54 protein-coding genes and 2 pseudogenes (2 of these 56 cut by a window edge) are annotated in these 56,176 nt (G+C 70.3%); 38 read left to right on the top strand and 18 right to left on the bottom strand.

Annotated elements, in window-relative coordinates; all coding sequences use genetic code 11:
* Positions 1-235, top strand: the final stretch of a protein-coding gene (locus ACVW19_RS00795; RefSeq protein WP_457455570.1) for a YbaK/EbsC family protein. 323 nt of this gene lie to the left of the window's left edge; only the last 235 of its 558 coding nucleotides appear in the window; its start codon lies off the left edge, out of view; the stop codon is at positions 233-235.
* 258 nt (positions 236-493) lie between these two features.
* A pseudogene (locus tag ACVW19_RS00790) lies at positions 494-1,689 on the top strand (IS110 family RNA-guided transposase).
* Between the two features lie 30 nt (positions 1,690-1,719).
* On the opposite strand, the gene ACVW19_RS00785 reads toward ACVW19_RS00790, so the two are convergent.
* Positions 1,720-2,751, bottom strand: coding sequence for a cation diffusion facilitator family transporter (locus ACVW19_RS00785; RefSeq protein WP_457455568.1), 1,032 nt, complete (start codon positions 2,749-2,751; stop codon positions 1,720-1,722).
* A gap of 61 nt (positions 2,752-2,812) precedes the next feature.
* Here ACVW19_RS00785 and ACVW19_RS00780 point away from each other — a divergent pair, with 61 nt between their 5' ends.
* The 3 genes from ACVW19_RS00780 (at position 2,813) to pspAB (ending at position 4,858) form a co-directional block, all read left to right on the top strand.
* Complete coding sequence (locus tag ACVW19_RS00780; RefSeq protein WP_457455566.1) at positions 2,813-3,172, top strand: ArsR/SmtB family transcription factor; 360 nt, start codon at positions 2,813-2,815, stop codon at positions 3,170-3,172.
* 146 nt (positions 3,173-3,318) lie between these two features.
* A complete protein-coding gene (htpX, locus tag ACVW19_RS00775) occupies positions 3,319-4,233 on the top strand; it encodes a zinc metalloprotease HtpX (protein WP_457455564.1) in 915 nt (304 codons plus the stop codon).
* A 22-nt stretch (positions 4,234-4,255) separates the two neighbouring features.
* On the top strand, positions 4,256-4,858 hold the full coding sequence (pspAB, locus tag ACVW19_RS00770; RefSeq protein WP_457455562.1) for a PspA-associated protein PspAB: 603 nt from the start codon (positions 4,256-4,258) through the stop codon (positions 4,856-4,858).
* A 24-nt stretch (positions 4,859-4,882) separates the two neighbouring features.
* Here pspAB and ACVW19_RS00765 read toward each other — a convergent pair whose 3' ends face one another.
* Positions 4,883-5,290 carry a CoA-binding protein gene (locus ACVW19_RS00765; protein WP_457455561.1) on the bottom strand — a complete coding sequence of 136 codons (408 nt, stop codon included), beginning with the start codon at positions 5,288-5,290 and terminating at the stop codon, positions 4,883-4,885.
* Positions 5,291-5,447: 157 nt separating this feature from the next.
* Between ACVW19_RS00765 and ACVW19_RS00760 the strand changes: the two genes are divergently transcribed.
* From ACVW19_RS00760 to ACVW19_RS00750, 3 genes are read left to right on the top strand one after another with little or no spacing between them, the layout of a single operon-like run.
* Positions 5,448-6,173, top strand: coding sequence for a hypothetical protein (locus ACVW19_RS00760; protein WP_457455559.1), 726 nt, complete (start codon positions 5,448-5,450; stop codon positions 6,171-6,173).
* Positions 6,170-6,727, top strand: coding sequence for a SixA phosphatase family protein (locus ACVW19_RS00755; RefSeq protein WP_457455557.1), 558 nt, complete (start codon positions 6,170-6,172; stop codon positions 6,725-6,727). The genes ACVW19_RS00760 and ACVW19_RS00755 overlap by 4 nt, the downstream gene beginning before the upstream one ends.
* Positions 6,728-6,736: 9 nt before the next feature.
* On the top strand, positions 6,737-7,363 hold the full coding sequence (locus ACVW19_RS00750; RefSeq protein ID WP_457455555.1) for a YigZ family protein: 627 nt from the start codon (positions 6,737-6,739) through the stop codon (positions 7,361-7,363).
* Between the two features lie 157 nt (positions 7,364-7,520).
* Here ACVW19_RS00750 and ACVW19_RS00745 read toward each other — a convergent pair whose 3' ends face one another.
* The 7 genes and pseudogenes from ACVW19_RS00745 to ACVW19_RS00715 form a co-directional block, all read right to left on the bottom strand.
* Positions 7,521-7,733 (bottom strand): hypothetical protein, encoded by a 213-nt coding sequence (locus tag ACVW19_RS00745; RefSeq protein WP_457455553.1) that lies wholly within the window; start codon positions 7,731-7,733, stop codon positions 7,521-7,523.
* Positions 7,734-7,956: 223 nt separating this feature from the next.
* Positions 7,957-8,272, bottom strand: a pseudogene (locus tag ACVW19_RS00740) (transposase); the annotation flags it as partial.
* A gap of 204 nt (positions 8,273-8,476) precedes the next feature.
* Positions 8,477-8,752, bottom strand: coding sequence for a protealysin inhibitor emfourin (locus ACVW19_RS00735; protein WP_457455552.1), 276 nt, complete (start codon positions 8,750-8,752; stop codon positions 8,477-8,479).
* 11 nt (positions 8,753-8,763) lie between these two features.
* Positions 8,764-9,795: a M4 family metallopeptidase gene (locus ACVW19_RS00730; RefSeq protein ID WP_457455550.1), complete on the bottom strand. Its 1,032-nt coding sequence runs from the start codon at positions 9,793-9,795 to the stop codon at positions 8,764-8,766.
* 519 nt (positions 9,796-10,314) lie between these two features.
* The gene (locus ACVW19_RS00725) at positions 10,315-10,449 is read right to left on the bottom strand and encodes a hypothetical protein (RefSeq protein WP_457455548.1); all 135 of its coding nucleotides are present in this window, start codon (positions 10,447-10,449) and stop codon (positions 10,315-10,317) included.
* Between the two features lie 80 nt (positions 10,450-10,529).
* Entirely contained in the window at positions 10,530-10,661 is a 132-nt protein-coding gene (locus ACVW19_RS00720) for a hypothetical protein (RefSeq protein WP_457455546.1), read from the bottom strand.
* A 225-nt stretch (positions 10,662-10,886) separates the two neighbouring features.
* Positions 10,887-11,417, bottom strand: a complete 531-nt coding sequence (locus ACVW19_RS00715) for a winged helix-turn-helix transcriptional regulator (RefSeq protein ID WP_457455543.1) — start codon at positions 11,415-11,417, stop codon at positions 10,887-10,889.
* A gap of 119 nt (positions 11,418-11,536) precedes the next feature.
* On the opposite strand from ACVW19_RS00715, the gene ACVW19_RS00710 reads away from it, so the two are divergent.
* From ACVW19_RS00710 to ACVW19_RS00700, 3 genes are all read left to right on the top strand, one after another.
* The gene (locus ACVW19_RS00710; RefSeq protein ID WP_457455541.1) at positions 11,537-12,049 is read left to right on the top strand and encodes an SRPBCC family protein; all 513 of its coding nucleotides are present in this window, start codon (positions 11,537-11,539) and stop codon (positions 12,047-12,049) included.
* Positions 12,049-13,095 (top strand): LLM class flavin-dependent oxidoreductase, encoded by a 1,047-nt coding sequence (locus ACVW19_RS00705; protein WP_457455539.1) that lies wholly within the window; start codon positions 12,049-12,051, stop codon positions 13,093-13,095. The genes ACVW19_RS00710 and ACVW19_RS00705 overlap by 1 nt, the downstream gene beginning before the upstream one ends.
* A gap of 910 nt (positions 13,096-14,005) precedes the next feature.
* Positions 14,006-15,355 carry an IS30 family transposase gene (locus ACVW19_RS00700; RefSeq protein WP_457455537.1) on the top strand — a complete coding sequence of 450 codons (1,350 nt, stop codon included), beginning with the start codon at positions 14,006-14,008 and terminating at the stop codon, positions 15,353-15,355.
* 174 nt (positions 15,356-15,529) lie between these two features.
* Here ACVW19_RS00700 and ACVW19_RS00695 read toward each other — a convergent pair whose 3' ends face one another.
* Genes ACVW19_RS00695 through ACVW19_RS00685 form a run of 3 tightly spaced genes read right to left on the bottom strand, consistent with a single transcriptional unit; the run spans position 15,530 to position 19,261 of the window.
* A complete protein-coding gene (locus tag ACVW19_RS00695; RefSeq protein WP_457455535.1) occupies positions 15,530-16,939 on the bottom strand; it encodes an amidohydrolase family protein in 1,410 nt (469 codons plus the stop codon).
* Entirely contained in the window at positions 16,936-18,195 is a 1,260-nt protein-coding gene (locus ACVW19_RS00690) for a CoA transferase (protein ID WP_457455533.1), read from the bottom strand. The genes ACVW19_RS00695 and ACVW19_RS00690 overlap by 4 nt, the downstream gene beginning before the upstream one ends.
* Positions 18,182-19,261, bottom strand: coding sequence for an enoyl-CoA hydratase/isomerase family protein (locus tag ACVW19_RS00685; protein WP_457455531.1), 1,080 nt, complete (start codon positions 19,259-19,261; stop codon positions 18,182-18,184). The genes ACVW19_RS00690 and ACVW19_RS00685 overlap by 14 nt, the downstream gene beginning before the upstream one ends.
* A 202-nt stretch (positions 19,262-19,463) precedes the next feature.
* Here ACVW19_RS00685 and ACVW19_RS00680 point away from each other — a divergent pair, with 202 nt between their 5' ends.
* Genes ACVW19_RS00680 through ACVW19_RS00645 form a run of 8 tightly spaced genes read left to right on the top strand, consistent with a single transcriptional unit; the run spans position 19,464 to position 28,574 of the window.
* Positions 19,464-21,413 carry an ABC transporter permease subunit gene (locus ACVW19_RS00680; RefSeq protein WP_457455530.1) on the top strand — a complete coding sequence of 650 codons (1,950 nt, stop codon included), beginning with the start codon at positions 19,464-19,466 and terminating at the stop codon, positions 21,411-21,413.
* On the top strand, positions 21,410-22,660 hold the full coding sequence (locus tag ACVW19_RS00675) for an ABC transporter substrate-binding protein (RefSeq protein ID WP_457455528.1): 1,251 nt from the start codon (positions 21,410-21,412) through the stop codon (positions 22,658-22,660). Before ACVW19_RS00680 ends, ACVW19_RS00675 begins: the two co-directional genes overlap by 4 nt.
* Before the next feature lie 42 nt (positions 22,661-22,702).
* Complete coding sequence (locus ACVW19_RS00670; RefSeq protein ID WP_457455526.1) at positions 22,703-23,476, top strand: ABC transporter ATP-binding protein; 774 nt, start codon at positions 22,703-22,705, stop codon at positions 23,474-23,476.
* A complete protein-coding gene (locus ACVW19_RS00665) occupies positions 23,473-24,177 on the top strand; it encodes an ABC transporter ATP-binding protein (protein ID WP_457455524.1) in 705 nt (234 codons plus the stop codon). Before ACVW19_RS00670 ends, ACVW19_RS00665 begins: the two co-directional genes overlap by 4 nt.
* 13 nt (positions 24,178-24,190) lie before the next feature.
* Entirely contained in the window at positions 24,191-24,583 is a 393-nt protein-coding gene (locus ACVW19_RS00660) for a nuclear transport factor 2 family protein (RefSeq protein ID WP_457455522.1), read from the top strand.
* A gap of 17 nt (positions 24,584-24,600) precedes the next feature.
* Positions 24,601-26,109 carry an aldehyde dehydrogenase family protein gene (locus ACVW19_RS00655; RefSeq protein ID WP_457455521.1) on the top strand — a complete coding sequence of 503 codons (1,509 nt, stop codon included), beginning with the start codon at positions 24,601-24,603 and terminating at the stop codon, positions 26,107-26,109.
* Positions 26,110-26,153: 44 nt separating this feature from the next.
* Positions 26,154-26,924, top strand: a complete 771-nt coding sequence (locus ACVW19_RS00650) for an SDR family NAD(P)-dependent oxidoreductase (RefSeq protein ID WP_457455519.1) — start codon at positions 26,154-26,156, stop codon at positions 26,922-26,924.
* Between the two features lie 39 nt (positions 26,925-26,963).
* Positions 26,964-28,574, top strand: a complete 1,611-nt coding sequence (locus ACVW19_RS00645; RefSeq protein WP_457455517.1) for a thiamine pyrophosphate-binding protein — start codon at positions 26,964-26,966, stop codon at positions 28,572-28,574.
* Between the two features lie 903 nt (positions 28,575-29,477).
* Here the strand turns inward: ACVW19_RS00645 and ACVW19_RS00640 are convergent.
* The 5 genes from ACVW19_RS00640 to ACVW19_RS00620 all read right to left on the bottom strand — a co-directional run bounded on the left by ACVW19_RS00640 (position 29,478) and on the right by ACVW19_RS00620 (position 35,288).
* Complete coding sequence (locus tag ACVW19_RS00640) at positions 29,478-30,695, bottom strand: acetyl-CoA C-acetyltransferase (RefSeq protein WP_457455516.1); 1,218 nt, start codon at positions 30,693-30,695, stop codon at positions 29,478-29,480.
* 31 nt (positions 30,696-30,726) lie between these two features.
* Positions 30,727-31,203: a MaoC family dehydratase gene (locus ACVW19_RS00635; RefSeq protein WP_457455514.1), complete on the bottom strand. Its 477-nt coding sequence runs from the start codon at positions 31,201-31,203 to the stop codon at positions 30,727-30,729.
* A complete protein-coding gene (locus ACVW19_RS00630; RefSeq protein WP_457455512.1) occupies positions 31,200-32,093 on the bottom strand; it encodes an SDR family oxidoreductase in 894 nt (297 codons plus the stop codon). The genes ACVW19_RS00635 and ACVW19_RS00630 overlap by 4 nt, the downstream gene beginning before the upstream one ends.
* A gap of 464 nt (positions 32,094-32,557) precedes the next feature.
* Positions 32,558-33,319: an SDR family NAD(P)-dependent oxidoreductase gene (locus ACVW19_RS00625; RefSeq protein WP_457455510.1), complete on the bottom strand. Its 762-nt coding sequence runs from the start codon at positions 33,317-33,319 to the stop codon at positions 32,558-32,560.
* 148 nt (positions 33,320-33,467) lie between these two features.
* A complete protein-coding gene (locus tag ACVW19_RS00620; protein ID WP_457455508.1) occupies positions 33,468-35,288 on the bottom strand; it encodes an FAD-dependent oxidoreductase in 1,821 nt (606 codons plus the stop codon).
* Positions 35,289-35,652: 364 nt separating this feature from the next.
* Between ACVW19_RS00620 and ACVW19_RS00615 the strand changes: the two genes are divergently transcribed.
* The 19 genes from ACVW19_RS00615 (at position 35,653) to ACVW19_RS00525 (ending at position 55,375) form a co-directional block, all read left to right on the top strand.
* Complete coding sequence (locus ACVW19_RS00615) at positions 35,653-36,153, top strand: nuclear transport factor 2 family protein (RefSeq protein ID WP_457455506.1); 501 nt, start codon at positions 35,653-35,655, stop codon at positions 36,151-36,153.
* Positions 36,154-36,179: 26 nt separating this feature from the next.
* Entirely contained in the window at positions 36,180-37,436 is a 1,257-nt protein-coding gene (locus tag ACVW19_RS00610) for a cytochrome P450 (protein WP_457455504.1), read from the top strand.
* A 1-nt stretch (position 37,437) separates the two neighbouring features.
* Entirely contained in the window at positions 37,438-37,644 is a 207-nt protein-coding gene (locus ACVW19_RS00605; RefSeq protein ID WP_457455502.1) for a ferredoxin, read from the top strand.
* 2 nt (positions 37,645-37,646) lie between these two features.
* Complete coding sequence (locus ACVW19_RS00600) at positions 37,647-38,888, top strand: acyl-CoA dehydrogenase family protein (RefSeq protein WP_457455500.1); 1,242 nt, start codon at positions 37,647-37,649, stop codon at positions 38,886-38,888.
* Positions 38,885-39,640: an SDR family NAD(P)-dependent oxidoreductase gene (locus ACVW19_RS00595; protein WP_457455498.1), complete on the top strand. Its 756-nt coding sequence runs from the start codon at positions 38,885-38,887 to the stop codon at positions 39,638-39,640. Before ACVW19_RS00600 ends, ACVW19_RS00595 begins: the two co-directional genes overlap by 4 nt.
* 46 nt (positions 39,641-39,686) lie before the next feature.
* Positions 39,687-40,988 carry a CaiB/BaiF CoA transferase family protein gene (locus ACVW19_RS00590; protein ID WP_457455496.1) on the top strand — a complete coding sequence of 434 codons (1,302 nt, stop codon included), beginning with the start codon at positions 39,687-39,689 and terminating at the stop codon, positions 40,986-40,988.
* Between the two features lies 1 nt (position 40,989).
* A complete protein-coding gene (locus ACVW19_RS00585) occupies positions 40,990-42,207 on the top strand; it encodes a CaiB/BaiF CoA transferase family protein (protein WP_457455494.1) in 1,218 nt (405 codons plus the stop codon).
* On the top strand, positions 42,204-43,385 hold the full coding sequence (locus ACVW19_RS00580) for a thiolase C-terminal domain-containing protein (protein ID WP_457455492.1): 1,182 nt from the start codon (positions 42,204-42,206) through the stop codon (positions 43,383-43,385). The genes ACVW19_RS00585 and ACVW19_RS00580 overlap by 4 nt, the downstream gene beginning before the upstream one ends.
* Complete coding sequence (locus ACVW19_RS00575) at positions 43,382-43,825, top strand: Zn-ribbon domain-containing OB-fold protein (RefSeq protein WP_457455490.1); 444 nt, start codon at positions 43,382-43,384, stop codon at positions 43,823-43,825. The genes ACVW19_RS00580 and ACVW19_RS00575 overlap by 4 nt, the downstream gene beginning before the upstream one ends.
* A gap of 11 nt (positions 43,826-43,836) precedes the next feature.
* On the top strand, positions 43,837-45,153 hold the full coding sequence (locus ACVW19_RS00570) for an acyl-CoA dehydrogenase family protein (RefSeq protein WP_457455488.1): 1,317 nt from the start codon (positions 43,837-43,839) through the stop codon (positions 45,151-45,153).
* 3 nt (positions 45,154-45,156) lie between these two features.
* Entirely contained in the window at positions 45,157-46,251 is a 1,095-nt protein-coding gene (locus ACVW19_RS00565; RefSeq protein ID WP_457455487.1) for an acyl-CoA dehydrogenase family protein, read from the top strand.
* Complete coding sequence (locus ACVW19_RS00560; RefSeq protein ID WP_457455485.1) at positions 46,248-47,426, top strand: NAD(P)/FAD-dependent oxidoreductase; 1,179 nt, start codon at positions 46,248-46,250, stop codon at positions 47,424-47,426. The genes ACVW19_RS00565 and ACVW19_RS00560 overlap by 4 nt, the downstream gene beginning before the upstream one ends.
* A gap of 46 nt (positions 47,427-47,472) precedes the next feature.
* A complete protein-coding gene (locus tag ACVW19_RS00555) occupies positions 47,473-48,501 on the top strand; it encodes an LLM class flavin-dependent oxidoreductase (protein WP_457455483.1) in 1,029 nt (342 codons plus the stop codon).
* Positions 48,498-49,292: a FadR/GntR family transcriptional regulator gene (locus ACVW19_RS00550; RefSeq protein WP_457455481.1), complete on the top strand. Its 795-nt coding sequence runs from the start codon at positions 48,498-48,500 to the stop codon at positions 49,290-49,292. The genes ACVW19_RS00555 and ACVW19_RS00550 overlap by 4 nt, the downstream gene beginning before the upstream one ends.
* A gap of 124 nt (positions 49,293-49,416) precedes the next feature.
* A complete protein-coding gene (locus ACVW19_RS00545) occupies positions 49,417-50,526 on the top strand; it encodes a phosphotransferase family protein (RefSeq protein ID WP_457455479.1) in 1,110 nt (369 codons plus the stop codon).
* 64 nt (positions 50,527-50,590) lie between these two features.
* On the top strand, positions 50,591-50,881 hold the full coding sequence (locus ACVW19_RS00540) for a hypothetical protein (protein WP_355890572.1): 291 nt from the start codon (positions 50,591-50,593) through the stop codon (positions 50,879-50,881).
* Positions 50,882-50,889: 8 nt separating this feature from the next.
* Entirely contained in the window at positions 50,890-52,377 is a 1,488-nt protein-coding gene (locus ACVW19_RS00535) for a class I adenylate-forming enzyme family protein (RefSeq protein ID WP_457455477.1), read from the top strand.
* 139 nt (positions 52,378-52,516) lie between these two features.
* Positions 52,517-54,175, top strand: a complete 1,659-nt coding sequence (locus tag ACVW19_RS00530) for an FAD-dependent oxidoreductase (protein ID WP_457455475.1) — start codon at positions 52,517-52,519, stop codon at positions 54,173-54,175.
* Positions 54,176-54,193: 18 nt separating this feature from the next.
* Positions 54,194-55,375, top strand: coding sequence for a thiolase family protein (locus tag ACVW19_RS00525; RefSeq protein WP_457455473.1), 1,182 nt, complete (start codon positions 54,194-54,196; stop codon positions 55,373-55,375).
* Positions 55,376-55,840: 465 nt separating this feature from the next.
* Here ACVW19_RS00525 and ACVW19_RS00520 read toward each other — a convergent pair whose 3' ends face one another.
* A protein-coding gene (locus tag ACVW19_RS00520; protein ID WP_457455471.1) for a 3-hydroxybutyryl-CoA dehydrogenase crosses the window boundary here: on the bottom strand, positions 55,841-56,176 show its final stretch. It continues 525 nt past the right edge of the window; the window shows 336 of its 861 coding nt (coding positions 526-861); its start codon lies off the right edge, out of view; its stop codon occupies positions 55,841-55,843.

The following is a 56,176-nucleotide window of genomic DNA, read 5'->3' as shown; positions in this document are numbered from 1 at the left end:
CAAGGCGTCGTTCGCCCCGATGGACACGGCCACGGGGGAGAGCGGTATGGAGTACGGGGGCATCACCCCGATCGGGCTCCCGGCCGACTGGCCGGTGCTGGTGGACGCGGCCGTCGTCGACCTGCCGTACGTGCTGGTCGGCAGCGGGCGCCGCCAGGGCAAACTCCTCGTGCCGGGCAAGGCCTTCGCCGAACTGCCGGGTGCGGTCGTGCTGGAAGGCCTGGGAGTGGCCTGAGCGGGGCGTCGCGCCCGGCTCAGGCGGCGCTCTACCTTCTTGATCGGGTTGATCGAGCCATTCGTAGGGTTGGGTCGCCCAGGGGTGCTGGGTGTGGCTATCAGGCGGCTGCCGTCTCGTGGCTTCCCTTGCTTCGCCGCCCGGCGCCCCACGACGACTCGGCCGCCGATTAGGAAGTGCGAACAAGTCGCTGTGTAGAGCAATGCCAGCGAAGTCGTCCGTGGCACGAGCAGTACGAACACGCACGTCAGGAGCACGATGAGCCGGATATGGGCGGGGATCGACAGCGGCAAGGGCCATCACCACGGCCTTGTTCTGGACGCGGACGGCAAGACCCTGTTGTCGCGGCGGGTGGCCAACGACGAGCCCGAGCTGCTGAAGCTGATCGGTGACGTCCTGGACCTGGCCGACGGCCGTGAGGTCACCTGGGCCATCGACATGACCGGCGGAGAGCCGGCACTGCTGCTGGCCTTGCTGGTCAACCACGGCCAGGAGGTCCTCTACATGCCCGGCCGGCTGGTCAACCGGGCATCCGACGGCTACCGCGGCGAGGGCAAGACCGACGCCCGCGACGCCTACGTGATCGCCGACCAGGCCAGAATGCGCCGCGACCTGCGGCCCATCCGCCCCGGTGACGAGACGGCCGTCGAGCTCAAGCTGCTGACCGGGCGCCGGGCCGACCTGGTCGAGGACCGCACCCGCGTGGTGAACCGCCTGCGCGGCACCCTGCTGAGCATGTTCCCGGCCCTGGAGCGGGCCCTGGATGTGACCAACACCGGCCCGCTCAGGCTGCTGACGGGTTACCAGACGCCGGCCGCGATCCGCCGGGCCGGCATCGCGCGGCTTGCGAAGTGGCTGGCCAACCGCAAGGTCCGCAACGCCAGAGCCCTGGCCGAGGCGGCGGTCGAGGCCGCCGAGCGCCAGCACACCGCCGTCCCCGGGGAGAAGACCATCGCCAGGCTGGTCCACACCCTGGCCGAGGAGGTGATGGCCCTCAACGAGCAGATCCGTGAGCTGGACAAGCTCATCGAGGGCCGGTTTCGCGAGCACGAGCTCGCCGACATCCTTCTGAGCGTCCCGGGCATCGGCACGGTTCTGGGAGCGGAGTTCCTCGCCGCCGTCCGCGGCGGCCTGGACGAGTTCGACTCCCCGGACGCCCTGGCGGCCTTCGCCGGCGTCGCCCCAGACCGCGCGACTCGGGCAAGGTCAGCGGCAACCTTCACCGGCCGCTCGTCTATCACCGAAAACTTCAGCGCGTTTTTTACACCTCCGCGCTGGTCAGCGTCCGCTATGACCCGAACTCGCGGAAGTTCTACGACCGTAAACGCGCCGAGGGGAAGAAGCACGTCCAGGCCGTGCTCGCCCTTGCCCGCCGGCGCGTCAACGTCATCTGGGCCCTGATCCGCGACCGACGGTGCTACGAAGTGGCGCCACCGGTGACTACGGCAGCTTGACAACAGCATTAGGAAGCAGGGGCGTGCCGGTCACGCCGTCGCGTGGTGGGCCAGGGGCAGGTGCGGGTCCCGCTCGCCGGGGACGGGTTCCGGGTCGGCGTGGACCAGGGCCGCGGTCAGCCGGGGCACGGCGTGCAGCAGGGCGTGCTCGGCGTCGACCGTGATGCGATGGGCCTCCCGCACCGTCGCCCCGCCGTCCACCACGACCGCCACCTCGGCGCGCAGCCGGTGCCCGATCCAGCGCAGCCTCAGCTCGCCCACGCCGCGTACCCCGGGGACCCGGGTCAGTGCCTGCTCCGCCCGGTCCACGAGCGCAGGGTCGACGGCGTCCATCACCCGCCGGACCACCTCCCGCGCGGCGTCCCGCAGCACCAGGGTGATCGCCGCGGTGATCACCAGTCCCACGACCGGGTCCGCGAGCTGCCACCCCAGAGCCGATCCGCCGGCCCCCAGCAGCACGGCGAGTGAGGTGAACCCGTCCGTCCGGGCGTGCAGTCCGTCGGCGACCAACGCGGCCGAGCCGATGGCACGGCCGACCCGGATGCGGTAGCGGGCCACCCACTCGTTGCCCGCGAACCCGACGAGTGCGGCCACGGCGACCGCCGGGACATGGTCCACGGGACGCGGATCGAGCAGCCGGTCCACCGCCGTCCAGCCGGCGAACGCCGCGGAGGCGGCGATCGTCAGCACGATCGCGATGCCGGCCAGGTCCTCGGCCCGGCCGTAGCCGTAGGTGAAACGGCGGGTTGCGGCGCGCCGGCCCAGCACGAAGGCGAGGGCGAGCGGTACGGCGGTCAGCGCGTCCGCGGCGTTGTGCACCGTGTCGCCGAGCAGCGCGACCGAGCCCGAGGCGACCACCACGACCGCCTGCGCCAGCGCCGTCACGCCGAGCACCGCCAGCGAGATCCACAGCGCCCGCAGGCCGCGGGCCGAGGACTCGAGGGCGGAGTCGAGCTTGTCCGCGGTCTCGTGGGAGTGCGGGGCGAGCAGGTGGCGGAGGCGATGGCGCGGGGACACTCCGGGGTGCGGGTGCGGGTGCGGGTGCTCGTGCCGGACGCTCACGTGGATCCCCTTCCGGTGGGCGGGGTGGACGGGGTGCCGCCCAGGGGACCATTATGTGCGTATGAGCGCACGCATGCACCTGTCACCTGCGCACGATGCGCACCCGCGCACTCCCGGCGACCAGCAGTTCGCGCTCGCGGCGGAACTCCTCGCCCTGCTCGGTGACCGCACCCGGCTGACCCTGCTGCACGCCCTGACCGGCGGCGAGGCCGACGTCAGCACCCTCACCGAGGCGTGCGGGGCGGCGCGACCCGCGGTCAGCCAGCACCTGGCACGGTTGCGCCTCGCGGGGCTGGTGGACACGCGGAAGGAGGGCCGCAGGGTGATCTACTCACTGCGCGACGGACATCTGCGCCGACTGGTGGACGAGGCGCTGAACGTGGCCGACCACCGGATCGGCGGCCGTCCCCCGCACCACTGACGGCAGCAACGGGTGAGACGTCTCGTGCCGTGCGCATCGGCCCGGTCCGGCGGTTTTTGCGCCGGGCCCCGCCGTGCGCGGAAGGAGCACACTGGCAGGAGAGGAATGTGCAGTGTGGCAGTGCACGTTCACTGGAGGTGATCCGGATGCCCAAGACCCGGTCGCGTTCGCGGTACGCCCCGGACCGGGGCCTCACCACCCGCATGGTGACGACGATGTTCCTGATCGGACTGCTCTATGTCGTCTTCGTCGGCGTTCTGCTGGCCCTCCTGAAGAACGCGTGGCCCGTCATCCTGCTGATCGCGGGCATCCTGTTCGTCGCGCAGTTCTGGTTCAGTGACCGGATCGCGGCCTTCAGCATGGGGGCGCGCGAGGTGCCCCCCGAGCAGGCTCCCGGGCTGCACGGCTCCGTGGACCGCATCTGCGCCCTCGCCGACATACCCAAGCCGCGGGTGGCGATCGCCGACAGCGACATACCGAACGCCTTCGCCACCGGCCGCAACGAGAGAACGGCCCTGGTATGCGTCACCACGGGTCTGCTCCGCCGCCTGGAACCGGAGGAGCTGGAGGGCGTCCTCGCCCATGAGCTCTCCCATGTCGCCCATCGGGACGTCGCCGTGATGACCATCGCCTCGTTCCTGGGCGTCCTGGCCGGCTTCATGACCCGCGCCGCGCTCTACACCGGACTCGGCCGCACCAGCCGCGACAGCACCACCGCCGTCGTGGCACTCCTGATCCCCCTGGTCAGTGCCGTCGTGTACGTGATCAGCTTCCTGCTGACCCGGCTGCTGTCCCGCTACCGCGAACTGTCCGCCGACCGCTCCGCCGCGTTGCTCACCGGCCGTCCGTCCGCACTCGCGTCCGCGCTCACCAAGGTGACCGGCGAGATGGCGAGGATTCCGACCAAGGACCTTCGCCGGGCAGAGCCGTTCAACGCCTTCTGGTTCGCACCGGCCTTCTCCTCCCGGGAGAGCCTGAGCCGGCTGCTCTCCTCCCACCCCACCCTCGAACAGCGCCTCGACCAGCTCGGCCGGATCTCGGCCCAGCTCGGCCGGGCATGACGATTCACGGAGGTGCCGTGCCGTGGGACTCCTCGACACCATCCTCGGCCGCAGCAAGCCGGTGCGCCCGGACCTCGACCAGCTCTTCAGCCTGCCCTCGGCCGCGATCACCGTGCAGGCGGGGGCGGGGTTCACCCCGACCGGGACCGGATCGGTCTGCTTCGCGAGCGTGGAGGGCGGCGCGTTCGACCGGCTCCAGCAGGAGGTACGGGACCTGCTCGACGCCGACACCGGCCGGGGCGGCACACCCGTCGAGTACACCAAGGACGCGTACGGGTACACATGGCTCCTTGTCCGTCTCCCCGCCGACGACACCGCCTCACTGGTCAACGATCTGCACGCCGTCAACACGCTCCTCCAGGACGCGGGCTTCGGCCCGCAACTCCTCTGCTCCCTGATCGGGTTCCGGTCCACGTCGGACCACCGGGCCCTGGCGCTGGTCTACCTCTACAAGCGCGGTACCTTCTACCCCTTCGCGCCGCTCCCCGACGGCACGGAGCGGCGTGACAACGCGTTGGAACTCCAGATCAGGGCGCTCCTCGCGGACGACCTGCGCATCGAGGACGATCTGGCCCGCTGGTTCCCGGTGTGGGGCGCCCCGGGTCTCACGGGGCCCCGCCCCTGAGGCCTGCCGCCGACCCGGCCCCGGTTAGCCCAGCCGCGGTATCTCGATCGCCGGGCAGCGGTCCATCACCATGTCCAGACCCGCCGCGCGGGTCCGCTCGTAGGCCGCCTCGTCGATGACGTCCAGCTGGAACCACACCGCCTTGGCGCCCTTGGCGACCGCCTCGTCCGCGACCGCTCCGGCCAGTTCGCCGTTCACGAACACGTCGACGACGTCCACCTCGAAGGGGATGTCCGCGAGCGAGGCGTACCCCTGCTCGCCGTGCACCGTCTCGGCCTTCGGATGCACCGGCACCACTCGCTTGCCGAAGCGCTGCAACACCTGGGCGACGCCGTACGCCGCGCGCTGCCGGTTCGACGACAGGCCCACCACGGCCCAGGTGTCGCCCAGCCCGGTGAGGATCCTGCGAACCGTTGCCTCGTCGCCGTACACCGTCGGCCTCCTGAAGGGTCGTGGAAGAACTGCTGCTCCGACAACGGCCGGGTGTGTGCGGAGATTCCCGGGGGCGAGGGTACGTTCCGGAGCCGCGGCGGGCCCGAAAAGCGTGCGAGAGCCTGCGCGGGCCCGCTTGTGCGCCTACGCTCGCCTCGTGCTGCGCATCACCGACGCCCGGACCGGCGAACCCGTGGACGCCACCCCCGCCCGGCGGGGCCTCACCCGCGTCGAGGCCCACACGCGCGGATTCGATCCGACGAACCTGCGGGTGCTGCTCGTCGCCGACCTGCTCGTGCGTGCCCTGGAACTCGGCGGTACCCCGGTGTGGGCGCTGCTCGTGGGCGAACGGGACCTGCCCGAACTGCGCGCGGCGGGCGCGGCCCTGGGCGTACGGCCCTTCGAGGACAGCCGGGACGCCGGCACGGGGCTGGGCGAGGCCCAGGTCCTGCACGTCGTGAGCGAGGGCGGCGAGACACCCGACGGAGTCCGGGTCGCCGTCGCGCCCGTCCGTCCGGAAGGCCCCGGCGCAACGGACGGCACCGACCCGACCGTTCTGCGTCTCGCCCTGCTCGCGCACCCCAGGAGCAGCCCGCTGCGGCTCGACCCGGCCGCCCTGGACGACGCCGCCGGCACCCTCGCGCGCTGGCGCGGCGCGGTCGCCGCCTGGGCGCACCGGCCCTCGCGACCCATCCCCGACGCGGTGCGCGCGGACCTGCGCACCGCCTGGGAGGACGACCTGGACGCGGTCGGCGTCCTCCGCGTGCTGCGGGACGTGGAGACCGCACCGGACCTGCCGGACGGTGCCCGCTTCGAGACGTACGTCTACGCGGACCGGCTGCTCGGCCTCGACCTCGCCCGAGACCTGGGATCCCCGGCGTGAGCGGGGCGGCGGGGACGACCGGGCGCACCGGTGTGGGGCGGACGCGACGGCTGGTCGTCCTGCGGCACGCCAAGTCCGCCTGGCCCGACGGCGTCGCCGATCGGGACCGCCCGCTGGCCGGGCGCGGCCGCCGGGACGCGCCCGCCGCCGGACGCGCGATCGCCGAGACCATCGGCCTGCCAGGTCTCGTGCTGTGCTCCACCGCCGCCCGCACCCGCGAGACCTGGGAGCTGGCGGCGGCGCAGTGGGACACGTCCGTGCCGGTCCGGCACGAACCGCGGCTGTACGCCGCCGACGTCCCCGCACTCCTGGCCGTGCTGCACGAGGTGCCCACCGATGTCGGCACCCTGCTGCTGATCGGCCACAACCCGGGCCTGGCCGACCTCGTCGTGACACTGGCCGGCGACGGCGTGGACGACACGCTCGACCGGGTCCGCACCAAGTTCCCGACCTCCGCGATCGCCGTACTGTCCTGGCGCGGCGCCGGCTGGCCGGACCTCGTCCCCGGCACCGCCCTGCTGACCGCCATGACCGTGCCCCGGGGCGCCGCATAAGCTGGCCGGATGCAGGACGAGTACCGCACCGTCGCCCGCGCGGGTGTGCACGAGACCGAGATCAACCGCTCCCGCTTCCTGTGCGCCCTCGCCCCGGCGGCCACCGAGCAGGAGGCGCAGGAGTTCATCGCCGGCGTCCGCAAGGAGCACGCCGACGCCACCCACAACTGCTGGGCGTACGTCATCGGCGCGGACGCCTCCGTCCAGAAGGCCAGCGACGACGGGGAACCCGGCGGCACCGCGGGCGTCCCCATGCTCCAGATGCTGCTGCGCCGTGACATGCGGTACGTCGTCGCGGTCGTCACCCGCTACTACGGCGGCGTCAAGCTCGGCGCGGGCGGGCTGATCCGCGCGTACGGCGGCGCCGTCGGCGAGGCACTGGACACCGTCGGCACGCTCACCCGCCGCCGGTTCCGGCTGGCCACGGTGACGGTCGACCACCAGCGGGCCGGCAAGATCCAGAACGACCTGCGCTCCACGGGGCGCGTGGTGCGGGACGTGCGCTACGCCGAGGCGGTCACGATCGAGATCGGCCTCCCCGACTCCGACGTGGACGCCTTCCGGTCCTGGCTCGCGGACGCGACCGCCGGGACCGCTCGCTTCGAACTGGGCGGCGAGGCATACGGGGACGCGTGACCACGCCACGCCGCGTTGCGGTTATCGGGGGCATGACGGATGTTTCGAGGCACTACTTTCCGTAAGTGCACTGATTCGGCAAAGGCGCAGGCCATGAAAGTGGCTTTGTCGAGCAGCAGTGGTTCCGGCACACATTCCGTGAAGCGGTGACTGGTCGTCACCCAGCAGACGTCTTCGAGGCGGCCCAGGCGCCTGCTGCTCCTCCCAGGGCCGGCCCGGCCCATGCATTGGTGCAGCCCTGGTTCCAGCGGTCGTCGAGACAGGGCTTGTACTCGTCCAGGGTGGAGGTCCGGTTGTACTGCCGCTGCCCGTGGAAGAGGTCTTCCGGCCTGGCAGCGTCGGCAAGGCTCTTGACCGTGCGGTGGGTCATACGGAGCTGACGGCCGATCGAGCGGCGGCTGTGGTCGGCTTCCAGCAGGGCGTGGACGGTGGCGTGTCTGGCCCGGATGCGATTGGCGAACCGGTCGCTCTTCCACGTGACGTCGGCGGGTCCTCGGGCGGCGTGGACTCGGCGTCCTCATTCCCGGCCGGTTCGGGGACCAGGACGCGCAGGCACTGGCGGTGCCGGGCGGCGGCCCGCTCGGCGGCCCCGCCGAGGTTGTTCCACAGATGCCGGCGGTCGGCGACCCGCACCGCGTCGGGCAGGGCGCGGCGGACGGCCTCGGCACAGGTGGCTGAGCCGTCGCGGCACACGGCCTCGGCGCCCGGGTGGGCACGCAGTCAGGCTTCCAGGGTGTCGGCCGTGCGGTCGGGCGGCACGTCGATCCGCTCATGGGTCTGGGCGTCGGTCACCACGGTGGCACAGCGGTGCCGCCGGCGCAGGACGAGGTCGTCGACGCCGATCACGCGGGGCACCCGCCCGGTGGGCAACGGGATGCGCAACAGGGCACGCAGGGCAGTGTGACGGGACAGGCCCGCGGCGAGTATCACCAGCCCTGTCTCACAACGGTGGTGACGGCAAGTAGTTGCCGTGGCCGGCAGTAACACACCCGGACCAGCACGGGTGACGCGACCGTCGATACTGTGTCTGTCCCGCTCGATGGCGCGTCTGCGACTGCTCTCCTTGGAGCTCGGACCAGACACGTCATTGATGACGCTCTGTCACCACCGGACTCAGAAGCCCTCCCCGAGGACCCTCTCGACCAGCTGGAGCTGACCCTCGGTCAGCCCGGGGTCGGTGAACTCGACCGGGGGCTGGTCGTCCACGGTCAGCGTGTAGTGGTACGCGTCGGGCACGCCCGGCCTGGCCGGGGGCCGGTTGTCCGGCTCGGCCAGGAGTTGGTGCGCGAGCCGTTCCAGCTCCGCCCCGTCGGACCGGCCGGAAGTGTCCACATCGGCCCGGCGGGGCGTGCCGAGCAGGCCACCGCTTCTGATCAGCCGGATGCGCATGGCGTGAGGGCTCACAGGACGCCGACGGTCCGCCACGCGTCTTCCACCGCGGTCAGCTCACTCCCCGAGTTGTAGAGCCGCTTCGCGGTGTTCGTCGTGGCATCCGCGAACTCCCGGAAGGTGCAGTTCTGGGAGAGCTGCCCGGAAGTCATCGTCTCGTACCAGATGCGTCCCGCCTTCGCCCAGGCGAAGCCGCCGATGGCGGTCGCGGTCAGGTAGAAGGCGCGGTTGGGGATGCCGGAGTTGTCGTGTACGCCGCCGTTGTCGAGCGGGGTGTGGATATAGCCGCTCATGTGGTTCGGCTGTGAGTCCTTGCCGCCCAGCAGCGGGTCGTCGAACGCCGAACCCGGGTCCTTCATGGACCGCAGGGCCTGGCCGCGCACCGCCGGGGTGAACAGGCCCGCCCCGATCAGCCAGTCGGCCTGATCGGCGGTCTGCTGCCGCGCGTACTGCTTCACGAGCGAGCCGAAGACGTCCGAGACCGACTCGTTGAGGGCGCCGGACTCGTCCTGGTATACGAGGCCGGCGGTGTACTGCGTGACCCCGTGGCCGAGTTCGTGGCTGATGATGTCGTGGGAGATGGTGAAGTCGTTGAAAATGCGACCGTCACCGTCCCCGAAAATCATCTGGCTGCCGTCCCAGAGGGCGTTGTTGAACCGGCGACGATAGTGGACCGTCGCGTCCAGCGGCAGGTTGGCGTCGTCGATGGAGTGGCGCCCGTAGACGTTCTGGAAGAACGTGAAGGTGAGACCAAGGCTTTCGTAGGCACGGTTGACAGTGCCGTCCAGCGTGGGGGCGTCACCTTCTCCCCTGACCTTGTTGCCGGGCAACGCCATGCTGTTGTTGGTGTCGTAGACCGTCCGCGTCAGGACGAACTGTGTGGGTGGGGCGGGTGCCACCAGGCTCGGTGTGTTGATCCGGTTCTGCCGGAAGTCGGCGGCGACGGAGAGTGTTTCCCGGGCGGCCTCGCGGACGTCGGGGTGGTCCGCCTCGGCCAGCTTTTCGAGGATGCGCGGCGGGAGGATGCCGCAGACGGGACGCATGGGGGTCCCTCCCTGGAAGAGGGCTGTTTGAGGAGAGTCACGAGTCCCCTGCGATGGGGACTCGGAGCGGGGGGCCGCGTGTTCACGCAGGCCGAACGAGTCCCATACCTCTTATTCTGCGCCGGTGGGCAGAGTTGCGCATGCGGAGCGTGGCTTCGCGGGGTCAGTACCGCACCGCCCGCGCCACCTTCGTCCTCACCTCACCCGAGAGGTCGCGGTTGCTGCGGGCCGTCGCCGTGCTCTTCTCGCCGCCCGCTACATCGGAGACGGTGACGGCGACCGTGTCGAGGCGGTTGCCGGCGAAGTCGGTGAAGTCGACCTGGACGGCGAAGGCCTCGTGGAGTCGGTGGTGTTGTCGACGGTGACCTCGACCGTGGTGCGGCCGTTGCCGACGCCCGGGGTGCCGAGATCGACGTCGGACGTCATGCCGACGCCGTTGTTGATCTCGTCCAGTTGACGGCCGGCTTCGGCGGTCGCCGAGGCGAGCGAGGACGCGGCGGCGGAGTCCTCGCAGCCTGGTTACTCCGCCGCGGAGGCGACCTTGACGGCGGCGGACGACACGGACGAGGGGGTGTCGTTGTCGTCCGAGCAGCCGATGAGAGCGGCGGCGCAGCAGACCTCCGCCGTCAGTAGCGCGCCCTCGGTACGCGGCACCGTGCCTCCTGGTGTTTCCCGCGAGCCCCCGATGAAGGCCCGCGAGCCCCCCCTTCCGTAGGCCGGGTCACCCAGAAGGGTCAGCTCCGGGCCTGGGCGGCGAGTGCGGCCAGTGGCTCGCCGGCGAGGTGGCGGATCCTCCTGTCGTCGATGATCCGGACGCCGGGCGACTTGTAGAAGGTGATCGTCGGCTCGTTCCAGGCCGCCAGCACGCCCTGGCCGACCGGCCGCCCCGACCGACGCCGCGCGGCCGGCCGTGCAGGCGACCGGAGACGCCGCCGACGCGGCGAGCGCCGACAACCCGCAGACGCACGGCGGCATGGCTTCACCTGGGAGGCGGGCGCGCATGTCCTGCTCAAGCGGGCACGGGCCTGGCGCGCGCTGCTCCGCACCTCCGCCCGGCCGCCCGCCCACCCGGGCGGCCGGCCGGGCCGGGGTCAGTGCGCGGCCGTTGTCGGCCGCCCCGGCTCGTCCAGCTTGAACCGCCGTCGGATGTCCGGACGCCCGAGCAGCTTCTGCGGGTAGCCGGGGCCAGGGCGCGGGGTGACGTCCTCCCAGGCCAGCGGCTCCTTGCAGTGCGAGCAGACCACCTCGCCGTGGGCGTCGTGGCCACAGGTCTCGTGGCGGGTGACCACCGGTGGCCCGGCCTCGTCCGCCAGCCACCGGTCGCCCCAACTGGTCATGGCGAGGATGACGCCGTAGAAGTCGCGGCCGGACTCGGTCAGCAGGTACTCGTGGCGGAGAGGCTGCGTCTCGTAGACGCGCTTCTCGACCAGCCCCGCCTCCACCAGCCTGCGCAGCCGTTCGGACAGCGTGTTGCGGGCGATACCCAGCTCCTGCTGGAACTCGTCGAACCGGCGGATCCCGTAGAACGCCTCCCGCAGCACCAGCGGGGTCCACCAGTCCCCGAGCAGGTCCATGGTCCGGGCCACCGAGCAGGGCCAGTTCGCGAACGACGTACGCCTCATGTGCCCCGATGATACGAGTCTTTCTACGAAACTCAGCAGAAAGCGCAGGCGTTTGGCCTTGCGTAAGTGAGTCTTAATACGCAACTATGCAGGTCATTGAGGGAGAGGAGCCAGGTGCCATGGAGTGGACGGGACAGGTCTACGCCGACACCCCGACGGTGTCCGTCAGGACCTACATCGACGCACCCCCCGAGCGGCTGTGGAGGTACGTGAGCGACATCCACCTGATGCCCGAGCTCAGCGCCGAGCTCCAGCACGTCGAATGGCTCGACGGCGCGACCGGTCCCCGCACGGGCAACCGGTTCCGCGGGCGCAATGCCCACCACGCTCTGGGCGACTGGGAGACGGTCAGCACCGTCGTCGACTGCGAGGAGCCGCGCCGGTTCGCCTGGGCGGTGGGCGACCCCGCCCACCCGATGAGCGTGTGGCGGTTCACGCTGCACCCGCAGGACGCCGGCACCGTGCTGGAGCAGTGGGCTCAGCTCGGACCGGCCCCGTCCGGGCTGAGCGTCGCGATCGAGGCCATGCCCGACAAGGAGCAGAAGATCGTGTTCGTCCGGCTGCGCGAGTTCGAGACCGGCATCAAGTCCAACCTCGCGGCCATGAAGAACTTCGCCGAACGGGGGAAATGATGCGCACCGCGACCACCATCGAGGGCTCCGGAGGAAACTGGCGCGAGACCGCCGAGTTCGTCCTGGAGGCCGAGAAGCTCGGCCTGGACATCTGCTGGGTGGCCGAGGCCTGGGGCAGCGACGCCCCTTCGCCGCTGGGCTACCTGGCGGCCCGTACCGAGACACTCCTGCTCGGCTCCGGGGTCATCCAGCTCGGCACCCGCTCCCCGGTCACCATCGCGCAGACCGCGATGACCCTCGCGCACCTGTCCGACGGCCGGTTCCGCCTCGGCCTCGGCGTCTCCGGGCCGCAGGTCATCGAAGGCCTGCACGGTATCCCGTTCGCGCGCCCGCTGACCCGGATGCGGGAGACCGTCGAGATCATCCGCGCGGCCTTCACCGGCGAGAAGATCACCTTCCGGGGCCGCCAGTACACCATCCCCCTCCCCGACGGCGAGGGCCGCCCGATGCGGCTCAGCCTGGAGCCGGTGCAGGTGCCGATCCACCTGGCCGCACTGTCGCCCAGGATGCTCGAACTCACCGGCGAGATCGCCGACGGCTGGCTGGGCACCAGCTTCGTCCCCGAAGGTGCCGACGCCTACTTCACCCACCTCGACACCGGGCTGGCCCGAAACGGCCGTACCCGCACCGACCTCGACATCTGCCAGGGCGCCGAGATCAACATCGTCCCGGACGAGGGCAAGCTGACCGGCGTCGTCGGCAGCCGCAAGAAAGAACTGGCGTTCTCACTGGGCGGGATGGGCTCCGGCTCGACCAACTTCTACAACAACGCCTACAGCCGCCAGGGCTGGGCCGATGTCGCCGCCCAGGTCCGCGAGCGCTGGCAGGCCGGGGACCGCGACGGCGCCACCGGCCTCATCACCGACGAGATGGTCCTGGCCACCACTCTGATCGGGACCGAGGAAATGGTCCGCGCCCGGCTCGAGGACTGGCGCGCCGTGGGCGTGGACACCGTCCGCCTCTACCCGGCGGGCGACACCCTCGCAGCGCGTCTGGGCAACCTCGGACACGGCATCGACCTCATCCGCGCCCTCGACCCCCGGTAGGGGGCCCGGTTCCCGGGCGGCGGACCGGGCCGCGCCGGCTCGGGCGCCCGCGGCCTCGACGGCTCGACGCTCGGTGGCTTGCCGGCTCGATCGTCCGTCGGCCCGTTCGGTTACGGCGTGCGCTTGCCGCAGGCGCACAGAGGGCAGGCCGCAGCACATTTGTCCGGGGTGATCCGAGGTGAGTGGTGGATCAGGGGGCGACATGCGTTAGCGTGGCGAGCGTTGACGGCGAGCCCCGTGCTGGTTCTAGAGGCGCAGTAGGGGTAAACGTGCAGGTCAGAGTGGTTTCATGAAATTGCTGCACAAATTTTCGAGGCGCCACTTATCGTAAATGGGCTGATGTGGCAAAGGTGCAGGTCGGAAGGGTGTTGCTCCGTCCGTGAGGGGCTCGTCGGTGGTGCCGGTGCTGGCTCGGTGCTGACCTGTGGGCACCCCTCGTCATCCCTGGTGACCTGTCCCGTGCTGGTTCCGTGCTGGGCGGGGAGGGCCTCGAGTTTCGGGCGGTGAGCGAGGTCCGGCAGCCGCCCGGTTCGCAGTCGTCGAGCTGGTGGGTTCGGCGAGGCGGCTTCTGATGGACCGGTTTTCCTGTGCCTGCGTCGGCAACGCCCACACCACGGCAGTTGTCCCCGGCAAGCGGAGCTGTGGGCGGCGTTCCGATCCGCGTCGATCGTGCCGGACACGATGCGTCAGTGTCAGACTCCCGGGCTCCGCGGTGGCGGCGATCCGGGATGCGACTGACATGACGGGCCGTCAATAAGCCGACCGTCACCGATCGGTAAATCCTGGACGCGACCTGCAGCTTTCCACGTGGATCCCCTACACCACTCGGCGGGACACGACCAGGGCGGATTCAATCGGTCGTTGCAACACCTCGTCCTCGGAGGTGTTGATGGGCAGGCCAGCAGGGTGGATGGCGGCGTTGACTGGACGGTCGCCGATGAAGTCCCCGGGTGCGCCGGTGCTTCGGCGGGAAGTGGCACGTCAGTTCTGGCGGGAGATCGCGAAGGGGTTGCTCGCCGAGGAGGCGGCAGCTGCGGTTGGCGTATCCCAGGCGGCGGGTTGCAGGTGGTTCCGTCACGGTGGCGGCATGCCACCAATGGATCTTGCTCCGCAGTCCGGCCGGTACCTGTCCTTTCACGAGCGTGAAGAGATCGCGATCCTCAAAGCGCAGGGCATCGGAGTCCGGGAGGCCGCGCGACGTCTCGGCCGCGATCCATCGACGGTATCCCGGGAGCTGCGGCGCAACGCCGCGACCCGTGGCGGCCGGCTGGACTACCGGGCTTCGGTCGCGCAGTGGAAGGCCGACCTCGTGGCCCGGCGCCCGAAGACAGCGAAGCTGGCCGCGAACGACCGGCTGCGGGACTACGTGCAGGAAAGGCTGTCCGGCCAGGTCAGCCGGCCGGACGGGACAGAACTGGGGCCGAAGGGCCCGCGGTGGAAGGGGAAGAACAAGCCGCACCGCGGCGACCGCAAATGGGTCATGGCGTGGAGTCCGGAGCAGATCGCGAACCGGCTGAAGGTCGACTTCCCCGATGATGAGTCCATGCGGATCAGCCATGAGGCGATCTACCAGGCCCTGTTCATCGAAGGCCGTGGAGCGCTCAAGCGTGAGCTCGTTGCCTGCCTGCGCACCGGCAGAGCCCTGCGGGTGCCTCGTGCCCGGTCCAAGCGGAAGGCGTGGGCCCACGTCACGCCCGAGGTGTTGATCAGCGAACGGCCGGCCGAAGCCGACGACCGCGCCGTACCGGGACACTGGGAGGGCGACCTCCTGATCGGACTTGAACGATCGGCAATCGGCACGCTGGTCGAGCGCACGACCCGGTACACGGTGCTTGTCCACCTGCCCCGCCAGGACGGCTACGGCATCGTTCCCCGTACCAAGAACGGGCCGCCGTTGGCCGGTTACGGCGCGGTGACGATGAAAGATGCGCTTGCGGCGACGATCGGCACCCTGCCCGAGCAACTATGGCGGTCGCTTACCTGGGACCGGGGCAAGGAGCTCTCGGCGCACGCCCAGTTCACGATCGAGACCGGCGTCCCGGTCTACTTCGCCGATCCGCACAGCCCCTGGCAGCGCGGCACGAATGAGAACACGAACGGCCTGCTGCGCCAGTACTTCCCGAAGGGAACCGACCTTTCTCGATGGGCGGCGGAGGATATCGAGGCGGTCGCAGCCACGCTCAACAGTCGCCCCCGCAAGAGCCTCGGTTGGAAGACACCCGCCGAAGCCCTCAACGACCGTCTACTATCGATGAAATAAGCCGGTGTTGCATCCACTGGTTGAACCTGGTCAGTTCCCCTATCACTGGGCGGCTCGGCAGGCGCTGAAGCTGCTGCTGCCTGTTTGGATCTCACTGCGATCGCCATCGAGGGCGACGTCTCCGACCAGGCCAGATAACGAAACGCTGCCGGAGGACCAGTCGGCGCAGTGCGCTCAGCGGGACCAGGCGGGACGACCGTCGATCACGGTCATCCGCACTGCCTCTGAGCAAGGCGCGGCGAGCTGCTCGCGGTAGGACACCGAGAGCAGGCAGAGGCTGGCCGGTGCGCCCGGCGCCACGCGGCGCGGTGCACCGCCCGGGTTTTCGAGGGGGGTGAGCAGCGTATCCAGGGCCAGCGCCGAGTCGATTCGCTCACCGGCGCCGATCGCCGCTCCGGAGCGGGTGGTGCGATCCCGTGCCGACCTGATGACCTGCCATGGGTCCGGGTCGCCGAAGGGTGCGTCGGAGGAGCCGGCCACGCGGATGCCGACCCGGCACAGGCTCGCCCAGCGGTAGAGATGCGGTAGATCGTCGACGTCGACCTCGGCGAGGTAGGTGTCGCCGCGGCTGCGCAGGAAGTCGGGCTGCGTCACGACGGTGAGCCCGAGCCGCCGTAGGTCGTCGTCGAGCTCCGGCGGGATGATCGCACCGTGCTCGATGCGATCGCCGGGGCAGGCGCCCAGGTCGGCGAGTACCGCAACGGTCAGGATGAGCGACTCCCGCGAGACGCAGTGAACGGCGACGGCGCGCCGCCGACCGTCGGCGCCTACCTGGTCGATGAGGGCGCGCAGCGTGTCGTAGTCGGGCAGATCGTGGTCTCGCAGCAACAACTTACGTGGTCCGCGGCTCACGTTCGCCGGAAGGTCGAGCGTGTCACCGACACCGAGCGTCTGTACGTGGAGTGGTGCCACCAGGGCCAGTTCGCGGACGCCCGCCTCGTCCAGGTCCGGCGTCGCGTCGGTGACGCCGGTGATGCCGGACCCGAGCAGCTGGTCGCGGACCTCGCGCAGCGCCACGCGGTGGGAGTCGTCGACGCCGGCGAGGTGCTCTCGCAGGCGGCGGTCGTAGCGCCACAGCCGGCCGTTGGGACGCTCCTGTGCATCTCGCTCGATGTCGGGGGAGCCGGGGTCGAGCGTCCCGGCGACCAGGTCGAGCGCCTTCGAGTTCAGCATCCACAGCGCCCCGCTGCGGTGCTGAACCCGCAAGGGCCGGTCCGGAAGCAGCCGGTCGAGCACGTGGCGGTCCAGCTCGCCGGCGACGGACTCGTGGTAGCCGACGGCGCGAAGCCAGCCGTCGCCCTGCGGAGCGGTCTGCAGCGCGCGGGCCAGATCCGGCAGGCCGCTCACCCGATCGGGTCCGACGTCGAGCGAGTGCCGCGCGGCGGCGAGTGCGTGCAGATGGAGATGGTGGTCGTGGAGCCCGGGGAGCAGTGCACCCCCTCGGCCGGCGATCACCAGCTCGCCGGCGGGCCGCAGCCCGGGAGCGACCTCGGTGATCCGCGGACCACGGGTGCGTACGTCGACGAGCGTCCCGCCCAGGTCCACCTCGGTGAGGAGCAGGCCGAGGGCTTCCGGGCCCGTCACCAGAGCACCTCTTGGGTGTGCGCACCGGCTGCGGCGGCTGGCCCGGCAGGCCGGCGGGCTTGAGGAGGGGCGACCTCCACGATGTCTTCGCCGGTGTCGAGCTGCCATCGGCCCGACCTGTCCATCGTGACGCGCAGCCGGTGCCGGTCGTCGACACCCGCGGCGGCGACGTGGCGGCAGACATCGTGCATGGAGACGTCGACGAGCACCGCCCGCTCCTGCTCCAGGGCCTCTGCGGCGGCCCTGGACGCGACCACGCCGGTGAGCGGATCCGCGAGGGCGTCGCCGCAGGGGAGGACGTCGTCCCGGTCGAGGAGGTACAGCCCTGCGCCGACGGACACGTCGTCACCGAAGCCGACGCGCTGGCTGCCCCTGCCCCGAGCCGAGACGGAGAGCCAGCTGACGCCGTCCGCGACGAGCTCGTCGGCGTGCAGGCCCCAGGACGCGAGTGCGCGTGGGCGTGAGGACTCCAGCACGAGGTCCGCGGATCGGACCAGTCGGAGCAGGGCGTCCCGCGAGGCCGGGTCGTTCTGGTCGATCACGACGGAGCGGTGCCCGCCGTGCAGCAGGTCGAAGAAGGCGCGAGGACCGTGACGGGCACCGTCGAGGCGGGTGCTGCTCTCGACCTTGACGACCTCCGCGCCCGTCAACCCGAGCAGGTGTGCGCACAGCGGGCCCGCCCACAGCGCGGTGAAGTCGATGATCAGCGGGCGCTCACGGACGCGTGGCCGGATTCCGCCCGGCGTCAGCTCGACAGGGTCCCGGACACCTGGTGGAGGCCCGTGGCGGTGCACGGCCGTCCCGGGCAGACCCAGCAGCTCCATCCGGTCGGCGGCATCCGAGGTCGAGGTGCCCCGCGCCCAAGTCGACACCGCCTGCCACGGGTCGGTGATCTCGTCGGTCATCACCAGAGCGGGCACCATGTCGAGGTCGCTGTCGCGCGCGAGGGACAGTCCGATACGGCCGTCGAGGGTGGGCAGCGTCCGGAACGTGCCGGAGCACGAGAGCGGGCCGCGACGCCCCAGGCGGGCGATGGCGGCGCGTTCCGAGAGCAGGCGAACGCCCGGGAGCGCCGGAGCGTGTCCGGTGCGCCTGCTCGCGGACAGTGACAGCCGGGTCAGCTCCTCGGCGACGGTGGTCGCGGGGAGTCCTGGCGCCAGCCGAGGTGGCCCGCCCGCCCGCCCGGTCAGCGACATCGCTCCCGACGCGGCCCAGAGTCGTGCCTCCGCGGAGGCCGCGTCCTCAGTGCCGTTCATCGACCAGGCCCCAGTCCAAGGCCGTGGCCACGTCGATCCGCTGCCCGGTGAGGGCCAGGAACGCCGTGCGCCAGCGGCCGATGCGTCGCGGGATGCCGACGGTTCCGCCGGCACCCGGGATGAGTCCCATCGACAGCTCGGGGAGCTGGAACCAGCTCCCCTCGACCGCGCGCACGCGGCTTGCGAACGCCGGGATCTCGATGCCCGCCCCGATGCAGGCACCGTGGAGCGTCGGCACGACCCGCTCCCGGAGGAGATGGACGACGTGTCCCACGCTCTGCTCCAGCCTGACCAGATGGGCAGCCGCGGGGGAGTCGCACGAGCCGAACTCGTCGAGGTCGCCGCCGCTGCAGTACGAGGGTCCGCGACCGCGCAGAAGGATCTCGGCGATGGAGTCGTCGGCCAGCGCGATCGAGAGCGCCTCCAGCACTCCGTCGCGCATCGCGTGGTTGAAGGCGTTGTGACGAGCAGGTCGGTTCAGCTCGACCACGAGCGACGGCCCGTCGCGCTCGACGACGACGGCCGCGGGCTCGGAACCCGATGTACCGCGCGGGGTTCGCCGCCGCCAGTCGGCGAACTCGGGGGAGGCCAGCAGCATCGAGTAGGCGGCGGACTCCAGCTCGAGCGCGGTGACGACCGGGAGGTTCTCGCTCGCGCGCAGGGTCCGGTCCAGCACACTCGACGCGACCGGTGCGCGCGAGAAGGTGGACGCGACCGCCTCGACTGTCTCGTCGACCGGGGCGTCGACCCAGGAGCGCCCGACCCCTCCCGGCGCGATGGTGAAGGTCAGCGACCTCGACAGCGCAGCGATGGCCGGCCCCGGGACCGCGGTGGAGACGCCCACCAGGATCGGGTCGAGGCCAGGGCGGACCTGCGGTGGCTCGGGGGCCCCTTCGCGCACGGCGTCGTCGAGGTCGACGAGCACGGGGTGACGCGGCATCGGGCCTTCGGCGTACCGGAGCGACGTCAGGAACTCGGCGAGTTGACCGGCGCCGACCCGCTGCATGGTGCACACCCGCGACGGGCGTGCTGCGGCCGTGGCCGCGCGACGGGGTTCGGCGGTCATGACTCTCCTGCCTTCTGTGACGCACCGCACATTATTCGTCATGAGGAATAGATCCGTCAAGGGTTCAATCAGGAGTCGCAATGCTCATGAGGAATATTCATCATGAGTATTGACGGATGGCTCCAGTGCTGGTGAGACTCCTCGCGGCGCCAGTCATACCGCGAATCGCCTTCGCGGCGGGCGGACAGACGGGAGTGAGAACGTGGAATTGCTTCGCATGGCGGTGCTGGGTCTGGGCTTGGGAGGCGCGTACGCCCTCCTGGCTCTGGGGGTAGTCGCGATCTACCGCGGGACCGGCGTGCCGAACTTCGCCCAGGGGGCCGTCGGCATGTTCAGCGCCTATGTCTTCTTCGGGCTCCGCGATGACGGGGGTGTCCCGGCCGCGCTGGCGGTCGCCATCACCATCGCGACTGCCTCCCTGGCGGGCGTGGCGTTCTACCTCCTCGTGATGCGCCAGCTCCGGAACGCGCCGATCCTGGCCAGGATCACCGCGACGCTGGGACTGCTGCTGGTCCTGCGCGGACTGGCGATGGCGCTGTTCGACGTCGCCTCCCGCACCCCCAGGGGCGAGCTGCCCTCCCACGTGCTCCAGTTGGGCAGTGTCGCCCTGCCGGTCGACCGCCTGCTGATCGCGTGCCTGGCGGTCCTGCTCGGGATCGTGCTCAGCGTGGTGTCCGTGCGGACCCGGCTCGGTCTCGCCGTCCGCGCCGTGGCCGACAACGAGAAGGGCGTCCAACTCGTCGGGCTGTCCCCCCAGTTGCTGGGGGCCCTGACCTGGGCGATCGGATTCGCGCTCGCCGCCGTGGCGGGCATCGTCCTCAGCCCGATCTCCGGCCTCGACGCGGACGCGCTGACCATGCTCATCGTCCCGGTGTTCGGCGCGGCGCTCCTGGCGAGGTTCAACTCGTTCATGCTCGCCGTCGCGGGCGGCCTCGGCATCGGCATCGCCCAGTCGATGCTCGCCCTCGTCCAGGACCACCAGGGCTGGTACTCCATCCTGTGGGCCGGGATCGGCCGCTCCCAGGCATTCCCGGCCCTCGTGGTCATCCTCCTCATCGTCGCGTCGGGCCGGCTGCTCCCCGCACGGGGCGACGCCGCCACGGGCCGGCTGCCGGTCGCCCCCCTTCCGCGCTACCGGAAGTCGGGCCCTGTCATCGCACTCGCGGTGGGGCTGCTCCTCATCTACACGTCGTCGACCCCGTGGCTGTCGGCCGGCATCGTGACCCTCTGCGGCATCCTCATCGGCCTCTCGGTGGTCGTGGTCACGGGATATCTGGGCCAGATCTCGCTCGCGCAGTGCGCGACCGCGGGCATCGGTGGGCTGGTCACGGCGCGCCTCGCCGCCGGCCTGCCGCTGCCCCTGGTCATGCTGATCGCCGCCGCCGTGGCGGGTGTCATCGGGATCATCCTGGGGCTGCCGTCGGTGCGGGTGCGCGGACAGAGCCTCGCTCTCGTCACCCTCAGCGCCGCGTACATCTGCGAGCAGGTGGTCTTCCAGGACCCGCGGTTCACCGATGCGGAGTACGGCTACCCGCTGATCCCCGCTGCGGCACTGTTCGGCAGACAGCTGGACATGACCTCGTTCGCCGTGCTGGTCCTCGTCGTCGTGATCGCCGTGGCCTCCGTCGTCGGAGCCCTGCGGGCGTCGAGCCTGGGCCGACGTGCCCTGGCGATCCGCGAGAACGAGGCGGCGGCGATCGCGGCGGGCACCAACGTCCCTCGCTACAAGCTGGCGGGCTTCGCACTGGCCTCGGCGATCGCCGGCCTCGCGGGATGCCTCCTCGGCTACCACGCCCTGGTCTTCGCTCCGAACGGCTTCACCACGTTCGCCTCGCTGAACATCGTGGTCATGGCCTACATCGGCGGCATCGCGATGATCGGAGGCGCGATCTTCGCCGGTATCGGCGCCGCCGGCGGCCTCTTCGCCCAACTCCTCGCCGTCAACGGCTGGGCCAGCTATCACGACCTGATCGGTGGACTCGGCTTGCTGATCGCGATCCAGCTCCACCCCAACGGGATCGCATCTCTTGGACACGATCTGCGCCACCGTCTGCGATCGCGTTCAGGCAACTCGAAGGTGCCTCCGCCACCCCCGGCGGAACGCAGCACCAGTGTCGCTACCGATTCAGAAATCGAAGGGCTCGTCCGATGAAGCACAAGACTTTCAGAACCCGTGTCGCCCTCGCCGCGGCGGGACTGCTGACCATGAGCGCGCTCACCGCCTGCGGAGGCGGCGCGGCCTCCGCGAGCGGCTCCGGACCGATCGTCCTCGGATCGCTGCTGACGATCGACAACCCGTTCTGGAGCAACGCGGACGTCAAGGCGACGAACGAGGCGTGGGAGAAGTACATCAACAAGGAGCTCGGCGGGATCGACGGCCGCGAGGTCAAGGTCGTCACCTGTGACGACAAGGGTGACAGCGCCGCCGGAACCACCTGCGCCAACAACCTCCTGGCGGAGGAGCCCGTCGCCTTCGTGAACAACGCCTCCCTCGTGGTCGGCCAGGTGGTCCTTCCCCAGTTCACGCAGGCGGAGGTCGCCACGCTCGGCGCTTGGCCGATCTCGCAGCAGGAGAACGAGAACCCACTGCTCTTCCCGACCACCTCCGGAGCCTCCGGGACCTACCCCGGGCTCGCGGTCTACCTCCGCTCGATCGGCGTCGAGAACGTGGCGCTGGTGTTCGAGGACAACGGTGCCGCGAACGCGGTCGCCAAGTCGCTGGCCGGCCTGTGGGAGACGCTCGGCGGCAAGAAGTCGAGCATTTTCTCCTACGGCCTGCGCACGCCGGACTTCACGCCGCTCGCCTCGCAGGTGGCCGCGTCGAAGCCGGATGCCGTGATCGCGGGGATTGGGGCGGGGGACGCGGTTCGTGTGCTCAAGGCGTTCAAGGCCGCGGGCGTCGACGTTCCGATCACGACCACCCAGACTCCCGCGGTGAAGACAGTGCTGGAGAGTTCCGAAGGGGCCGCCGAAGGGGTCTACTTCTCGTTCGTCTGCTCGCCCACCAGCGGCAACAGCAAGGACGCCGAGCTGTACGAGCACGTGATGAAGACGTACGCGCCGGACAGGGAGCTGACCGGTCAGACCTGTGCCGCGTCCTCGGGGATGCAGTACACCCTGTCGGTGCTCCAGGGCATCAAGGGCGACATCACCAAGGAGTCCGTCCTCGCCCAGGCCCAGAAGTCGACCGACTGGCCCGGCTTCATGACTCACCCGATGGAATCGGACGCGGCGGCGAAGGAGGCCCCGGCGATCCGTAACCCCTACGTCACGGTCGCGCAGTACAAGAAGGGCGAGTTCGTGCCGGTCACCGTCGACGGCGTCCCCGCGAATCTGAAGCCCTACGTGAACGTCCGCGACGGCATCCCGTGGTTCCGCGGCACGCTGCCGGCGTCCTGAGCACCGTGCGGCAGTCTGTCGGAACGAGAATCGGAGTTGACGATGGCGATCATCGAGCTTGACCAGGTCGGTGTCCGGTACGGCGGTGTGCAGGCGCTCACGGACGTCTCCTTCACGGTCGAGGAGGGCAGCATCACCGGCCTGATCGGCCCGAACGGAGCCGGCAAGACGACACTGATCGACACACTCACGGGCATGACCTCGTACACCGGCTCGATCAGGTACGAGGGGGAGGCCATCGACAAGTGGGCGGCGCACAAGCGCAGCCGGCACGGCTTGGTCCGCAGCTTCCAGTCGGTGGAACTCTTCCACGATCTCACCGTCCGCGAGAACATGCAGGTCTACGCCGACCGGCATGGGATCCGCAATCGGATCCGGGACCTCCGCAAGGGCGCGGGGACGGACGAGTCGATCGAGGAGGCACTCGATCTGTTCGGCGTGGGCTGGACCGTCGATCGCTTTCCCGGCGACCTGCCGCACGGAATCCAGCGCGTGGTCTCGATCGCCCGCGCGCTGGTCTCCCGGCCGAAGGTGCTGCTGCTCGACGAGCCCGCCGCAGGCCTCGAAGCCGGCGAGACGCGTGAGTTGGCGGAGCACCTTCGGGCCGCCGTCGAGAAACTGGGCGTCACCGTGTTCCTGATCGACCACGACATGGACCTCGTCCTCGGGCACTGCGAAACGGTCCATGTCATCAACTTCGGCCGCTGGATCGCGTCCGGCACCCCCCAGATGATTCGGGAGGACCCGGCCGTTCTGCAGGCTTACCTGGGCGCGCCGGCGACTGTTCCGGCGGGCAGCGAGGAGGGTGCGCGATGACCGGAAAGAGCCTGACCGTGAGCGGACTCAGCGCTGGGTACGGCGGCGTTCCGGTCGTGCACGGCGTCGACCTCTCCGTCGCCCCCGGCGAAGTCGTGGCGCTGATCGGTCCCAACGGCGGCGGCAAGTCGACGATCATGCTGACCTGCTCCGGACTGGTGAAGCCCCTCGGCGGGCAGATCCGGCTGGGCGACGAGGTCCTCAACGGGAAGTCGCCGAACGAACTCGTGGGCAAGGGCATCGTGCAGGTGCCCGAGGACCGGTCGCTGTTCCACAGCCTCACCGTCGAGGAGAACCTCCGCGTGGCGTCGTCGGCACCCCCTCGGGTCGACGCCTACGACCTGTTCCCCGAGCTGAAACGTTTGCGCAAGCGTCGCAGCGCACTGCTCTCCGGCGGAGAGCAGCAGATGCTGGCGATGGCCCGGGCGCTCTACTGCAATCCCTCGATCCTGCTGGTGGACGAGATGTCGCTGGGGCTGGCGCCGCTGATCGTCGAGCGGCTGTTCGATGCCCTGCGGTCGCTGTCCGCCGAGTTCGGCATCGGTGTGCTGGTGGTCGAGCAGCACGTCCACCTGGCGTTGCAGCACGTGGAACGCGGCTACGTCATGTCCGGCGGCCGGATCACGGCTGAGGGCAGTGCCGCGGATCTCGAACGCCGCTGGCCGGAGATCGAGGCGTCCTACCTGGGCGTCAGTGCCTGAGAAAGGAATCCACATGACCGCGGCGGACACGACGAGTGTCGCAGAGGAAGCACTGGCGCTCGAGGAGCGGCGATGGCAGGCGCTGATCGCGCAGGACATCGACACGCTTCGATCGCTCTTCGACGACGAGCTGTCGTACACCCACTCCAACGGGCTGGTCGACACGGCTGCGTCGTACCTCGGATCGCTGGAGGCCGGCACGGTCCGCTACGTCGCCGTGGACCGCAGCGACACCCGGGTCACGGTCTACGGGCCGACCTCCATCGTGACCGGCGAGGCGAGGATCTCCGCCCAGCTCAACGGCAATGTGATCGAGGTCCGTTCGAGGTACTCCGCGGTCTGGACGACGGTGAACGGCACCCGGCGATTCGTCTGCTGGCACGCGTCGCCGGTGCTCGCCTCGTAAGAAGAAAGGGACGGAAAGTGACCACCACCCCGTATTCCGGCGAGGTCGAGTTCGACGGTGCCAGGATCTCCGCCGAGGCACACCGGCTCCTCTCCGCGGGAACCGTGCCTCATCTCATCGGGGGACGCGAGGTTCTCTCCGAGTCCGGGGCGACGCGTGACATCGTCAACCCGTCGACGGGGAGCGTGCTGGGACATGTGGCCGCGGGCGGTGCGGCCGAGCTGGATCGCGCGGTCCTCGCCGCACGCGAAGCCTTCGACGACGGCCGGTGGCGCAACCTCGTCCCGCGCGAGCGGGAGCGCCGGCTCGTGCGGCTGGCCGAGCTCATCGAGCAGAACGCGAGCGTCGTCGGAGACCTCGACACGCTGGACGCGGGCATTCTCCGGCGCTACGCGGACTACATCGCGACCTACTCGGCCAACGCGCTGCGCTACTTCGCCGGCTGGCCGACCAAGATGGCGGGCTCGCTTCCGCCGGTCGGCCCGGACTACGTCGTCCAGGAGCGGATCGAGCCGGTCGGCGTCATGGGCGTCATCAAGCCGTGGAACGGGCCGGCCGCCGTCTTCGCGCAGTGCGCCCCCGCGCTGGCGGCGGGCAACTCCGTGGTGCTCAAGCCGGCCGAGCACACCCCGCTCAGCGCTGCGTATCTCGGGACGCTCGCGCTCGAGGCGGGCATCCCCGACGGGGTCTTCAACATCGTGCACGGCGATGCGGCCGTCGGCCGCGCGATGGTCGAGCACCCGGGCGTGAACCGGATCTCGTTCACGGGATCGGTCGGGACCGGACGGGCGATCGCCGCGAGCGCGGCGCACACCTTCAAGAAGGTCAACCTCGAACTGGGCGGCAAGAGTCCCGTGCTGGTGTTCGCCGACGCCGACCTCGCCACCGCGGCGCAGATGGCGACGCACTCGGTGTGGAACAACTCGGGCCAGGTCTGCACGGCCGGAACCCGCACCTTCGTGCAACGGTCGATCTACGAGGATTTCCTCGACGAGGCCGTCCGCTACTCGAGCGACAAGAAGGTGGGCAACGCCTTCGACCCGCAGACCGACCTGGGGCCACTGATCACGCCCGAGCAGCAGGCCAAGGTGCAGCGCTACATCCAGGTCGGACAGGAGGAGGGCGCCAGCCTGAGGTACCTGGGCGCGGCCGGCTCAGCGACCGGAGGCAACTACGTGCCTCCGGTGATCTTCGCGGACGTCCGCAACGACATGACGATCGCCCGCGAGGAGATCTTCGGGCCGGTGATGTCGGTGATCCCCTTCGAGGACGAGGACGAGGCCTACCGGCTGGCCAACGACAGTCAGTTCGGTCTCGCCGCCGGTGTCTTCACCCGGGACATCGCCAGGGCACACCGGGCCGCCGATGCCCTCGACGTCGGCACTGTGTGGATCAACTGCTACCAGGTCACGGACGCCGCCGTGTCGTACGGCGGCGCCAAGAGCTCCGGCTACGGGCGGAGTCTGGGCCGACCGGCGCTCGACGAGTACACGCGGTGCAAGAGCGTCTGGTCGCGGAACTACTGAGCCCGGCTCCTCGCGTGAGGAGTGGCGGAATGGAGAGCAGGTCATTGGAACGCTTTGCGGACCGTGTGGTCCTCGTCATCGGGGCAGGGTCGGGCATGGGGCGCTCGGCCGCCCTCCGGATCGCGTCCGAAGGCGGCCATGTGTGGGTCGCGGACATCGACGAGGACAGTGCGAAGAAGGTGGCAGCAGAGATCGGTGAGGCGGGCGGCCGTGCGGTGGGCGTCAGGCTCGACGCGGCAGACGTCCCCGCGCTCACCGACCTCTACGCCAGGATCGACAGGGAGCACGGAGTCCTCCATGCCGTGCACTACCAGGTGGGAATCCCCGGTCCGGCCGGCCTCGCGGTGTCCGAGGACGAGTGGCAGCGGACCATGGACGTCAACATGAAGTCGGCGTACTACGCGACCACCCTCTGCTTCGACCTGCTCGAGAGGGCGGCAGGCAAGGGCAGCATCACGATGACCAGCACCGCTGCCGCGATCATCGGCTCACCGCGCAGCCCCCTCTACTCCATGACCAAGGGGGCGATCCTGCCGTTCGCCCGCTCCTTGGCCCTGATCGGGGCCAAGCGCGGGATCCGCGTCAACGTCGTCGCGCCGGGAATGGTCGAGACCCCCATGCTGTCCTCGTTCTTCCCGGGCGCGGGGAACAAGGACACCGCCGAGCTGATGGCGTCGTTCCGGTCCTCGGTGCCGCTCGGTCGCGGGGCGCAGCCGGAGGAGATCGGCAACGTCATCGCGTTCCTCAACAGCGACGACGCCAGCTACCTCACCGGCGTGACGATCCCGGTCGATGGTGGCGCAACCATCGCCTGAGCGCGCGTCGAACCGAACTAGAGAAGGATCCCAGTCGCAATGCTCTTCCACGAAGCAATCGCCCGGTCGCTCGCCGACCAGGGTGTCACCGAGATCTTCGGTCTGCTCGGTGACGCCAACCTGTACATGATGGACAGTTTCGTCAAGGTGACCGGTGGCACGTTCTACTCGGTCTCGAACGAGGCCGGCGGCGTTCTCGCGGCCAACGGCTACGCCCGCGCTACGGGGAGACTCGGCGTCGCCACGGTCACGCACGGACCCGCGCTGACCAACACCGTGACGGCACTGGTCGAGTCCGTGCGCGAGCGGACGCCGCTCCTGCTGGTGGCAGGCGACACGGCAGTCGTGGACAAGGAGAACTTCCAGAGCATCTCCCAGCGCGACGTCGTCCTCCCGACGGGCGCCGGATTCGAGCAGGTCCGTTCCGTCGACACGGCGTGCGAGGACGTCGCCGTCGCGGTGCGCCGTGCGTTCACCGAGCAACGGCCCATCGTCCTCAACGTCCCGGTGGAATTCCAGTGGCAGGAGGCGACGTACACCCCGGCGTCCGGCCGGCGTTGGCACGCACCGCAGCCGTTCGTGCCTTCTCTGGGGTCGCTCGACGCGGCCCTCGGGATCGTGGCTTCGGCGAAGCGGCCGGTGGTGCTGGCCGGTCGCGGTGTCTGGGACGAGGAGGCCCGCGCTGCCGTGCTGCGCTTCGCGCGTCGCATCGGCGCCCCGGTGGCGACGACGCTTCGCGCTCGTGACCTCTTCCGCGGCGATCCCCACAACCTCGGCGTGCACGGAACCCTGTCCCACCAGATCGCTCTCGACACGATCGACAAGGCCGACTGCCTGATCGCCTTCGGTGCGTCGTTGAACAAGTGGACGACGTCCGAGGGTGCGCTGCTCGGCGGCAAGGCGGTCGTGCAGGTCGACTCCGACCTGGCGGCGCTCGGGCGCCACCAGCCGGTCGATGCAGCCGTCCACGGAGACAGCGGGGCGGTTGCCGACCTCCTGATCGAGCAACTGGACGAAGCGGAGATCAAGCCGACGGGCTTCGCCACTCCAGAGCTCGCCCAGCGGCTCAGCGAGCGGAGCGATGCGGATTTCAAGGACCTCGGCACCGACACCACGGTCGACATCCGGTCTGCGATCCTCCGGATCGATGCCGCCTTCCCCCAGGACCGTTCGCTCGTGTTCGACGCGGGCCGCTTCATCTTCAACTGCTTCACGATGTTCCACGTGGAGCATCCGCGCGACTACCACCACACCATCAACTTCGGTTCGATCGGCCTCGGCATGGGCAACGCGATCGGAGCCGCGGCCGGAGGCGGCAAGCCGACGCTGCTGGTCACCGGCGACGGCGGGTTCATGCTGGGTGGCCTCGCGGAGTTCAACACCGCCGTACGCCACCGCCTGGATCTCGTCGTGGTGATGTTCAACGACAGTGCCTACGGCGCCGAGCACATCCAGTTCCGGAACAAGGAGATGGACCCCACCCCGTCGATGTTCGACTGGCCGGAGTTCGCCCCGGTGGCCGACGCGCTCGGCGGCAAGGGCTACACCGTCCGCAACCTGGCGGAGCTCGACGCAGTCCTGGCGGAGCTTCCCCACCGTGACCGTCCGGTGCTGATCGACATCAAGGTCGACCCCGACCGGGTCGCCTGAGGCGGGGCCGGCAGGCCCGGGAAACATCCCGGGCTCCCCGCCGCCGTGGGCGGTTACCAGCGGTCGTCGCAGCACGGTTGTGCTGATCAGGCTGCGAGCAGTGTGTGCAGGCGCTCGGCCGGGTTTTCCCGGCCGAGCGTTCTGCGTGGGCGGTCGTTGAGTCCGGCGGCGAAGGCTGGATGCCCGGGGCTGTGGACGGACGGGTCGGTTCCCTGGGGGAAGCAACGCCGCAGCAAGCTGCTGGAGCATGGCGTGGCGAGTGGCGCGCTCGACCGGTGCGCCGATCGCAGGCTTCCCGTCCTCGCCGATGACGAGGTCGTCCTACCGGTGGCAGGAAGGCACGGTTCGGAGGCTGCCGCGGGTCGTTCACTGATCACGACCATGGGCGCCTGGTGAACCGTGGCCGGCGGGAGGCGGCCTGACCGGGGTGTGCGGTGTGCGCGGCCTGAGCTCAGAGCCCGGGCGTGCCGGTCGGCGATGTGGATACGGTCCGCCTCGCACGGATACCGGGACGGCGCAGAAGGCGCCGCCACCGCGTCGAGCGGTGCCGGCGCCTTCCTCTGTGTGTCAGTGGACTGACGTCCGTAAAGCCACTTCCCGCCCGTGCGGGTGTCGATGCCGACGGTCCGGCACGCTTCCCGAGTGCCGTGGCCCTGTCGCATGAGCCGGGAGTGTGCCTCCCGCCCCCGGCCCGGCTTTCCGGGCCCTTGCGGGGCCCGAAGTCCGTCGCCACCCCTGTGAACCGCAGGGTGTTGCGACAACCACTGGAACCCGGGCGGGCCGGGCGGCGGCCCCTCGGAGCGGGTCAAAGAACTGCGTCACCGCAGGGATGAGTCCGGCCTCGGCCTTGATGCCGGGTCGTTCGCATCCGGCTGTCCCCGGTGGGAGACAGCGCGTCGGCCGTCAGCTGAGGCGCTGAACGATCATTGCCATGCCCTGCCCGCCTCCGACGCACATGCTGAGCATCCCGATCTCGCGGTCCTTCCACCGCAGCGCGTTGAGCAGCGTCGTGGTGAGTCGCGCTCCGGTCATGCCGAACGGATGCCCGACGGCGATCGCCCCGCCGTGCACGTTGACCCGTTCCTCGTCGAGGCCGAGCTCCCGGACCGAGGGCACGACCTGGGCCGCGAAGGCCTCGTTGAGCTCGACCAGGTCGACGTCGGAGACCTTCATGCCGGCCCGCCCCAGGGCCTGGTGGCACGACTCCACGGGACCGAGCCCCATGATCTCGGGCGACAGGGCGCTCAGCCCGGTGCTGAGGATCCTGGCCAGCGGGGTGATGCCCAGGTCGCGCGCTCGCTGCGCGGACGTGAGCACGAGCGCGGCGGCGCCGTCGTTGAGGGCACAGCAGTTGCCGGCCGTCACGGTGCCGTCCGGACGGAACACCGGCTCCAGCGAGGCCAGGGACTCGGCGGTGACGCCGGACCGGGGTCCGTCGTCGGCCGACACCACCACGCCGTCGGGGAGGGTGACGGGGGTGATGTCATCGGCCCAGAACCCGCTCGCGATCGAGGCCTGCGCGCGTTGCTGGCTGCGGGCGGCGAAGGCGTCCTGGTCCGCGCGTGAGACACCCATGACCCGGGCCACGTTCTCCGCCGTGTGGCCCATCGCGAGATAGAGGTCCGGAAGGTCGCCGGCTTCGCGAGGATCGGTCCAGGTGCCGCCGTTCCCGGCCAGCCGCTCGGACCTGGCGGCCGCTTCGGCGAACCGCGGATTGCGGGTCTGCGGCAGCCCGTCGGCCTTCCCGTACTGGTAGCGACTGACCATCTCGACACCGGCGGAGACGAAGACGTCACCTTCGCCGCCCCGGATGGCGTGGAGTGCCATCCGGGTGGTCTGCACGCTGGAGGAGCAGTAGCGGTTGACGGTGGTGCCCGGCACGCCGTCGAGGCCTGCCAGCACGGCGACCGCGCGGCCCATGTTGTAGCCGTGCTCACCGGCCGGCTGCGCGCAGCCGAGCATGAGATCGTCCACCTCGGCCGGGTCGAGGGCCGGCACCTGCGCGAGCGCGGCCGTCACCATCTCGGCGGCGAGGTCGTCGGGGCGGAGGTCGCGCAGGGACCCCTTGTGGGCCCGCCCGATGGGCGAGCGGGCGGCCGCGACGATGACAGCGTCCTGCATGATGCTCCTTTTCGGTTGGGCGGCCGACGGCTCAGGGGACGAGCACGCGCACCGTCTCGGCGACGCAGGCCGGTTTGTCGGCGCCCTCGATCTCGATCGTGTAGCGGACGACCGCCTGCACACCGGCAGGCACATCGGTGACCTCGACGAGCGTGGCGACCGCGCGAACCCGGGAGCCGGCGATCACCGGGTGGGGAAAACGCACCTTGTTGAGGCCGTAGTTGATCGCCATCCTCGGCCCGTCGACGCGGAAGATGTCGCCGCCGAGGCGAGGGATCAGCGAGAGGGTGAGGAAGCCGTGCGCGATCGGTGCGCCGTAGGGGCCCGCCTTGCTCCGCTCGACGTCGACGTGGATCCATTGCCAGTCCTCGGTCACTTCGGCGAAGCCGTCGACCCTCTGCTGGGCGACCTCGAACCAGTCGCCCACTCCGAGGAGTTCGCCCTCGGCGGCCCGGAACGCCGCGATGTCCTCGAAGACCCTGGTTGCGGGAGCGACGTCGTTACTCACGGTCGCGGACTCCCGTCGATCCGGCTGTTCGGCCGTGCCCGGTCGACCAGTTGGTGGAGCATGCCGCCGATCTCGGCGACCTCCCAGCGCTCTTCCTTCTCGGCGCGCGGACCCTTGACCCAGGTCTCCGCCACGGCGATCTCGCCACCCTTGACCGTGAAGACCCGGCCCGTGATGCCCTCCGATTCGGGGCTGCCCAGGTAGACGACCAACGGTGCGATGTTCGCCGGTGAGCCGGAGTCGAAGCCGGTGCGCTCGAAGGTCTCGCGCACCTGCGCGACGTACGCGTCGAGCCCCGCCGTCATGTCGGTCAACGCGGTCGGGGCGATCGCGTTGACGCCCACGGAAAGCCGGGCGAGCTCGTCGGCGGCGATGAGGGTGAAGGCGGCGACCGCTGCCTTGGCGGCGCCGTAGTTCGCCTGCCCGATGTTGCCGAACAGCCCCGAGGGGGAGGAGGTGTTCACGATGCGCGGCGCGGTGACGGGGTCTCCCGCCTTGTGCCGCTGACGCCAGTGGTCGATTGCGTGCCTGGTGACGCAGAAGGTGCCCCGCAGGTGCACCTTGACGACCGCGTCCCACTGGGCGACGTCCATGTTGACCAGCATCTTGTCGCGCAGGATGCCGGCGTTGTTCACCACGGTGTGCACCGTGCCGAAGGCGTCGAGGGCCGTTCTGATCAGGCGTCCCGCGTCGTCCCAGTCGGAGACGTCGTGGGTGCTCGGCACCGCCTGACCCCCCATGTCGAGGATCTCCTGTACGACGGGCTCGGGGTCGGCCACGTCGTTGACCACCACCCGGGCTCCCTGCCGCGCGAACTCGAGCGCGTGCTCGCGGCCGAGGCCGGCGCCCGCGCCGGTCACCACGGCGACGCGGCCCTCACAGATTCCCATCAGCTCACTGTCTCCTTCACCTGCGCTGCGGCTGGCGACGAAACTAATTTCTCATGATGAATTAGTCAAGGGTTTTCGGGGCCCGGCGACCGGGGGGCCGGCGAGGTCGCAGGAACGGCCTGGCCCGGCGGTGGGGGTGAGCGGTGGCCTGCACCGGAGTCGGAGGCGGAACCCGGCGATGGCGAGGCCGGTGATCGTGACGACGCCGTTCGCGCCTGGCCCCCGCCACAACCGCCGGGCAACAGACCGCCTGTGGGGACGAGCCCGTCGTGACACACCTGGTGAAGGCTCATCACGCGCTCATCACTCGCCCGCGAGGGTTCCCCTCGTTCTCCTCTCGGCCCGGCGAGATGCGGGAAGGGTGCTTCCAGGGCAGGGCCATGACGCCCCGTGCGCGTCGGTGGACGGCCGGCCGAAGGCCTGCTCGAGTCCTCCGGCCCGTGCACGGGGCGCTGAACGACCCGTCACTGCACCAGGTGCCCGCCGTCGACCGCGAGGCAGTGTCCGGTGACGTAGGACGACCTCCCGGAGCTCAGCCACAGGTTGGCCTGTGCGACCTCCTCCGGAGTGCCGAGCCGGCCGAACACGCTGAGCGAGAACTCGTCCACGGGCGTGCGACCCGCCCGCGAGGCGCGGATCATCGGGGTGTCGACGCCACCGGGCAGGACGGCGTTCACCCGAATCCCCTCCGCGCCGTGCTCCAGCGCGGCGACCTTGGTCAGGCCGACGACGGCGTGCTTCGCGGCGACGTACGCCGCGTTGCCGACGCGTGCGCGCACCGAGCTCACCGATCCGATGTTGACGATCGTCCGCGGCCCCTCACCCTGTCGGACGAACTGGCGCAGCTCGTGCTTCAGGCAGAGCGCGACAGCCCGGAGGTTCACCGAGACGATGCGGTCGAAGGCCGACAGGTCGAGGTCCACGAGGCGGGCCGCGTCGGGGGCGACCGCCGCGTTGTTCACGGCGCAGTCGAGCCGGCCCCAGCGTTCCACTGCGGTGGCCACCGCACGTTCGACGTCTTCCTCGACCGAGACGTCCGTGCGCAGGAAGACGGCGTCGCCGCCTCGGTCGCGGATGGTCCGCGCGGTCGCCTCCCCGAGTTCCCGGTCGATGTCGGCGACGAGAACGCGTGCGCCCTGCTCGGCGAACAGCAGGGCCGTGGCCGCGCCCATGCCCGACCCGGCCCCCGTCACCAGGGCGCAGCGATCTTCGAGTTCGCGATGCATGTCCACCTCTCATCGGTGCTGAGGACGGCTTGGCGCCGTTCGGCCCGGCCGCGATCACACGGCTACAGATCTGCGGGCGGCGCGTGGCCGACCGCCTCCGGCGAGGCGGCCGGCCACAGCCCGTGCCGTGAGAGCCTGAGGGCTCGCCTCAGCGCGCGGCGGCGTCCTCTCCTGCGAGGTATCCGAAGGCGACACCGAGGACGATCGTGCCGCCGGCCCCGCCGTAGAAGCCTTGCGTCGTCGCACCTCCGACGTTGCCCGCCGCGTACAGCCCGGGGACGACCTTCCCCCCGGTGCCTACGACACGGCCCTTGGCGTCCGTGCGCGGCCCGCCGATGGTGCCGATGGCGCTGGCCTCGACCTTCACCGCGTAGTACGGCGCGGTGTCGACGGGCCCGATGGCGCCCGTGGCGGGGTTCTTCAACGCGGGACGCATGACCATGGCCAGGGGGCCGACCAGCTGCTTGCGCATCCGCTCCGGGTTCCGGGCCGTGGCGATGTTCCCCATGATCCGGCCGGCGATCGGCCCGATCAACTTCGCGATCAGGGCACGTCCGCGCTCGGCCGCGGCGGGGGCCCAGGCGTTGATGGAGAAACGTCCCAGGAAGGGGTTGTGGTCGCCGAAGAAGCGCTCGAACGTGGTGGTGCCGCGTCCGAACCAGGGGTCGCGGCCCTTGGCGGCCTCCGGGTTGAACTCCCGGACCGTCCGGGCGAGACCGTCGGGGTCGATCCCGCACTTGTGGGCGAGCTCCTTCAGGGTGGCGGCCTTCTGGACAACGGCCGGGTAGTCGCCGCCGGGTGGGGTGCTCAGGAAGCCGTAGCGCCGGTGGTAGTACTCGTCGAAGATCATCCAGGCGGTGGCGTTCGGCATCTCGCCGTTTGCGGGGTCCACCTCGCGCATCACGGCACCGAGGTCGTTGTACGACGCCGCCTCGTTGCCGAAGCGCTTGCCCTTGGCGTTCACCATGATCGTGTGGGGCAGCGCCCGTTCGCCCTGGACGAGGCGGCTGATCGGCGCACCGTCGAGCTCCTCTCCCGGGATGCTGATCCCGGGCATCCACCACGCCTGGTCGGTGCCGACCATGTCGGCCCCGACCTCCTCCGCCATGCGCATGGCGTCGCCGACGTGACCGCGGGCGCTGGTCTGGATCGGGAAGGGCGCACCGAGGTGCTTCGCGGTGAGATCGTCGTCGCCCTCGAAGCCGCCGCTGGCGAGGATGACGCCCTTCGAGGCCCGGACCGTCTCCCGGCCCGCGCCGGTGTCGACGACCACGCCGGTGATGCCGGTGGAATCCTGCAGGAGCTGCGTCGCGCGAGCCCCGGTGCGGACCGCGACCCCGTGGTGCAGGCAGCCTTCGAGGAGTGCGCCGATCATCGCGTACCCGGCCATCCACACGCCCTGGATCCCGTTGATGAGCCACAGGGGCAGGGGGTTGCGGGCCATGCCGGATTTCTTGGGCGGTCGCACGAGGCCGGCCGCATCCCCCAGGACGGACGGGGAGAACGGGCCGGGGAAGAGCGAGCGGAAGTTCGACGCGCCCGGGATGTCGGACGTGTAGTCGGGCCACGCCACAGGAATCCAGCTCAGGTACGTCTGCTCCTCGATGAAGCGGGCGGCCTTCGGCGCGGTCTCGATGAACGTGTCGACGATGTCGTGGTCGAGGACCTGGTCGCGGCCCTGGCCCAGCAGATAGGTCCGCGCCTGTTCCGGGGAGTCGTCCGCCTTGAGGGCGTCGTAGGAGAGGCGGTGATGGGGAACCCATATCGCTCCGCCGGAGATCGCCGACGTCCCGCCGACCAGGTGCTCGGACTCCAGGACGAGCACGTCGGCGCCGTTCACCGCGGCGCTCAGTGCGGCTGTGAGTCCGGACGCGCCCGACCCGACGACGACGACGTCGACCTGCTCCGGCAGGCCGGACTCCGTCGCCTTGCCGACAACGCCTCTGAGTTTGCGCGCAGTTGATGCCATCGAGACCTCGCTTGACCTGCCGTCCGATTGTGTCCTGTGCCACACCCTAGCTTATTCATCATAAGGAATTAAGGGTCCGGCGGCGGCTTCCGGGTGGGCCGGGGCGGGTCGCGCCGGGCGTCTCGCGGGTCGAGCGATCTCGACCTTGCGAGTAATACATCATGAGGAATATGCTGCGCCGGTCGTCACGCGGGGTGGTCGGCGTCCCGGCGTGCCCGCGCTCGATGGGTGCGAGGGGTGGGGGTCGCCTGGTCGAAGGGTGGCTCACGCGGGCGGCGTGCCGCAGGGGGCTCGCCCCCCTTGACCTAATTATCATGACGAATTAGCGTGCGCTGTGTCACACCGTGAGCCGAAAGGAGCCAGCGTGGACACCACCGAGCACCTCGTGGAGCGACTCGCGCGGGCCGTCGACGACCTCGAGATCCGTCGCGTCATCACTGACTACGCGGCCCTCGTGGACGCTCGCGAGTGGGAGGGGCTCACCGGGATCCTCGCGGACGAGGTCGTGGCCGACTACCACAACGGCCGGACGGTCGTGACGGGTGCGCGGGCGATGGTCGACTACATCCGCGACAACACGGCCCACCTGGCGTGGCAGCACCACATGATCGCGCCGTACGGCGTCGACGTCGCCGTTGCCGGTGACCGGGCCACCGCCCAGGCATACCTCGTGTCCCACCAGATGCTGAAGGACGACCCGTCGCACGTCCTGATGATGGCGGCGACCTACGACCTGGAGTTCGACCGCGGGGAGCGCGGCTGGGTCCTGTCGCGCATGATCCACACGATCAAGGTCGCCAACCACCTCCCGATCACCACAGCGCCGCCGAACGGCGCCGCAGTCCCCCCAGCCGTCAGTCACTGAGACCGTCCACCGAGCGAGGAGCGCCGATGCACACCACGACCAGCGGGCAGTACGACGAGGCCGCCGAAGCCGCCGAGCGGCTCGAGCGAGCGAAGGCCGCGGGATGCCCGGTCGTCCACTTCGACTACACGAACCCGAAGCCGGCGCTGAGCTACTTCGAGGAGTTCGACAAGCTCCGCCACCAGGGTCCGACGGCCTACTCGACGTACGGCCCCGGCTTCTGGATGCTGCTGACCTCCGATCTCGTCGGTGAGGCCTACCAGACGCCGGAGATCTTCAGCAGCAGCGCCACCATCCCGACCGTCCCGCACCCGGACTGGACCTGGATCCCGACGATGATCGATCCGCCGCTGCACAGCGAGTACCGGCGCTTCGTCAGCATCGCCTTCTCCCCGCGTTTCGTGAAGGCCATCGAGGATTCCATCCGTCAGGACTGCATCGACACGATCGAGTCGTTCCTGGCCGACGGCCAGTGCGACTTCCTCGAGCAGTTCGCGAAGGTGTTCCCGACCAAGGTCTTCCTGCGCATCCTCGGGCTCCCGCTGGAGCACACCGACATGTTCATGGGGTGGGTCGAGACGATCTTCGAGGGTCTCGGCCACTTCGGCGAGGAGGCCGAGGACCAGCTGCAGGCGCAGCGGGACATCCACACCTACTTCGCGGGCGTCCTCAAGGACCGCCGGGAGAACCCGCCGGCGAACGCCGAGGACGACTTCTTCACGATCCTCGCGAACGCCCGGATCGAGGGTCGGCCGATCCGCGACGACGAGTTCCTGAACATGTCGGAGGTGATGCTCCTGGCCGGCCTCGACACGGTGAAGAGCCAGCTGAGCTACATCTTCTACTGGCTGGCCACACACGACTCGGATCGTGAGTGGATCACGCGTGAGCCGGAGATCATCCCGAACGCGGTCGAGGAGTTCCTGCGCGCGCACAACATCGTGATGACCGCCCGTCAGGTCGCCGAGGACGTCGACTTCCACGGCTGCCCGATGAAGAAGGGCGACATGGTGATGGTCGCCAACCCGTCGGCCTCGCGCGACGAGGCCGTGTACGACGACCCGACCGAGATCCGCCTCGACCGCCAGGTCAACCGCCACTTCTCGTTCGCGGGCGGCCCGCACCGCTGCGCCGGCGCACACCTCGCCCGGACCGAGCTCGCCATCACCCTCGAGGAGTGGCACAAGCGGATCCCGAACTACCGCGTCACGAACACTGAGGGCCTGGTCGAGAGCGGCCCGCAGGTCGGCATCGAGAAGCTGCAGCTTGCCTGGGAGGCCTGAGATGAAGCGCATCACCGTCGACACCTCGAAGTGCAGCGGCCACGGTCGTTGCTACACGCTCGCGTCGGCCTTCTTCGACTACGACGACGAGGGCTTCCCGGTCATCCTCGAAGAGCGTGTTCCCGACGACCGGGAGGGTATCGCGGACCTGCTGTCGGCCGTCGACAACTGCCCCGAGCGCGCGATCTCGGTGAGTGACGAGGCGTGACGATGACGATCGACATGGCCGTCGGGACTCCGGCGATCGAGGAGTTCCGCGAGCGGGCCCGGGCCTGGCTGAGGCAGAACGCTCCTGCCCGATCGGCCGTGCGGGACGAGCACGACGTCTCGGTCTTCCACAATCTCGACCACGACGCCGAACTCGAGGTCCTGCGCGAGCTGCGGGAGTGGCAGCGACTCAAGTTCGACGCCGGCTACGCGGCACTCTCGTGGCCGACGGAGCTGCACGGTGCCGGCCTGCCCACGGAGTACGCCGACGCCTTCAAGGACGAGGAGACCGCCACGGTCGCTCCGACCCGACACGAGCTCTTCTCGGTGACCGTCAACCTGATCGCCCCCACCGTGCGGATCTACGGGTCGGACGAGCTCAGGTCCCTGCTGCTCCCGGGGCTGCTCGACGGCTCACTGCTCGCGTGCCAGCTGTTCTCGGAGCCGGGGGCCGGCTCCGACCTCGCGGACATCTCCACCCGGGCCGTGCGCGAAGGCGACGAGTGGGTCGTCAACGGGCAGAAGGTGTGGACGTCCGGCGCACAGTTCGCCGACTGGGGGCAGGCGATCGTCCGGACCGAGGCCGGCTCGAGCCGCAACCGCGGTCTGACCACCCTCATGATCCCCATGGACGCGCCGGGTGTCGAGGTGCGCCAGATCCGGCAGATGTCGGGTGGGACGAGCTTCAACGAGGTGTTCCTGACCGACGTGCGCGTTCCGGACGCGTACCGGATGGGCGACGTCGGCGACGGGTGGGGCGTCACCCGGGCGACCTTGGGCTTCGAGCGCGCCAACGCCTCCAACAAGGCCGGCGTCGGCGGGTCGTTCGAGCAGTTGGTCGACCTCGCGCGACGAACCCGCTCCCTGTCCCACCGCGACGTCAGGATCGCACTGGCCGATGTCCGGATGCGGGAGGTCGCCGCCGAGATCGCCCTCCGGCGCGACAAGCGCGCACGCGACGCCGGCGAGGCGCCCGGCGCCGCCGGCTCCATGCGCAAGCTGCAGTGGGTCGCGAAGCTCAACCAGGTCTCCGGCCTGGCGCGCACCCTGCTGGCCGACCGGGCGGTCGCCGACCTCGGCGAGCCGGGCACGTTCTCGTGGAACGCCCACGTCCTCGGTGCTCCCGGCTACCGCATCGCAGGCGGAACCGACCAGATCCAGCGGTCGATCGTCGCCGAGCGGCACCTGAACCTGCCGCCCGAGCCCAAGGTGTCCAAGTCCCGGTCGGAGAAGGAGAAGCCATGAGCGTGTCGATCGACCTGACCGGCCGGGTCGTGATGGTGACCGGCGGCAGCCGTGGCCTCGGCCTGGAGATGTGCCAGGCGTTCGCCCGGGCGGGAGCCAATGTCGTGGTCGCGAGCCGCAAGGCCGACGCGTGCCGGGAGGTGGCGGAGAAGCTGACCCGCGACAGCGGTGTCCGCTCCGTCGGGGTCGGCGCCCATGTCGGCGACTGGGCCGGTGGCGAGGAGCTCGTCGACACCGTCTTCGAGGAGTTCGGCCGTCTCGACGTACTGGTGAACAACGCCGGCATCGCCCCGATGTACGAGAGCCTCGAGACCGCGACGGAGCAGCTGTTCGACAAGACCTTCGACGTCAACCTCAAGGGTCCGTTCCGGCTCAGTACCCTCGCGGCTCCACGGATGTCCGACGGCGGGTCGATCGTCAACGTGAGCTCGATCGCCTCGGTCCGTCCGAAGACGTCCGACCTCGTCTACGCCGCGGCGAAGGCGGGGTTGAACACCCTGACCAAGGGCCTCGCCCAGGCTTATGGTCCGCGGATCCGCTGCAACACGATCATGGCCGGGCCCTTCCTGACGGACCTGAGCGACGTCTGGTACACGGACGAGTGGCGCGAGCGTGCGAAGTCGTTCCCCCTCGGTCGCGCCGGGGAACCGCGCGAGATCGTCGGAGCCGCCCTCTACTACGCCTCCGACTTGTCCTCCTTCACGACCGGAACGGTGCTGCCGGTCGACGGTGGACGCACCGCGATGTCCTGAGCCACCCCGATCCACGCACAGAGAGCGAGCAACCTGCATGACGTCGGTGAACGAGTCTCCAGCACGTCCCGCCCACCGCACGCCGGTGCCGCGGGTCGGACCGCTGGCGGGTGTCCGCGTGGCGGACTTCTGCTGGATGGGTGTCGGCTCCGTGGCCACGCGCATGCTCGCGGACTTCGGGGCCGAGGTGATCAAGATCGAGAACAGGCGCCGGATCGACCGGCCCCGCCTGCTCCCGATCTACAAGGGCGAGTCGCGCAACTACGGTGAGGAGGTACCGGACGCCGACCCGAACCGCGGAGGACTCCACAACAACTACAGTCGCAACAAGCTCGGCATCACGGTCGACATGAAGTCACCGAAGGGGCGCGATCTGGTCGACCGTCTGATCGCGGCGAGCAGCGTCGTGACGGAGAACTTCGCCCCGGGTGTGATGGAGCGCTGGGGACTCACCTACGAGCGGCTGGACGAACTGTCACCGAACGTCGTCTACGGACGCATGAGCGGGTTCGGGCACTCGGGCCCGCACGCGCACTTCAAGTCCTACGGACCGATCGTCCAGGCGGTCAGCGGCCTGTCCTTCATCAGCGGACTTCCCGGCCGCGAGCCGTCCGGATGGGGACTGTCCTACATGGACAACCAGGCGGCGTACTACAACTCGGCCGCGCTCATGATGGCGATCCTGCGACGGAACAAGACAGGGCGCGGAGCCGAGGTCGACGTCTCCGCCGTCGAGGTCGGCATCTCGATGATCGGGCCCGACATGCTCGACGTGACCGTGAACGGCCACCACACCCGGCGTCCCGACTTCCCCCGCGGGAACCGGCTCGACCATCCGCCCGCAGCGCCCCACGGGGTGTATCCGAGCGACAGCGACGACCGCTGGATCGCGATCGCCGTCTTCGGGGACGACGACTGGACGCGGTTCGTCGAGGCGATCGGGCGGCCGGCCTGGACCGAGGATCCGCGGTTCGCGACCGAGGAGTCGCGCCGTGCCCACCAGGACGCGCTGGACGAGCACGTCGCGACCTGGACCCGGCAGCGCAGTCCCCGCGACGCCATGCTGCTCCTGCAGTCGGCGGGAGTGGCCGCCGGTGCGGCGCAGACAGCCGAGGAGATCAACGAGTGGGACCCGCAACTGCGGGAGCGCGGAATCTTCTTCGAGCTCGACCACCCGGTGATCGGCGAGGCCCGGTTCGAGGGAACGCCCATCACGTTCTCGCGGACGCGCCGGCACACCTGGCGCTCCGCGCCACTGCTCGGTGAGGACAACCACCACGTGTTCGGCGACGTGCTCGGGCTGACCGGCGACGAGATCGCAGAGCTCGAGTCGGAAGGGGTGATCTGACATGTGGGACGGCCCCACGTCGGAACTGACGTACAGCGGTCTGCGAGTCGTCGAACTCGCTCAGGACCCCCAGGGCGAGATCGTCGGCAAGCTGCTCGCCGACCAGGGCGCCGACGTCGTCAAGGTCGAGCCCCCCGGCGGATCGGCCGGCCGCAGGATCGGCCCGTGGGCACAGGGCCACGAGGGCGACCCCGACCACAGCCTGCACTTCTGGACGTACAACACGGGCAAGCGCAGTGTCGTTGTGGACACGTCCACAGCCGAGGGGCGTCAGGAGCGCGGGGCGCTCATCGCCGACGCAGACGTGCTCATCACGTCGGCCGGCCCGCGCGACCTGGAGGCTGACGGACTCGATCTGCCCGCGCTCGTCGACGAGTTGCCGCACCTGATCGTCCTGTCGGTCTCTCCGTTCGGGTTGACGGGCCCCTGGGCCGAGTGGCGTTCGAGCGACCTCGTGGCACTCGCCGCCGGCGGGATCCTTATGAGCTGCGGCTACGACGACCACACGATCCCGCCGATCAGGCCGGGTGGGAACCAGGCCTTCCAGATCGCGGCGAGCTTCGGCCACTGCGGGGTACTCCTCGCCCTGCTCGAACGGCAGGCCACCGGACTGGGGCAGCTGGTCGACGTCTCGATGCATGAGGCCGTGGCGGTCAGCGGAGAGCTGGCGAACCCGTACTGGTTCTACCCCCGGGTCCTGCTCGAACGACAGACGTGCCGGCACGCGCAGCCGTCGCCGACGCAGCCGGCCCTGTTCGAGTGCGCCGACGGCGTCCAGGTGTACTTCGCGCTGATCCTCAGCGACGACCGGACGTGGACGACGCTGGTCGAGTGGCTCACCACGCTGGGTCTCGACCTCGACCTGGGAGGTGAGGAGTACCTCTCGCTGGCGTACCGGCAGGAGCACTTCTCCCACATCCAGACGATCATGGAGTCGTTCTTCCTGATGCAGGACTCGGTCACGGTCTACGAGGAGGCCCAGCGCCGTGGCCTGCCGATCGGTCCGGTCTTCGCGCCCGAGCAGCTCCTCGACGATCCGCACCTGCGGGAGCGCGGCTTCTTCGTCCCGGTCGCGGCCGGTGACGGTCAGCCGGCTCTGTTCCCGGGGGCGCCGTTCCGGTTCTCGTACGGAACCGGCGAGCCGAAGGCGCCCCCGCGCCTCGGAGCGGACACCGACGCGGTGGTGAGCGGCCTCGTCGCCGGCGAGGTGGCGTCGTGACCGACACCTGGGTGCCGGACCGGTGCGCGGTCGTCGGCATCGGCACGACCGCGTACTCGAAGGCGTCCGGCGGCAGCGTCACCTCGCTCGCCGCCGAGGCGTCGCTGGCCGCCATCGCGGACGCCGGGCTGGTCCCCGCCGACATCGACGGCCTGATCCGCAGCGACTATGACGAGACGTCCCAGGTGGCGCTGGCAGACGCGCTCGGCATCGACGACATCGCCTACTGGGGCCAGAACGGTCCCGGCGGGTCCGGCCCGGCGGCGATGGTCGGGCAGGCGGTGGCGGCGATCGTGTCCGGGCAGGCCACGAACGTCCTCGTCTACCGGGCGCTCAACGGCAGGTCGGGACGGCGGCTGGGCAAGGGCGTGTCGGCCGACAGCGGCGTCGGGGGGAACTCGAGCTACCTCGAGCTGTTCTCACCGTACGGCGTCACCTCGCCCGGCCAGTTCTTCGCCATGATCGCCCGGCGCTACCAGGAGGAGTGGGGCCTGACGTCAAAGGCGCTCGCCGAGATCGCCATGGTGTGCCGCCGGCGAGCCAACGCGAACCCGGCGGCGCAGATGTACGACCGTCCGTTGACGCTCGACGACTACTACGCGTCGAGGATGATCTCCGACCCGCTGCGCCTCTACGACTTCTGCCTGGAGACGGACGGCGCGGCGGCGCTGGTCGTCACCTCGGCGGAGCGGGCGCGCGACTGCGCGCAGCCGCCGGCGATGATCCGTTCCGTCGCCCAGGGCACGGGGACGCGGGTCGGGCCGGGACAGATGTATCCGGTGCTGATGGGGGAGAGCCTCGACAACCTCACCTCCCGGCGCGTCGCCGAGCGGCTCTACGCGCGGGCCGGCCTGGCGGCGAGCGACGTCGATGTGGCGCAGCTCTACGACTGCTTCACCATCACGGTCTTCCTCCAACTGCCGGACTACGGATTCTGCGACCGGCTCGACACGTCGGCCTTCGTCGAGAGCGGCGCGCTCGACGTCGGCGGACGGATCCCGATCAACACGGCAGGAGGCCAGTTGTCCGAGGCGTACATCCATGGCATGAACCACATCGTCGAGGGCGTCCGCCAGATCCGCGGAACGTCGACCGCTCAAGTCCCCGGGGCCGAGGTCTCGCTGGTCACCTCGGCGCCTCCGCCGGGGGCGAGCGCCCTGCTGCTGGTGTCGGCATGAGCGGGCTGGGAGGAGGCATCGGACTGCGTCCGATCACGGATGACCCCGACACGGCGGGATTCTTCGCCGCGGCCCGGGAGCACCGGCTCGTGGTCCAGACGTGCCGCGCCTGCGCGCACCAGCAACAGCCGCCCCGCCCGCGGTGCCGTTCCTGCCGCGGTGACGACCTCGGGTGGGAGGAGGTGCCCGGCGAGGGCAGGGTCCACACGTGGACCGTCGTCGAGCACCAGATCAACCCCCACTTCCCGGTTCCGTACACGTCGGTCCTGGTCGATGTCGAACCGCGCCCCGGGGACCCGACCGTCCGTTTCCTCGGTCACCTGCCCGGCCGCCCGCACCTGCGCGTGGGCACGCCCGTGACCGTCGAGTTCATCGACCTCGGAGAGGACGTCGTCCTGCCCAACTGGGCGATCGGCGCATCCGAGCCGTCCGCCACCTGAAGGAGAACACCATGGCGTGGGACTTCCAGACCGATCCGGAGTACCAGGCGAAGCTGGACTGGGTCGAGCAGTTCGTCCGCGAGGAGGTCGAACCGGCCGATCGCATGTACGAGCACCCGCTCGACATGACCGACCCCGTCCGAAACGCGATCATCAAGCCCCTGCAGCAGAAGGTGCGCGAGAAGGAGCTGTGGGCCTGTCACCTGGCCCCGGAGCTCGGTGGCCCCGGCTACGGGCAGCTCAAGCTGGCGCTGCTCAACGAGCTGATCGGCACGACCCTCAGCGGCCCTGTCGTCTTCGGCACCCAGGCACCGGACTCGGGCAACTCGGAGGTGCTGGCGCACTTCGGCTCCGAGGAGCTCAAGCGTCGCTACCTGACCCCGCTGCTCGAGGGCGAGATCGCGTCGTGCTTCTCGATGACGGAGCCGACCGGAGGATCGGACCCGACGTCGTTCCGGTGCCGAGCCGTGCGCGACGGCGACCACTACGTCGTGAACGGCGAGAAGTGGTTCTCGTCGAACGCCCGGTTCGCCAGCTTCCTCGTCCTCATGGCGGTGACCGACCCGGACGCACCGCGCCACCGTCGCGCGTCGATGTTCATCGTGCCGTCGGACACGCCGGGCATCGAGATCGTCCGCAACGTCGGCGTCACCGGCCACGCCGGTCACGAGGGGACGCACGCCTACGTCCGGTACAACGACGTGCGCATCCCCGCGGACCACCTGCTCGGCGAGGAGGGCGACGGCTTCGAGGTCGCGCAGGTGCGCCTGGGAGGCGGGCGCATCCACCACGCGATGCGCACCGTCGCGCTGGTGCGCCGCTCGCTGGACCTGATGCTCGAGCGGGCGGTCTCGCGCGAGACCCGTGGCCGGCGGCTCGGAGACCTGCAGTTGGTCCAGGAGATGATCGCGGACTCGTGGATCCAGCTCGAGCAGTTCCGGCTGTTCGTGCTGCGCACGGCGTGGAAGATCGACCAGGCCAAGGACTACAAGCAGGTCATCAAGGACATCGCGGGCGTGAAGGTCGCGATGCCGAGGGTGCTGCAGGACGTCGCGGGCCGGGCCCTGCAACTGCACGGATCGCTGGGGGTCTCGACCGAGATGCCGTTCGGCAAGTACGTCCTGGAGAGCTTCCACATGGCGATCGCCGACGGTGCGACGGAGGTGCACAAGCAGTCCGTGGCCAAGCAGCTGCTGCGCGACGTGACTCCCGCCCCCGACCTCTTCCCGTCGATGCACGTGCCGCGGCTCCAGGCCCGGGCCGAGGAGAAGTACGCCGGCCTCCTCGCGTCACTGCGGACGGACGCCCCGACCTCCGTGGAGGTGTGACGGATGATTCTGCAGGATGTCGAGGCGGCCGAGATGCGGTCGGAACTCACCAAGGGCGTTGCGCAGCTGGCCGACCGGGTCGCGCCCCGCAGCGACGCGGTCGCCCGGGCCGATGCTGCGGCCGGCGGAGCGTTCGACCGTGAGCTGTGGGAACGCCTGATCCGCGAGGTCGGCATCCTCGGACTCGCGGTCCCGGAGGAGCAGGGCGGCGCCGGCGCGACCCACGCCGAGCTGGGCGCGGTCGTCGAGGTGCTGGGCCGGCGCACCGCGGCGGTCCCGCTGTTCGGCGCGGCACTGGCCATCGAGGCGCTCGTGGCCGCGCTCGAGTCGCCGGCGGCCGGCGTGTGGCTGCCCGCACTGATCGACGGCAGCGCTCACGGTGCCGTCGCCTTCGCCGGAGACCTCCGCGCGGTCGAGGTCGACGGCGCCTGGCGGGTCACGGGATCGGCTCCGGCCGTCGTCGACGGATCCGTGGCAGACGTCCTCATCGCCGAGGCGTCGACCCCGGCCGGAGCGCGCTGGTTCGGGATTGACGTCGCGGACGCGACCCGGGACCGGCACGAGACCCTGGACCTCGTCCGGGACATCACCACGCTGACCGTCGACGGTGCCCCCGCGACAGACCTCGGCGACGCCGTCACGGAAGGGCTGCGCAACAGGATCGAGGCGGTCGCCCATCTCCTGCTCGCCTGCGAACAGCTCGGCGTCGCCGAGCAGTCGCTGGAGGACGCGGTCGAGTACGCCAAGGTCCGCGAGCAGTTCGGCCGGGTCATCGGCTCCTTCCAGGCCGTCAAGCACGTGCTCGCCGACGTGGCGGTGGAAGCCGACCTGGCCCGGTCGCTCGTGGAGCACGCGGTGTGGGCGGCGGTCCAGAGCCCGCGGGACCTCCCGGAGACCTCGGCCATGGCCCTGCTGGCGGCGTCCCGCGCCGCCGTCCTCGCCAGCAGCGAGAACGTCCAGGTCCACGGTGGCATCGGGTTCAGCTGGGAGCACTCCGCTCATCTGCTGTTCCGGAAGGCGCGCAGCAACGAGATGATCCTGCACCCGCCGGCCGCCCTGGCCGATCGGGTGCTCCGTGCGGAGGGAGTTCTCGCATGACGTACGCCGGAGCGGCTCCGCAGAGGGCCGTCGTCGTCGGTGGTGGAATCGGCGGCGGACGGACCTGTGCGGCGCTCCGATCGGCAGGCTTCGACGGCGAGATCGTACTGATCGGCGACGAGCTCCACGAGCCGTACGACCGACCGCCGTTGGCGAAGGCGTTCCTGCACGGCGACATCGACCTCGGCCTGGGCCTGGACCTGGCGGAGCTGGGGGTGGACTTCGCCCGCGGCGAGCGCGCCACGGGCCTGGACCTGGCACGGCGGCGTGTGACGACCGACCGGTCGGCACACGACTACGATTTCCTGGTGATCGCCACCGGGGCGCGCCCGGTCACCCTGCCCGGTGACGGGCCGCAGGTGACCCTGCGCACCCGTGAGGACGCCGAGCGCCTCCGCGAGTCCCTGGTGCCCGGCGCCCGGCTCGTCGTCATCGGCGCGGGCTGGATCGGTGCCGAGGTCAGCACCGCCGCGCTGACGCGCGGATGCCGGGTGACGTGCGTGGAGCTCGGCGCGACGCCGCTCGAGGGGCCGCTGGGCCCGGAGGTCGGGCGTCGGTTCCTGCCGTGGTGGCAGGAGGTGGACCTGCGCACGTCGACCAGGGTTCGCGAGGTCTCGGCGGACGGGGTGGTGCTCGCCGACGGCGAGCTCATCCCTGCGGACATCGTGGTGACGGGTGTGGGCGTGCGCGCCGAGACCGACTGGCTGGCCCGCGCCGGTCTCGCCGTCGAGGCAGGGGGAGTCGCCGTCGACGCGGACCGTCGGACCAGTGACCCCCACGTGTTCGCGGTGGGTGACGTGGCCGCGCGGTGGAGCGACCTGCTCGGTCGGCGGGTTCACTCCGGGCACTGGGACGAGGCGGTGAACGGTGCGCCGGCCGCGGCCGGCGCGATCATGGGCACGCCGAAGTCGACCGACGACGTCCCTTACTTCTGGTCGGACCAGTTCGGCAGGAAGCTGCAGTACGTGGGTCAGCATCGCCCTGGCGATCGCGTGTTCTTGAGGGAGCACGACGACCCGGAGCGGTGGGGCGCCGCCTGGATCGACGCCGAAGGGCGGCTCTCCGCACATCTCTCGGTGGGATTCCCGCGCTCGATGGTGCAGGCCCGGGGCGCGATCGCCGAGCGCAGGATCGTCGACCTGAGCCGGGTCGGATCGCTGACGGAGTCGTTCTGACATGATCCGTCCCCCGGCTCCTTCGCTCCGCCCGTGGTGGGGCGGCATGAGGGGTGTCCGACTGAGCCCGAGCGCGTGGGCCATTCCGGGTGGGGCACTCGTCGAGCCGGTCCGGGACGGCGAGTTCGCCGGATTCGGCGCGCGGCGGGCCGGTGACCGGGTGGTGCGTCCCGTCGGCCGCGGATCCGCGCACCCGAACCCGGGTGGACCGCAGCTCTCGGACAGGCCGGGTACGGCCGTCCTCGACGAGCGGACGCCCCTGGCCGACCCGTTGGCCGCCCTGGCCGCCGTCGCAGGGGCGACCAGCACGACCGGGCTGGGGGCGGCTGTGCTCGTCGCCGTGCTCCGGCACCTACTTCTGGCCGCACGGGCCGTCGCGACGCCGCATGAGGTCTCGGGCGGGCGCTTACGACCAAGGGCCGGCGCAGGCCGGCCACAGGGGGAGTTCGCGGCGCTCGGTGCGCCGTTCGCCACGCGTGGCCGCGACGTCGACGATGAGATCGCCGTGCTCCGCCGGGTTTTCGCCGGCGGCCCCTTGGGCGACCGGCCGGACCGATGGGCGTTCGATCCTGTCCGAGTGAGCGCTGAGGCGCCCGGTGGGGCAGCGCTCGGCAGCTCAGTGATCGTGGGCGGCACCTTCCCGGCGGCCCTGTGCCGGGCCGCCGCTGCCGGCGACGGCTGGATCGTCTCCGGCGCGCCGCCTCCGACGGAGGCGGCGCGGGCCAAGGCGGACATCAGCGAGATCCGCCAAGTTCCGGAACGGACCGGCCCGTTCATGTACATCGAGAGAGTCGACACCGTGGACCGCGGACTGGTGGCGGAGCACGCCGCCGACGGGTTCGACGAGGCGATCGTGCGGGCCGACCGGATCCGGCGCGCCGGAGCAGTCGATGAGCGCCGACAGATCCTCAGGGAAGCTCTCTCGCCCATCAGTTGCGCACGGGATCATCCGCATGCGGGCGTGGCGTCAATTTATGTGAATGAATTCTTACGGAGTGTCCTCGTCGCGCCAGTGGTCCCGGCGGAGGCACGAGCGACAAGGTGCAAGCGAACTCCGAAGGGGGAGTGGTCATGAGCAGCAAGGTGACGTCCGGAGACGGTAGGCGTGCGGGAATCCCCATCGCGGCCGGTGGATCGGTTCTCCGTCCGCTCAAGGCGGCCGAAGTTGTCGCCCGCAACGTGGTGCGCACGGTCCGGTCGCACGGACTGTGCACGGGAGACAGTCTTCCCTCCGAGGCGGAGATGCTGAAGTTGTACGGCGTGGGCCGGGAGTCGCTTCGTGAGGGACTTCGGCTTCTCGAGGTCCAGGGCATGATCTCGATCCGGCGCGGTCCCGGCGGGGGCCCACTGGTCGGCACGGTCGATTCGGCGAACCTGGGCCGGCTGCAGGCCCTGTACTTCCATCTGGCGGGCGCCTCCTACGACGAGCTGTTCGAGGCGTGGATCTTCGCCGAGTCGACCCTGGCGCGTCTGGCCGCCGCCAACCCCGACGCAGCGGCACGGGAGGCGGCGATGACTCCGTACCTGTCCGGTGACGTCGACGACGTGGCACACGACGATCTTGACGTGTACATGTCCGGGCATGAGGGCTTTCACGGCGCGTTGGCGGCCCTGGCCGGCAATCGGGTCATCCAGGTGACGTTCCGGGCGTACGGCCAGCTGGTCGCGCACCACTTCGCGACCGTCGGCGACGTTCGGACGATCCACACCGCACTCGTCGACGACCACCTCAAGTTGGCCCAGGTGGTGCTGGACGGTGACGAGTCGACTGCCGAGTCCTTGATGGAGTCGCACCTCGCCAACGTGCTGAACCTGCACAGGGAGCAGCTGGGCGATCTCCTCGACGGGGACGTCGAGTGGCTGTGACTCCTCGGCGCGTGCCCGGCGGCTGTGGGAGCCGTGAACCGCGCCACGATGCGCCTTGACCTATTCATCATGATGAATTAGCTTGTGGTGACGTTCACGCGCCACCGCAGGAGGGACTCCGTCCATGGCCACCGTCCACGAGCCCGCCCCGACGCACGACGTCGCCGCCATCCGGGCCGGCGACGAGCTCGACGAGCCGGCGCTTCGTTCCTGGCTGGTCGAGCACCTGCCGGGCCTGGGCGGCGACATGACGGTGATGCAGTTCCCGCGGGGCTCGGCGAACCTGACGTACCGGGTGTCCTTCGGCGACCGGCACCTCGTCGTGCGGCGCCCGCCGCTCGGCACCGTGGCCGCCGGGGCTCACGACATGGCACGCGAGCACCGGGTGCTGTCGCGTCTGCACGAGGCGTACGACCGCGCGCCCCGGGCGTTCCTCCACTGTTCGGACCCCGCGGTGATCGGGGCCGAGTTCTTCGTCTCGGAGTACCGCTCGGGATACGTGGTCTGGGAGCGCGTGCCTTCCGAGGTCAGCACCGACGTCGACGCGACCCGTCGCATCGGCCTTGCGGTGATCGACGCCCTGGCCGAGCTGCACGAGGTCGATCCCGCCTCCTGCGGACTCCAGGACCTCGGTCGGCCCGACGGATTCCTCGAGCGCCAGGTCGCCGGCTGGACCAAGCGCTGGCAGGCGGTCGCCGAGCAGTCGAACCTCCCGGACGCGGCCTCGACGAAGGCACTGGTCGACGAGGTCGGGGACCGACTGGCCCGCACCATGCCCAGGAGCCAGACGGCTGGGATCGTCCACAACGACTTCAAGATCGACAACTGTCAGTTCGCGGCAGGCGACCCCGACAGGGTCGCGTCGGTCTTCGACTGGGACATGGCCACCCTCGGCGACACGCTGGCGGACTTCGGGACCCTGCTCAACTACTGGCCCGACCACACGCTCCCCGCGGGAGACGTGGGTGCCTTCGTCGCCGCGTCCGCGACCCGCGAGCTCGACCTGCCCAGCCGTGGCGAGGTGATCGAAAGGTACGCCGGCACCAGCTCGTACGACCTGTCGGACATCGGCTGGTACGAGGCGTTCGGGTGCTGGCGGACCGTGGTCATCCTCCAGCAGCTCTACGCACGCCACGTGCGCGGCGAGAGCCCGGATCCGCGGATGGCACAGCGAGGAAAAATGGTCCGGCCCCTCGCGCGCCGGGCGTTGGCCCTGCTGGGCGGTGCGGTGTGAGTGACCGACGAGCTTGATGCGAACACGAGAACTCCCTCCCGAAAGACGAACGAGGAGCAGGACGATGAAGACAGGGACCCGAGTGGTCAGCGCCGTGTGCGAGACGGAGGTGGTGGTCATCAAGGGCGCGGACGTCGTGCTGGAGTGCGGGGGCGTCGCCATGGTGGCCACCCGGGATGGCGTCCGGGGCGAACCCGCCACCGGGCACGATCGCGGCACCCTTCTGGGCAAGCGCTACACGCAGGAGAGCTCCGGACTCCAGGTCCTCTGCGTGAAGCCCGGCGCCGGAAGCCTGAGCGTCGACGGTGAGGCGCTGACCGAGCTCGCCGCCAAGAAGCTGCCCTCCTCGGACTGAGGCCGCAGATGAACGTGACAATGATCCTCGAGATGGTCTCGCAGGCAGCCGGCGACCGCGCGGCCGTCGTGTCGGGTGACCTGTGCTGGAACTACAACGAGCTGGCCGACCGCGCCCGCGCGCACGCCGCTGCCATCCGGGAGCGGGCCGTCACGTCGGTCGCCTACCTCGGTGAGAACTCGCCGGAGACGATCGCGCTGTTCTTCGGTTGCGCGATGGCAGGGGTCTCCTACGTCCCGGTGAACTATCGATGGACCGATGGGCAACTGGCGGAGGCGCTGCAGCGCATCGCCCCCGTCGCGGTGGTCACCGACGAGCGGTCCGCCTCCCGGGTGCCGGGCCTGCCCGGCGTCGAGCCGCTCCACCTCCCCGGCGATGGGGCGCCGACCGAACCCCAGGACACCGATGGCGAGTTCCCCGCCGTGCTGCTGTTCACCAGCGGCACCAGCGGGACGCCGAAGGCGGCCGTCCTGCGGAACCGGCACTTGGTGCCGTACGTCGTCACGACCGTCGAGTTCCTCAACGCATCCGAGGACGAGGCGATCCTCGTGTCCGTTCCGCCGTACCACATCGCAGCGGTGAGCTCGCTCCTCACCTCGGTCTACGCCGGCCGCCGGATCGTCCTCATGCCCGCGTTCGATCCGGCCGCCTGGGTGGAGGCCGCGCGCCGCCACAAGGTGACACAGGCCATGGTCGTCCCCACGATGCTGAACCGGATCCTCGACGAGGTCGAGCGTGACGGCCGGGGCCTGCCGGCACTGCGTCACCTGTCGTACGGCGGTGGCCGCATGCCCGTCGAGGTCATCGAGCGGGCCATGAGCCTGCTCCCGTCGCTGGACCTGGTGAACGCCTACGGGCTGACCGAGACGAGCTCGACCATCACGTTGCTGAGCCCGGACGATCACCGCGAGGCCGCGGCGAGCGACGATCCGTCGGTTCGCGCTCGCCTGGGTTCGGTCGGCCGGGCCCTGCCCACCGTCGAGATCGAGATCCGCGACGAGGACGGCCGGGTGCTCGGCCCCCACGAGACCGGTGAGATCTGGGTCCGGGGCGACCAGGTCTCGGGCGAGTACCTCTCGCACTCGGCGGTCGGCGACGACGGCTGGTACCCGACCCGCGACCATGGCCATCTCGACGTGGACGGCTTCCTCTTCCTCCACGGCCGTGCCGACGACGTGATCGTCCGCGGCGGCGAGAACATCGCTCCCGGTGAGATCGAGGAGCGACTCCGGTCGCACGCCTCGATCAAGGACGTCGCGGTGATCGGCGTCCCCGACACGGAGTGGGGGGAACGGATCGAGGCCTTCGTCGTGCCGGCCGCCGGTGCCGCCGTCGTCGAGGACGACCTGCGCGAGTGGGTGCGAGAAGGGCTGCGGTCGACCCGGGTCCCGCAGAGCTTCCACGTGCGCGACGAGCTGCCCTACAACGAGATGGGCAAGCTGCTGCGGCGGGTGCTGAGGGCCGAGAGGGTCGCGGCCCTGGCGACGTCGCCGTGACGACCGGCTTTCCGATGACGGGACGCGTGGAGCGGGGCCGGGAGACGCCGACGGGGATCGGATCGGTCTCCGTCGCCGGCGCCCGATTGCCGGCAACGTGGACCGGGGTCACGATTGATCATGAGGATTTGAGAATGCCATGACATATGTCATCACCCAGAACTGCTGCAACGATGCGTCCTGCGTGCCTGTGTGTCCGGTCAACTGCATCCACCCGACTCCCGAGGAGCCGGGGTACGGCACGACCGAGATGCTCTACATCGATCCGGACGGCTGCATCGACTGCGGGGCCTGTCTCGACGCCTGCCCGGTCAGCGCGATCGAGCCCGATTACGACCTTCCCGCGGAGTCGCTGCCGTTCCTCGAACTGAATGCGGCGTACTACCGGGATCCCGCCCGTCGGGACTACGACCCGACGCCGTACAAGGAGCCCGCGCCGCGCACCTGGACGGGCGCGCCGGCCGGCCCCCTGAAGGTGGCCGTCGTCGGCACCGGGCCCGCGGCGAGCTACGCCGTCCAGCACCTGCTGTCGCAACGCGGCGTCGACATCGCGATCGACGTCTTCGAGCGGCTGCTCACGCCATGGGGGCTCGTCCGGTTCGGCGTGGCGCCCGACCACCTGTCGACGAAGAACGCAGACGAGCCGTTCGGCAGGGCGCTGCGAGGCAAGAACGTGCGGGTGTTCCTCGACGTCACGGTCGGTGAGGACGTGACGCACGAGCAGCTCGCCGAGCGCTACCACGCCGTCGTCTACGGGGTGGGTGCGTCCCGCGACCGCCGGCTGGGAGTCGAGGGCGAGGACCTGTCGGGGAGCCACGCCGCGACGGACTTCGTCGGTTGGTACAACGGCCATCCCGACCATGCGGCCTCCGAGTTCGACCTCGGTGTCGAGCGGGCGGTGATCGTCGGCAACGGGAACGTCGCGCTCGACGTCGCCAGGGTGCTCGCGAAGGATCCGGAGGCGCTCGTCGCGACCGATATCGCCGAGCACGCTCTCGAGGCACTGAGAGCGTCGTCGATCAAGGAGATCCGCGTGGTCGCCAGGCGTGGCGCGGATGCCTCGGCCTTCACGACCCCCGAACTGATCGGTCTCAAGGAGGCGTTGGGGCCGCGGCTGATCCGGTCGGCCGACCTCGGGGCGTTCGGCGCCGGCGGGACGCCACTCGACCAGTACAAGCGCGATCTCATCGAAGGACTGCCGACCGAGGTCCCGGACGGCGACCGACCGGTGGTCGTCCTGGACTACTGCAAGACGCCGGTCGCCATCGTCGGCGACGAGCGAGTCGAGGCGGTCCGGTTCGCGCGGACGCAGATCGATCCCGAGACCGGCCCGACCTCGGTGACCGACGAGACGGACGACGTGTCCGCCGGCCTGGTCATCCGCTCCGTGGGCTACCGGGCGCAGCCGATCAAGGACCTGCCCTTCGACGAGGAGCGAGCGGTCGTGCCGAACGAGCACGGGCGGGTCGTCGACCCGTCCACGGGCACGACGGTCCCGGGCGCCTTCGTCACGGGCTGGGTCAAGCGCGGGCCCTCGGGCGTCATCGGAACCAACAGGCGATGTGCGCGTGAGACGGTCGACGCCCTGCTCGAGGACTGGGAAGCGGGACGACTCGGCGCACCGGCCGATGCCACCGACGTCGCATCGATCCTGCCGCGCGTCACCGACCTGGAGGCGTGGAAGGCCCTGGACGCCCACGAGAGGACGAGCGGCCGAGCCGCGGGCCGCCCGCGCGTCAAGGTAGTGGACAGGGACGCCCAACTGGCCGTGATCGCGGCAGCGCTTTCGACCGACTGAACGAACCAGGAGACGGACGTGGACGAACGCATCGTCGTCATCAACGGGGCGCGGACCCCGATCGGCAGCTTCGGCGGCCAGTTCAAGGACGTGCCGGCGCACGAGCTCGGTGCGGCGGCGGTCACCGAGGCGATCAAGCGCTCGAGTGTGACCGTCGACGACCCCGCCGAGGTCGTGATGGGCTGCATCGGCCAGGTCGGCCCGGATGCCTACAACGCGCGGAGGGTGGCGATCGAAGCCGGCCTGCCGAAGTCGGTGCCGGCCTTCACCGTGAACAGGTTGTGCGGCAGCGGTCTGCAGGCGATCTGGTCCGCGGCGCAGGAGATGGTCTGGAACGGCCTGGACTTCACCGTCGCGGGCGGCGACGAGTCGATGACGCGGATGCCGTTCTACGACTTCGGCGCCCGGTCGGGCTACAGGCTGGGCAACCGGCCGCTGGTCGACGGAACCGTGGCGATACTGACCGACCCGTTCGGCGGCGTGCACATGGGCGTGACCGCCGAGGCGGTCGCCGAGAAGTACGGTGTCTCGCGCGAGGAGCAGGACGCGTTCGCGCTGCGGTCACAACAGCGTGCGGCGTCGGACGCCGCGAAGGCGGCGTTCGAGGAGGAGATCGTCGCCGTCGAGGTGCGCGGCCGCCGTGGGGTGACCGTGGTCGACACGGACGAGCACCCCAAGCCCGGGACGACGCTGGAGGGTCTGGCCGGCCTGCGCCCGGCCTTCACCGAGGGCGGCACGGTGACAGCGGGCAACGCCTCGGGCATCAACGACGGTGCCGCCGCGGTCGTGTTGGCCAGGGAGTCCGTGGCGCGCGATCGTGGTGCGACCGGCCTGGTGGCGCTGGAGCAGGTCGCGACGGCGGCGATGGAGCCGGGTCTGATGGGGTATGCGCCCACGTTCGCGCTGCGCTCTCTGTTCGAGAAGACCGGTCTCACGCCGGCCGACATCGACATCGTCGAGCTGAACGAGGCCTTCGCGTCGCAGGCCGTCGCCGTGGCACGCGACGCGGGCCTGGATCCGGAGCGCACGAACCCGTACGGCGGCGCGATCGCGCTGGGTCACCCGGTCGGTGCGACCGGCGCGATCCTGTCGCTGCGGGTGGTGAAGCACCTGCGCCGCACCGGCGGTGAGTTCGGCATCGTCACGATGTGCATCGGCGGCGGTCAGGCCCTCGCCGCACTCTTCCGCCGCCTCGACTGAGGTGGGACGCCGAGGCGTTCGGCGTCCCCGCCGCCAGGAGTGCGGTGGGGACGCCCACCCCCGTGGAGTCGCGATGCCGCACGCGGGAGGGGCCGACCACATCGGGGAGCGCCGCTGGCGCCTTCGAACCGGTCGGCGATGACGTCCAAGATGCGCCCGTCGGCCCAGTCGGTCAGCCACCCCTGGCTGACCGACTGGGCCGACGGGCGTGCGCGTTCTCCCCTCCGCGGCACGGGCCCGGGGGACGGTGTCGTCCTCCGGGCGGGAAGAGCGGATCCGGCCGCTGGAGGCCCGGGGCCGACCTCGAGTCGGGCTGTGCGCTGGCCGGCGGTGCTGCTCACCCACTGCCGACGTGAGTGCCGGCGTTCTGGCGGGCTGGGGCAGTCATGCCGCGGGACTGTCGAGGCCGGCTGCCGCGGTCCATGCCTGCTGGACGGTGCGGATCTCCGGACCGGTGGGCCGGCCTCAGACGTCGTAGGTGTAGAAGCCGCGGCCGTTCTTGCGGCCGAGGTGGCCCGCGGCGACCATGCGGCGCAGGAGGGCGGGCGGTGCGTACAGCGGTTCTTTGAACTCTTCGTACATCGACTCGGCCACCGCTTGGGCGGTGTCGAGACCGATGAGGTCGAGCAGGCGCAGCGGCCCCATGGGATGGGCGCAGCCGAGTTCCATGCCCCGGTCGATGTCGTCCGGAACTGCGGCGCCCGACTCCAGCATCCGCACCGCGCTGAGCAGGTAGGGCACGAGCAGGGCGTTGACCACGAAGCCGGAGCGGTCGGGTGCCTGGATGGCCTGCTTGCCCAG

The organism is Streptomyces sp. TE5632 (assembly GCF_054061295.1).
The sequence above is the reverse complement of the archived record's forward strand: the minus strand, read 5'-3'. Positions and strand labels throughout refer to the sequence as shown.

What these genes read in the sequence shown, in the direction of transcription:
- ACVW19_RS00715 (WP_457455543.1), bottom strand. Translation starts at nt 11,417, where the DNA reads ATGAGGCGTACGTCGTTCGCGAACTGGCCCTGCTCGGTGGCCCGGACC.
- ACVW19_RS00730 (WP_457455550.1), bottom strand. Translation starts at nt 9,795, where the DNA reads ATGCGTCCCGTCTGCGGCATCCTCCCGCCGCGCATCCTCGAAAAGCTG.
- ACVW19_RS00570 (WP_457455488.1), top strand. Translation starts at nt 43,837, where the DNA reads ATGGCGTGGGACTTCCAGACCGATCCGGAGTACCAGGCGAAGCTGGAC.
- ACVW19_RS00565 (WP_457455487.1), top strand. Translation starts at nt 45,157, where the DNA reads ATGATTCTGCAGGATGTCGAGGCGGCCGAGATGCGGTCGGAACTCACC.
- ACVW19_RS00540 (WP_355890572.1), top strand. Translation starts at nt 50,591, where the DNA reads ATGAAGACAGGGACCCGAGTGGTCAGCGCCGTGTGCGAGACGGAGGTG.
- ACVW19_RS00625 (WP_457455510.1), bottom strand. Translation starts at nt 33,319, where the DNA reads ATGCATCGCGAACTCGAAGATCGCTGCGCCCTGGTGACGGGGGCCGGG.
- ACVW19_RS00665 (WP_457455524.1), top strand. Translation starts at nt 23,473, where the DNA reads ATGACCGGAAAGAGCCTGACCGTGAGCGGACTCAGCGCTGGGTACGGC.
- ACVW19_RS00550 (WP_457455481.1), top strand. Translation starts at nt 48,498, where the DNA reads ATGAGCAGCAAGGTGACGTCCGGAGACGGTAGGCGTGCGGGAATCCCC.
- ACVW19_RS00575 (WP_457455490.1), top strand. Translation starts at nt 43,382, where the DNA reads ATGAGCGGGCTGGGAGGAGGCATCGGACTGCGTCCGATCACGGATGAC.
- ACVW19_RS00685 (WP_457455531.1), bottom strand. Translation starts at nt 19,261, where the DNA reads ATGACCGCCGAACCCCGTCGCGCGGCCACGGCCGCAGCACGCCCGTCG.
- ACVW19_RS00620 (WP_457455508.1), bottom strand. Translation starts at nt 35,288, where the DNA reads ATGGCATCAACTGCGCGCAAACTCAGAGGCGTTGTCGGCAAGGCGACG.
- ACVW19_RS00610 (WP_457455504.1), top strand. Translation starts at nt 36,180, where the DNA reads ATGCACACCACGACCAGCGGGCAGTACGACGAGGCCGCCGAAGCCGCC.
- ACVW19_RS00555 (WP_457455483.1), top strand. Translation starts at nt 47,473, where the DNA reads ATGAGGGGTGTCCGACTGAGCCCGAGCGCGTGGGCCATTCCGGGTGGG.
- ACVW19_RS00675 (WP_457455528.1), top strand. Translation starts at nt 21,410, where the DNA reads ATGAAGCACAAGACTTTCAGAACCCGTGTCGCCCTCGCCGCGGCGGGA.
- ACVW19_RS00585 (WP_457455494.1), top strand. Translation starts at nt 40,990, where the DNA reads ATGTGGGACGGCCCCACGTCGGAACTGACGTACAGCGGTCTGCGAGTC.
- ACVW19_RS00710 (WP_457455541.1), top strand. Translation starts at nt 11,537, where the DNA reads ATGGAGTGGACGGGACAGGTCTACGCCGACACCCCGACGGTGTCCGTC.
- ACVW19_RS00560 (WP_457455485.1), top strand. Translation starts at nt 46,248, where the DNA reads ATGACGTACGCCGGAGCGGCTCCGCAGAGGGCCGTCGTCGTCGGTGGT.
- htpX (WP_457455564.1), top strand. Translation starts at nt 3,319, where the DNA reads ATGCCCAAGACCCGGTCGCGTTCGCGGTACGCCCCGGACCGGGGCCTC.
- ACVW19_RS00670 (WP_457455526.1), top strand. Translation starts at nt 22,703, where the DNA reads ATGGCGATCATCGAGCTTGACCAGGTCGGTGTCCGGTACGGCGGTGTG.
- ACVW19_RS00645 (WP_457455517.1), top strand. Translation starts at nt 26,964, where the DNA reads ATGCTCTTCCACGAAGCAATCGCCCGGTCGCTCGCCGACCAGGGTGTC.
- ACVW19_RS00750 (WP_457455555.1), top strand. Translation starts at nt 6,737, where the DNA reads ATGCAGGACGAGTACCGCACCGTCGCCCGCGCGGGTGTGCACGAGACC.
- ACVW19_RS00630 (WP_457455512.1), bottom strand. Translation starts at nt 32,093, where the DNA reads ATGGGAATCTGTGAGGGCCGCGTCGCCGTGGTGACCGGCGCGGGCGCC.
- ACVW19_RS00690 (WP_457455533.1), bottom strand. Translation starts at nt 18,195, where the DNA reads ATGAACGGCACTGAGGACGCGGCCTCCGCGGAGGCACGACTCTGGGCC.
- ACVW19_RS00735 (WP_457455552.1), bottom strand. Translation starts at nt 8,752, where the DNA reads ATGCGCATCCGGCTGATCAGAAGCGGTGGCCTGCTCGGCACGCCCCGC.
- ACVW19_RS00745 (WP_457455553.1), bottom strand. Translation starts at nt 7,733, where the DNA reads ATGACCCACCGCACGGTCAAGAGCCTTGCCGACGCTGCCAGGCCGGAA.
- ACVW19_RS00605 (WP_457455502.1), top strand. Translation starts at nt 37,438, where the DNA reads ATGAAGCGCATCACCGTCGACACCTCGAAGTGCAGCGGCCACGGTCGT.
- ACVW19_RS00780 (WP_457455566.1), top strand. Translation starts at nt 2,813, where the DNA reads ATGAGCGCACGCATGCACCTGTCACCTGCGCACGATGCGCACCCGCGC.
- ACVW19_RS00595 (WP_457455498.1), top strand. Translation starts at nt 38,885, where the DNA reads ATGAGCGTGTCGATCGACCTGACCGGCCGGGTCGTGATGGTGACCGGC.
- ACVW19_RS00545 (WP_457455479.1), top strand. Translation starts at nt 49,417, where the DNA reads ATGGCCACCGTCCACGAGCCCGCCCCGACGCACGACGTCGCCGCCATC.
- ACVW19_RS00600 (WP_457455500.1), top strand. Translation starts at nt 37,647, where the DNA reads ATGACGATCGACATGGCCGTCGGGACTCCGGCGATCGAGGAGTTCCGC.
- ACVW19_RS00660 (WP_457455522.1), top strand. Translation starts at nt 24,191, where the DNA reads ATGACCGCGGCGGACACGACGAGTGTCGCAGAGGAAGCACTGGCGCTC.
- ACVW19_RS00535 (WP_457455477.1), top strand. Translation starts at nt 50,890, where the DNA reads ATGAACGTGACAATGATCCTCGAGATGGTCTCGCAGGCAGCCGGCGAC.
- ACVW19_RS00640 (WP_457455516.1), bottom strand. Translation starts at nt 30,695, where the DNA reads ATGCAGGACGCTGTCATCGTCGCGGCCGCCCGCTCGCCCATCGGGCGG.
- ACVW19_RS00530 (WP_457455475.1), top strand. Translation starts at nt 52,517, where the DNA reads ATGACATATGTCATCACCCAGAACTGCTGCAACGATGCGTCCTGCGTG.
- ACVW19_RS00700 (WP_457455537.1), top strand. Translation starts at nt 14,006, where the DNA reads ATGGCGGCGTTGACTGGACGGTCGCCGATGAAGTCCCCGGGTGCGCCG.
- ACVW19_RS00705 (WP_457455539.1), top strand. Translation starts at nt 12,049, where the DNA reads ATGCGCACCGCGACCACCATCGAGGGCTCCGGAGGAAACTGGCGCGAG.